Genomic DNA, 57069 nt, shown 5'->3' on the forward strand with positions numbered 1-57069 from the left:
CTGTTGGCTGTGGACCGGCGCTGGGCTCGGCACCGCGCAAGGGCCAGCAGACTCACAAGTCACCGTCAACAGCCTCGGCTCGCCGACGCCCCGGTGATTGCTGCACGGAGGGCTTTCTTACGTTCCGGACGATGCGTTGGACTCCTGAGCCAAGGAGGCATCCACCCATAAGAACCAGAAAGATCGAGTAGGGGACGGCGGCAACGGCATCCCACATGAACAGCGCGAGCACGAGGAGCCCGGCTGCCAGCTCGGAACCTGCGGTCCACCTCTGCCTCATAACCCTGCGAGTCTGACGCCTAAACACGCGCGGGGCAAGGCAGCCCGCCGCCCTTGCCCCCTCAGCCCGCACTCCTATGCGCCGTACAGGCTCCCGGTCGGAACGGTATACGGTCCTCCGGTCGGCATCGTGAGACGCAGCGAGGAGACAAAGAGAGGTCGCGCACCTGGATCGCCATCGTCGTGGCCGCCGCCGGGACCATCACCACCGTGGCGGGTGCCGCCCTCTGCATCCTGCCCGGCCCGGAATGTGTGCCAGAACCCGAGAAAATGACGTCAGTGTCCGAGCCTGGAGGCTGACCGATACCCGGCCATGAGCCCTCGGCCAGGGGGCAGCAGATCGGCTCCCATATCCTTCTTCCGTGGCGAACTGGTGGCGGTCTCTCAGGCATGGGTTCTGGGCTCTGGATCGGGCCCTGGGCGGGCAGCGGCGTCCGACTCAGTTCCAGAAGTGGGTGGCTCGACATCCGGTCAAAGCCGGTCTGTGCGTGGCCATCCCCGTCACGTTCGTCTTCACGCTCTTCTTCTTGGTGCTGTCGCCTGATGACGAGGAACCCGAAAATCTCCTGTTCGCTGTGCTCTGCGGGCTGTTCCTGGGAGTCGTCCTCGGCCTCACGGCAGCATCCGAGCGGCTCCGGCAGCGCAGGCTCAAGCGTCTGGGGATATGGGACGGATCCTGAGCACGGGCCGGAGCGGCCTGGGCGGGGACGTGCGAGAGCAGGAGGAGGGCGGGGATGTCACGAAACCCGAGGGCGGAGATCTTCAACGGCCCTGGTGGGACGTGCCTGAGCATCGTGTTCTTTGGGTGGACAGCGGCCAGTAGCGGCACCGCCCCCTGGTTGAGGGTTGTCGCGACGCTTCTTCTGGCGGTCTGGGTGATGTTGCTGGCGAGGGACCTTTTGCGACGGGCCCATGGCCGTAGGTCTTCTGAGCACCCGGATGAACCGGCATCTTGAAGATGGCGATGCTGTGGACGACCCGCCGTCTGTAAGGGCGGCGGGCCCTCGGGCAGAGGGCGGGTATAGCCGGCCTGGGCGGGTTCCTCGGCTCGGGCTCGGGTGCTGGCCAGTCGGTAGGAGTCCGGTGCCGGTCTCGATGATCGTGCCGCTGAAGGTGAGCCGGTCGACGAATGGCGGCGCAGAGCCGGGGGTCGGTGAACGTCCTGGTCCAGCCGAACGACTCGTTCGAGGCGGTGGCGACGCTATGCTTCTCCTCACGCTCGGTCAGGATCTCGAAGAGGAGCTCGGCGCCGTGGCGGTCAAGCTCCATGTGTTGGGTCGGGGACGGGACGCCGTGCACCCTTTCAGGTGTCGGTTTTCCCATCTCCGCCCGCCGAACCGGACGTGCCCTTTGGCCGGGCATCCGGCTCTCCACGTGATCCGAGGAGTCAGGCGAGGTATTCGCTGACCTGGCCGACGAAGGCCGCATCATCGTGGCTGGTCCGGCGGAAGCGTGCTCCGTCCGGATTCACCTCATCGATGTTGTACGGCGTGCTGATCTGCGCTCCGGGGAGGCGGTCACGTTCAACCCACTTCTTCGCCGGGTTGTAGAGGACGATCCCGCCCTCCGTGATGCGGTCTGCCCCGTAGTAGCGGCGCCGCAGCTGTTTCCAGGTCACACGGGGGTGTTTGTAGCGAATCCAGTGAATCAGCCTCCACCACGCGTACCAGCCGAGGTAGGAGAACGTCTTCTTGGACGCGCCATAGCGAAAATAGGCCGACCAGCCCCGGAGGACCGGGTTGACCGTCCGCAGCACCTCTCCAACGAGAGCGATGTAGTGCTTCGCCCCGTCAGTTTCTTGAGCGTATCGGTGGCGCCGGCGCAGGGCGAAATCGTCGACACCGATCACGCGGGGCACCCGTCCGGCGGGCAACGCGATCCGCAGCAGGGTGCGCAGGGCCGTATGACGCGACAGGCCCATCGCGAGTATCGCCAGCAGACGCGAGCCCGCACGGCCCGCTAACTCCTTGACACGGCCATGATCTGCCTGGTCAGACCGGTCGTGCGCCTCTGGTATCGCTCCAGCACCCCGGGTAGCTGCTCGCGGAAGGTGTGGCGGCAACCGCGGGTAGGACGCACCAGACGTCGTATCCGGACACGGACCACGACCTGTCGGCCGTCGATCGGCAGGTCGGCGACCGTCCGCCAGTGATAGCCGTGCACCCGCCCCGACAACACCCCGCACACCGGGCAGACCGCAGTCGATCCCGGAGTCCGTGCCCTCACGACCACGCGCTCACCCTCGTCGACCACATCCTCAATGACCAGCGGGTAAATCCCCGGAACACTGTCGCTACCGGCTCGTTGAGACTCTCCATGCTCACATCAACGACCTATGCCACTCTGCGTCACCGCCGAATGTGAGCCAGGGCCGTTGACCGTACAGCGCTCCGCGCACGGGTGCCGGTGGATCAGAGGGTGGCGACGATGACGGCGTAGCTGCCGGCGCCGAGGAGGCGTTCACCGTCGACGTCCTGGCTGTCGAGGATGAGCCGCTGGATGTGGCCGGTGGTTGCGCCGAACTCGATGTCCTGCACCGTGCCGAGGTCGTGTCCGGTTTCGGTCAGGACGCGTTTGCCGAGGGGGTCGTGTTGCTTGTCCGCCGGGGTCTTGGTGTCGTCCTCGGTCTGGATGTCGTCGGCTGAGCGGACTGTGATGGCGTCGGGTCCGAACGCCTGGACGTGGTTCCAGGTGACGAGGGTGCCCGGGCGTTTGGTCTTCACGCGCAGGGCGGCGATGCGGGCGGGCGAGGGGGCGAGGGCGAGTCCGGTGACGCTGGCGAGGGCTTCGGCGGTGGACAGGGCGATGACGCCCCGGCCCTTGGTCTGGCTGAACAGCGGCATCGTCACGCCTCCTGTTCGAGGCGGGTGCGCAATCCGCGGGCCGCTTCGGCGAACCCGGCCAGGTCTCCGGCGGTGAATTCGCCGGCGGCGTCGGGGACGAGGACCATCTCGCCGGAAATGGCGACGGGTTTGACCACGGGCAGCAGGACCCGCTGGTGGCCGCGTCCGGCAGCCTCGAGGTCGTAGCCGGCCACGGTCGGTGTGTGTCCGGTCTCGATGATGACGTCGACGATCCTGCCCAGGTCGCTGCCGCCGTCCAGATGCCGTGGTCAGGGCGTCGCCAGGCCGTGCGGGCGGCCCGCCGGCGGCCCAGCCGGCCGGGTCGCCGGGCGCCTGCTGCCCGAGCAGATCGACCCCTCGGACGGCTCGTTCCTGGGAAACTTCCCCCAAGGACTCAGCCACGTCGGGCTCCTGTCCAGCTCGGTGGTCCTCGCCCGCATCCAGCGCGGCATCCAGCCCGAACTGTCCACGGAAGCCTGGTTCAGGCACTGACCGGCCGCCCCGACCTGCGCCGGCTGTCAGGGCTCGTCGGGGTGTTCCTCGTCTTCCGGGGCTTGGGGTACGACGGCGACCGGGCAGTGGGCGTGGTGGAGGACTTCGCCGCTGACCGAGCCGAGCACGAGCCGCTTGAGCCCGCTGCGGCCCCGAGTGCCGGCCACCAACAGCACCGCCGTACGCGATGCCTCGACCAGGACGCTCGCCGGCCGCCCCTCCTGCACACACAGCCGCATCCGGGGCCACCGTTGCCGGTACGCGGCGAGTTCGCGCTCCAGTGCCTGCGCCGCGCTGTCCCGCAGGGCCTGATGGTCCGTGAGCGCGGGCCCAGTGGTGCCGGCCCCCGACAGCAGCGGAGGGGCCACCGCGTGGATCACGTCCAGGTCCGACTTTCGGCGGATCGCCGCCTCCATGGCGAAGTCCATCACCTCGGCCGGTACGCCGCCTACCTCCACCGCAACCGCGACCCGCCTGCGTTTTGGGCCGGGATCCGGCTCTTCGCCCGGGCGGATCACCAGGACAGGGGATGCGGCATGTGTGGCGACCTGCAGCGCGACCGATCCGAGCGGAAGCCGGGGAAGTCCGCCCGATCCCCGGTGCCCCACCACGACCAGTGACACCTCGTGCGAGCGCCGGATGAGTGCCGGGGCGGGCGAACCCGAGACGATATCGGGAACGACCCGCACTTGCGGAAAGTCCGCCGCCACCAGCTCGGCGAAGGGAGCGATCACCCGTTCCGCCCGCTGCACATGATCCGTCCCCGCCTCCTCCGAGCCGTGCGGCAGCGGCCACTCCACCGCGTGCAGGACCCGCAGGACACCGCCGTGGGCCAGCGCTTCCCAGGCGGCCGCCCGCACCACCGGCACCAGCTCTTCGGCATCAACGACACCGACCACCACACCCCCGGCAACGTCATTCACGGCATCTCCAGTCCGCCTCCGTGCGGGCTCGCCGGACCGTAACCCCGCACACAGGCGTGCTCAGGGAAGGAACAGCGCCTGGCGGCGGAGAACACGACGGCGGCCAGGAACGACCGACGCCCCGACGACGAAGGCTTCGGCTTTCGCCACCAAGACCAGGATGCACACCTCCCGGCTCTCCGCGTGTGCGGAGCGGCTCTCCGGCATCAGCACCCTTACCCACGGCGGCTGCCCCGGCGCCCCAGTTCCACACCTGGCCTGCGACGAACCCGGCACTGCGCCGACCGGTACCGGGCCGGCGGCCAGGGTCTACACCCCGGCTGAGCGGGAAGAATCCCAAGAAGAAGTAAAGTTCCGTGATTGTCGGTGATGATCATGCGGCAAGGACTGCTTACTGCTCTGGTCGTGGCGGGCATCGGCGCGGTGCTGTACCTGGCGGCCGCTGCCCGGGTGATCAGGCAGTACGAGCGCGGGATCGTGCTGCGCTTCGGCCGCTTGATGGGATCCGTCCGCGGTCCGGGGTTCACCATGGTCGTTCCCGTGGTCGACCGGATGCACAAGGTGAACATGCAGATCGTCACGATGCCGGTGCCGGCCCAGGACGGCATCACCCGGGACAACGTGACCGTGCGGGTTGATGCGGTGATCTACTTCAAGGTCGTCGACCCGGTAGACGCGATCATCCGCGTGGAGGACTACCGATTCGCCGTCTCCCAGATGGCCCAGACCTCTCTGCGCTCGATCCTGGGCAAGTCCGACCTCGACGAGCTGCTGTGCAACCGGGAGAAGCTCAACCAGGGCTTGGAGCTGATGATGGACAGTCCGGCCGTCGAGTGGGGCGTGACCATCGACCGCGTCGAGATCAAGGACGTCTCCCTGCCCGAGGGTATGAAGCGCTCCATGGCCCGCCAGGCCGAGGCGGACCGTGAACGGCGCTCCCGCCTGATCAACGCCGACGCCGAACTCCAGGCGTCCAAGAAGCTCGCCCAGGCGGCGGCGGTCATGTCCGAACAGCCGGCCGCCCTCCAGCTGCGGCTGTTGCAGACCGTCGTGGCCGTGGCCGCCGAGAAGAACTCCACCCTGGTTCTGCCCTTCCCCGTCGAACTCCTGCGCTTCCTCGAACGAGCCGGCGGCCCTCACGCGCAGTAGGCCACGGCCTCGCCCGGGCCGGTCACCGGGAAGCTGCCCGGCATCCACGGCGAGCCGCACGACGGCCAGCCGGATTCCCCGAGAGGACGGCCCCCGTTCACCGCCGGTGATGCCAGCCCGAACGGCACAGACGGCGCACCAGCAGGCGCGCAGTCCAGCCTCCCCACGGATCCGCAGGAGCGGAGGTGAAAACGATGGACCACGGTCCGCGACTGTCGTCCCGCGAACGCAAGATCCTCGCCGAGATCGAGCAGACGCTGTCCGAAGGCAACACATTCCCGGCCAGGCCGCACAGCGCGGCGGACACCTGGCGGGGTGCAGACCCGTTCAGGCCCACGGCAGGTGGGATCTGCGTGCTGGCGGCCCTGTCCCTCGTGCTGCTCGTTGCTGCCGCCGCGACCTCCTGGCCGCTTCTGATGTGGTGCTTCGCCCTCGTCTGGGCCTCCATGCTGGCCGCCACGGCCCTTCACATCCGGGGCTGGTGCGGCGAACAGAGCCAGCCCGATGGCGACCGCCCCCACAACCGGTGACCGGTGGTGCGCAATCCGCGAACGCGGCCCGGCAGCAGGCCGTCCACGCCGAGCGTCCCTGTCGGCCGTTGCGTCGTCAGGACATCGGCACTGCCGTCGCCGGGAGCCGACAGGGAGGTCACCAGACCCCCGAGGCCGGGGCGGGTTGGTCACGTACGGCATCGCGGTCTCACGCGGACCGGGCGCCAGGAGCGGTGACGGGGCAGGGTTGTTGGCTCACGCGGACCGGGCGTAGGCACTCTCGATGAACGTGAGGACCCGGTCTTGGAGTTGATTTCCCCGGGCTCCGTCCCTGCGGATCATGTCGGTGCCGTGGTGACCGCCGTTGTGGATGACGAGCTCCTTTCCGATGCCGGCCGAGGCCGCATGGAGACTGCGGACTTCGCGTTCCACCGCACCGTTCATGTCACCGGGCGAGACGACGAACAGGGACGGGCTGCTGATCTTCCTCACGGCGGCCACTCCGTCGCCGCCGCACTGGGCCGGTGAGGACATGACGAGCAGCCCCACGACCGGAAGATCGCTGTCGGCTCCGGCGATGGCCGCCGTGGTTCCGCCGCACGATGCCCCGCCGACGAGGACTCACTGAGCGCCGAGCCGTTTTAGCTCGGCGAGCCCCGCGCGGGCGTCCCGGTCCGCCACATGGGCGGTGTCGATGGTCTTCTCGGAGGCGCCGTGGTTGCGGTACTCCGGGAGCAGCTCACGGTATCCGCGGGCGGCGAGTTCCTCCCCGATGCCGAGGAAGGAGCAGATGCTGTAGCCCTGTTCATGGTTGAGCAGGATGCCGCGGGGGCCGTCACCGGGTTCGATGGCCGAGAGGTGGACCCCCGTCGCTCGTGGTCAGGGTGGTGGCCCGCTCCCGGAGCCGTTCGGGGACACTGGCATTGACCAGGTGCCCGGTCTTGGAGCGGGTCGTGTGCTCGGCGGAGCTCGACGGGTACTGGACGGGCCGCTGCCTGGGCGGTGTTGCCTCGGGAGTCTGGTGGGAGGCATCGGGCGACGGGGGCGTCGAGCGGGGAGCGGAACTCGACGGTCGCGACGGTGAGACGGCCTCGGGCCCCGAGGAGCATCCCGCGAGCGCGCCGAGGTAGAAGCCTGGAACGTGCGGAGGGTCGAGAGCATCGCCGTGGGGTGTCCGCGCTGTCCTGATGGCGGTTCTCGCCGATGGTGGGTGAGCGCGGCAGCTCACCTTCGGTGGCATGACAGGCTGCCGGGGTGGTGACTTGGTGTGGCGGGCGGATGTCAGCGGACGGTTCGGTCCGGGGCCGCCTCGGCGGGGAATGAGGCGGCCGGGCGGGGAGTGGTCTGTCCGAGGATGGTGGTGGGCAGCCACTGGATCGTGACGGGGTTCCTCGGGAAGGCGGTGCGCAGTTGTTCCTGCAGTGTCCCGGTGTCGGGTTTGTCTTCTCCGGTGAGGGTGACGGTGAGGGCGGTTCCGGTCTGGGAGACGGTGAGGAGGTGCTGGCCGGGGTGGGTCTCGGTCCAGGCGGCGATGGTTGTCCGGGCTGTCTTCTCGGTTTCTTTCGGGCTGTCGGCCACGGCGTTGGGGGTGGTGCGGTGTGTCCAGGCGAGGCTGACGGGCGGGTGGGCGGTGAAGTGGGTGGCGATGGCCGCTTCGAGGTCGCGGGCCTGGTGCGGGGGGCGGTCGCCGGAGGTGGAGACGACGAGGGTGGCGTCGTTGTAGGCGAGGCCGTCGAGGGCGAGGGACTGCTCGGCGAGCCAGTGTTCGACGACCGGCTGGGCCTGCTCGATGGTCAGGGCCGGGCGGGCGGGGGTTCGGGAGGTTCCGTCGGTGGAGGGGGTCCAGCGCAGGTCCACGGTGGTGGCGTGGCCGAGGGTCTTGCCGAGGTCTTCCGTGAGGGCCTGCAGGGGCGGCGCCGCCTTACCGGTGATGCCGACCTGGACCTTGGAGCCGACCAGGGTCACGCGGTTGAGGTCGTCGTCCGGGCCGAGCCATCGGGTGATCGACTGGGTGGCGAGTTGCAGGGTGTGGGCCTGATCGGCGGAGTGGATGAACCGAGCGGTCAGCACCGTCGCGACGGCCAGTGTCGGGACGGTGATCAGGGCCAGGGTCAGCACGAGCCTGGCCGGGTTGGCCCGCAGCCGGGCGGCGGGCATGAAGCCGGTAAGGACGAACACGACGGCGGCGGCCAGGACGATCCCGAAGAGGTTCGCGGCGAAGAGCAGTACCGCGCCGCGGGCCAGTTCGGGCTGCCCGCGACCCATCAGAACACCGGCGGAGGACAGCGGCGGGACGAGGGCCACGGCCACCGCCACACCCGGCAGTGCCCCGGAGACCTCCTTGCGGACCGTGGCGTACGCCCCGGCCGCCCCGGCCGCCAGGGCGACCAGCAGGTCACGGACATCCGGGCTGGAGCGGGCCAGCGCCTCGGCGGGCATCGTCGACCCGGCCGAGGGCATCAGGACCGTCATGGCCCACGCGATGGCCATCGATGCGACCGTCGAGAGACCGACGACGGCCAGTCCGCCCAGCAGGCGCGCGCCCCAGCCCATGACCAGGGAAGCGGCCACGCCCATGATCGGGGCCATCAGAGGTGCCATCATCATGGCGCCGATGACCACCGCCGTGGAGTCCTGCAACAATCCCACCGTCGCCACCACGACGGACAGGCACAGCAGCACGATGAAGCGCCGGAGCGCCTCCGCCGAGGGCCGCACCATCAGCGCGTCCAGCACGCTCCGCCGCTCCGCCGCGGACAGCCTCGGCCGCAGGCGGTGTTCGCGGTGCTCCCCGCCGGCCCGGCGAGCACCACCGGCAGCTGCGGCGGTGGCGTCAGGGGCGGTATCGGCCCCCGGGGCTACGCTCTCGTCGCTCACGCGGGCGGTGTCGGTCATCCACTTCACCTCTCGCGTCGGGTGCGTCAGGCCCCGGCTCTGCACCAGAACCGCGCATGCCGCCGTGTCAGCCGGCACTGGGCCGGGAACTGTCGGCGTACCCGGCCGCAGGCAACAATGCGACAGTGTGGCCTGCCGGTCGCGCCCGGCGGGGAGGCCGCTTTCGGTCGACGGCCTGTCCGGTGAGAAGAACTGGCAGGCCAAGCCCCTACAGCAGCTCGGTCCGGAAGGTATCCGAGGAGCGTTTTCCCACCTGATCGGGTGAGGGCCTCCCAAGCCGTGCACATATCTCACGGCGTAGGAGCCCATGTCCCTGACCACTCCACCTCGTACGGCGCGAGGAAGAGCTGATCACCTTCGATCATGTTTCCCCAGCGCCCTGCTGGAGGCCGACTGCACCGGGATTCGTCTGCGGCAGCGACCCGATGGCGCTGGGCGTGATCCGGGCGGCACGCGAGCGGGGTCTGCGCGTACCGGAGGACGTCTCGGTCGTCGGCTTCGACGACTCCCCGCTGATCGCGTTCACCGACCCGCCGCTGACGACCGTACGGCAGCCGGTACGGGCGACGGCGGCGGGTCGGTGTGCGCTGCTGGAGGCGGTCGGCGGCACCGCCGTCCAGCGCGGCGAGTACGTCTCCCAGCTGGAACTCATCGTCCGTGGCTCTGCCGCCCAGGAGCCCCCGGCAACACCCCGGGTCTCACGCAGGTGCCCGGTCCCAGCGCCTGGGATTTCCCCGCCAAGTGCGGTTTCCTGGTGCCCATGCTTCCCTCGGCCCTACATACCCCGCTCACGCGCAGGGCCCGGTACGGTCGCCTCGCCCTGCGCGCGGTAGCGGCCGGGCTGGTGGCCGCCGGGATACTGGTGGTCAGTCTGCTCGGGGTCATCCGCGTTACCGTCCTGGAGCACGACTGGTACGACTCGGTACTGGAACGGCAGCGCGCCTACCACCGCGTCTACGACGAGGTGCTGGTGGACCCGCAGCTCGCTGACATCCGGGGAGACTTGCTTGCCCGGCTCCCGGTCCCGCCCAACCAGATCTCCTCCAACCTCCGCCTGGCCCTCCCACCCGCCACCCTGCGCGGCATGACCGACACCCAAGTACAGGGAATTGTCGCCTATTTGAGGGGTGACGAGGAGGAGCTTCACTTCCTCATCGACCTCAAACCAGTCGCCAACAACCTCGCCGGCCTCGCCGAGGTCTTCGCCGGGGATCTCATCGGTGACGTACCGACGGTCACCGCGGCTAATGCCCCCGCGCTGGTCGCCGGTGTGCAGCAGGCCCTCGACGACCTCGCCGAGGGGCGCAGCCCCGAAGGGCTCCCCACGCTCAAGGTCCCCCCGGACGCGATTCCGGCCCTGGCCGACGCGATCCTCAAGCTGCTGCCCGCCGGCACGGACGCCGCCCGAGCGGAGCTGCGCCCGGCTGTGATGGCCGCGCTGGAAACCGGTGATGCGGTCCAACTGATCGGCCTGCTGGTACCCGACGCATTCGGCGACGCGGTGGAGGGGGCGCGCGCCGGGCTGGCCGCCCAGAGCCAGGACCGACCCTTCGACCTCCTGATCGACATCAGGGCACAGGACACCAGTGTCCATCTCGGCCCGCTGCCGCAGATCCGGACCCTGACGGCCCTGAGCGTCAACGGCACCCTGACCCTCGCCGGGGTGGCCGTCCTGTCGGGGATGCTGCTGCTGTGGCTGACCTCCTCCGCCCACCGCCTCGGCCGACTGCGCGCCCCGGGCTCGGCACTGGCCTCCGGCGGGCTGATCTCCATCGCCGGCTGCCTCCTCGTCCGGGCGGCCCTGCCCGAGCCGTTCCCCGCGGGGGAAGGAAACTGGGCACCCTCATTCCGCGCCCTCACTGCGGACCTCCAGGCCGAAGCCGTCGGGGACTTCTCCCGCCTGTGGCTGCTGGCGGCGGCGGTGCCGGTGATCGCGGGGGTCCTGCTGGTCACGGTCGCGGTCACGGCCAGGGCCAGGGCCAGGGCCAGGGCCCAGTCCGTACCCCGGGACGCGGCACGGGCGGAGCCCGCCCCGCTCTCACGTGCCCGTATGCACAACGCGGTGGCGGCGGTGTCCGTGGCGGCCGCCCTGGGACTGTCCGCCTTCCTGCCGGTCCCGACCGGCGGCCCCCCGGACCAGGACCAGCGCTGCAACGGATCCATCGAGCTCTGCGACCGCGGTTACGACCGGATCGCCTACCTCACCGCCCACAACGCCATGTCCTCGACCTCCGCCCACTTCATTGGCCCCCTCCAGGACCCGAACATCACCACACAGCTCGACCTCGGCGTCAGGGCTCTGATGCTGGACACCTATACCTGGGAGAGTGGGACCGAGATCGCCGCACGTCTCACAGCGGACGACGAGGGCGGTGCCGGCCGGCGGCGGATGCTGGAGTCGCTCATCGACCGGTACGCGCCCGCCCGCCCCGGCCTGTGGCTGTGCCACTCCCTCTGCCGGGCCGGGGCCGTCCCCCTGGTCGACACCCTCCGCGCGATCGGCGCGTGGATGCGCGCCAACCCGGACGAAGTGGTCACCTTCATCGTCCAAGACGCCATCACCGGCGAGCAGACGGTGGCCGCACTGGAAGAAGCCGGACTCGGCCCGCTCCTCGCCACCCCACCACAGGACCCGGACGGCCCCTGGCCGACCTTGCGCGAGATGATCGCCGAGGACCGGCGGCTGATGGTCTTCGCCGAGCGCGCCGACGGCCCCGACCCGCGCTACCGGAACTTCTACCGCTACGCCATGGAGACCCCGTTCTCATACGCCAGCCCCCAGCTCATGAACTGCGCGGAGCACCGGGGCGGAAGCGGCAAGCGGCTCTTCCTGATGAACAACTTCGTCACCGACTCAGGCGGCAGCCGGCCCGCCGCCGCCCGCGTCAACACCTCCTCCTTCATCCTGGACCGGGCCCGCCGCTGCCGTGCGCAGCGAGGCCGGCCGGTGAACTTCATCGCCGTGGACTACGTGACGATCGGCGACGCCCTGAACGCGGTCGACGCTCTCAACGCCGCACGCGGCCAGGACCCCGAGGAGGAGAGGGCGGCGGAAGAGCAGGCACCCGAGACCGCCGCCACAGCCGCCGACCTGGAGGGCCGGTCAGGGCCATAAGTCTCGTACGGCGGCTCAGTGTCGCCCCTGCCGGCCCGAGCCCAGTGCACGAGCACCGCCGACAGCGCCCGCACTGTGGGCTTTCCCCCGCAAGAGCTCCGCGACCTGCAACTTCGCGTCCGTACCGAGCAGCAGACGCCCGAGTGGAAGGCTCGCCATGCGGTGCGCTCCGGAGTGGAGGGAACGGTCAACGAGTTCGCCCACGCCCACGGCGACGGCATGCGGCGCTGTCGCTACCGAGGGCAGGAAAGGCCCACATCCAGCACGCCCTGACCGCCATCGCCGTCAACATCGAGCGCCTCAGCGGACTGTCCCCGACCGAGGCCCCCCACGCCCCGCCGACCGACCGCCTTCCAGGGCTACCTCGACCAGCGCGAGATTCCCCGGCCGAAGTCCTGGCGAACCCTGGGCAGCTGACCTCGGCGACTCCAAGATCCCCGACTGTGAGGATGGGGAGGCACCGGTCGAGGGTCTGACCCGATCCCCGATTGACGCTTCGGCTGTCCTCACTCTGAATCGTCGGCCCTCCGAGCGGTGCCGTCTCGTGCACCAGCCGGCGATCGTGACCTCATAGAAGCTTGACCCGTGTGGTCCCATCACAGTCGTGTCCGTCTGCCGACCGGTGCGCGCGAGCCCACTCGCCGCGCACGGAAGGAACCCGGCCACCATGTCACAGCCCATCGAGGTGATCGGCGGGATCGACACTCACACCGACGTTCATCAGGCCGCCGTACCATCGGCCGGTACCTGGGCACCAAGGGGTTCCCCACAACGCCCGCGGGTTACCGGGACCTGCTGGAGTGGCTGCATTCCCACGGCCGAGTACTTGTCGTAGGCATGGAGGGCACCGGCTCCTTCGGCGCCGAACTCGGGCGTCACCTCCGAGCCAACCAGATCGCCGTAGTCGAAGTGGACCGACCCGATCGTCGGGCTCGCCGAGCATCGGGGAAGTCGGATTCCATCGATGCCTACGCCGCGGCCACCGCGGTCCTCGCAGGCCGCGCCACAGGAACCCCGAAGAACCGCGATGGCGCGGTCGAGGCGATCCGCGGACTGCGCGTCGTACGTGCCAGCGCCGTCAAGTCCCGCACCCAGACCATCAACCAGATCAAATCACTGATCATCACCGCGCCTGCCGCGGTACGCGAGGCACTACGCTCGCTGGCCACCCCCGAACTGGTCCGACGGCTGGCCGCCAGCCGTCCCGGCGACGAACTCGCCGACCCCGGCACGGCCGTCAAAATCGCCCTCAAGCGCCTGGCCAAGCGGTACCTGCACTTGAGCGAGGAGATAGCGGACGCGGACGCTGACCTGCGCGTCCTGATCTCCCGCACCGCGCCCGGCCTGCTCGCGCTCCTGGGCGTCGGGACCGAGACTGCCGGACAGCTACTGGTCACCGCTGGAGACAACCCCGACAGGCTCGCCTCAGAAGCGTCCTTCGCCCACCTGTGCGCCGCCGCACCCGTGCCGGCCTCGTCCGGGCGCACGGACCGCCACCGGCTCAACCGTGGCGGAGACCGCCAGGCCAACCGTGCCCTGCACACAATCGTGCTGGTCCGCATGCGCCACGACCCGCGGACCCGCAACTACGTCGCACGACGCACCCTCGAAGGACTCAAGACGAAGGACATCTTCAGGTGCCTCAAGCGCTTCGTCGCGCGAGAGGTCTACCGCCATCTCACCAGCGGTTTCAGCGACGCGATCCGGCCGTCTGCTACAGCTTGACGATCTATAGAAGCTTCAGAGTCAAGCTAAGGGCTCGCCTTCAAATTCCACATCGAGTTCAGTCCACTATTCGCACACTCTGCAGCTGATGGAGGGGAGTCTGGCACTGCGTTGCTGCCGGATGTGCGGCAGGGCCCTGCGATTGACAGGCCCGGCAGAGGGGCCACCGTGATGGCTCGCTGCTCCCCGGTGCGTCCCGGTCGCGGGCCGAGGTGGTCCGGGTGACGATGGCGGTTCGGGCTGGTCGCAGAAGAGGGCGGTGCACGGTGTCGGATCTTGAGGCTCTGGCGGCGGAGGCGTACGTGTACGGCTTCCCGCTGGTGTTCAACCTGGACGAGGTGGAGCGCTTCACCCGCAAGGGCATGGGGTCGCTGGCCCCGACCGCCTTCAACAGGTTCAGCCATGCTGACACCCTGGCAGGGCCTGACGACACCTTCGTCAGCATCAACAACGACACCGTCTACTCCATGGCGCAGCTGGATCTGAGTGGCGGCCCGTTGCTGCTGCGGGTGCCCGACACGGGTGGGCGGTACTACGTGTTCCAGTTCGTCGACGCGTGGACGAACAACTTCGCCTACGTCGGCCGCCGGGCCACCGGTACCGCGGCCGGGGCGTTCCTGCTCACCGGCCCGGGCTGGAGCGGCGACGTTCCTGCGGGTACGGTCCGGATCACCTCGCCGACCTCGGTGGCCTCGATCGTGGGCCGCTGGGCATGCGAGGGCCACGACGACTTGTCCGCCGTCCGAACCCTGCAGCAGGCCACCGCCCTGGCCCCCTTCGGTGACCGTGCCGCGCCGGCCGGGCTCCCCGCGCCGGAGGCCGCCGTCGACGGGAGCGAGCTGCTGTTCTTCGAGAAGCTCCGCACCCGGATGCGGGCGTTCCCGCCCGCCGGCGCCGACCAGGACTACCAGCAGAGATTCGCGCCACTGGGGCTGCTGGACACCTCCAGCCCCTACACCGACCCGCCCGCCGGACTGGAGCAGGCGCTGCGGGCCGGCCACACCGCGGGCAAGGAGCGGGTGGAGTACGCCACCACTCACGGCAGCAGCCCGGAGCAGAACGGCTGGAAGCTCGCCTACGACGCCTTCAACTACAACCTCGACTTCTTCGGGCCCGGCACCCTCGACACCCCTCAATGGGTCTTCTCCGACCGGGCGACCGCCCGGGTCGTGCGGGCGGCCTCCGCCCGCGCCGGCCTGTGGGGCAACCACGGCTACGAAGCCGCCTACGCGATGACCTGGAACGACGGCAACGGCAGCCCCCTGGACGGCACCCAGGCGTACACACTGCGGTTCCAGACCACTCCGCCGGTGGACGCCTTCTGGTCGGTCACCATGTACGACCTGCCCGACTACTACCTCGTCGCCAACCCCATCAACCGCTACTCCGCCGGCGACCGCACCCCCGGCTTGCACTACGAACGTGACGGCTCGCTGACCCTGCACCTCCAGCCCGACCGGCCGGCCGACCCGGCAGCAGCGGCCAACTGGCTGCCCACCCCGCCCGGGCCCTTCCGCCCGGTCCTGCGGATGTACCAGCCACGCCCCGCCGTCTTCGACGGAACCTACAACCTCCCCCCCATCACCCCCCGGCACAGCCCCACGTAGGCCACCGACCACCAACGTCACGGTCCGCGCCTCCCAGAAAGCAGAACCTCTCGGCCTCGGACCACGTGAGCCGGGCCGTGAACCCCCCCCTGTGCGCCTCAGCCTGCGGAGTTACTTAAGGGCCCATTGCCCTGCCTGCTCCGTGGCGCACCGAGCAGGCACGCGCCGGCGGTCAGTCTGCGCCCGCTGCGTGACGGCCGATTGAGGCTGACTCCCGGCGGCTGTGCTGCGGGGGGCGAAGGCCGCAGAGACCTGGCGTCGGTCAGGAGGGGGACTGCACGGCACGCGATTCGTTGTCGCAGCTTTCGCCGATCTCGTGGCAGTAGCGTGAAACAGCCCATTAGGACAAACAAGTAAAAAGGATAGATAATCCGTAAATGAGCCTGGTTGATGTGCAGAGGAGTTCGTATGGCGCGGCTGGGTCCGGAGAACGCGCTTGACCACGTGGTTGTGGTGATGTTCGAAAATCGTTCGTTCGACAACCTGCTCGGTCGGCTCTACGAGCCTGGTGAGGTGGACGCGTTCGAGGGGGTGCTCGGGAAGGAGCTGAGCAACCCGATTCCGGCGTGGCTGCCGGACGGGGCGCGCGGTCCTGTCTCGTACGGGGTGGCCGGGGACATGAATACGCCGGCGCCGGATCCCGGCGAGGAGTTTCACCACGTCAACACGCAGTTGTTCGGCATTCTCGATGAGGCCAACCGCGGCCAGGCGGAGGCTCGCGGGTCCTTCAACGCCCCGCCGACCGGTCGGCCGGCGACGATGGACGGGTTCATCGCCGACTACGCGAGCATGCTGCTGTTCGAGAACGGCCGGATGCCCTCGTACGACGAGTACGCGAAGATCATGACCGGCTACACGTCCGAACAGATGCCGGTGATGTCGGCGATCGCCCGGGGCTTCGCAACGTTCGACCACTGGTTCTGCGAGGTTCCCTCGTGCACCTTCCCCAACCGGTCGTTCTTCCACGCCGGAACCTCCTCCGGCCACGTGATCAACTTCCCGCCGCTGGACGCGTTCCCGGCCCACAATCCGGCCGAGACCCTCTTCGACCGGCTGGACGCGGCCGGGCTGAGCTGGCGGGTGTACTGCGACCCGCCCTGCCACGCCTCACTGACCGGGATCATCCACGCGGCACGTCTGCGGCCCAAGTTCGCAACCCACTTCGTCTCGACGGCGCAGTTCTTCGACGACGTCGAGAAGGGAAACCTGCCGACGTACTCGTTCATCGAGCCGCAGATCATCGGCTACGCACACAACGACATGCACCCCCCGTTCGGCTACCTGTTGGAGACGATGGCGAAGTCGCGCGGTATCGCCGAGCCCGACCGCATCCTCGCCGACCCGCCGTCCTCCCTGATCGCAGGCGAGGAACTGCTCGCCCGGATCTACCGGGCGATCCGCTCCTCGACCGCGAACGGCTCCAACCACCTCAACACCACCCTGCTGGTCACCTTCGACGAGCACGGCGGCACCTACGACCACGTGCCTCCGCCGACGGCGGTGCCGCCGACCGGAGAGCCGGCACCTGGCCAGATGGGCTTCGCCTTCGACCGCTCCGGAGTCCGGATCCCCACACTGGCGATCTCCGCGTGGATCCCCGAGCGCACCGTGGTGAGGGAGGAGTACCGGGCCACCTCCCTCATCGCGACCATGCGCGAGCGGTGGAAACTCGGATCGCCCTTGACGGCCCGCGACGCGAGCGCGCGCAGCTTCGCAGGGATCTTCACCTCCCCGGCTCCTCGCGCACAGGACGACTGGCCGGAGGTGACAGCCCAGCCCGTCCCCGCCGGCCCGGAGTCGTTCGTGCCGATGGACGCGCCCCTGGGTCTGCTGGGCAAGTCCCTCCTCGGAGGAGTGGCCGCACTCGGCAAGGGAATGGGCGTCGACGTGCCCGACCCCAAGCCCGACCAGCCCCTGACCGGAAGAGAGGGCATCGAAGCGGCACAACACGTACTCGCCGAACTCTTCCCCCGGCTTCAAGAACGGTAACGGGCGCAGCGACCGAGACAGCCGCGGAAGACCGCGAGCTGATCAGAGCTTCACCGGCGGCTCCCGGCACGGGTGACCTCAAGGTACGGCGATGAGCGGGGGTGGTCGCCCAGGATGGGGCGATGAGCACACTGCGGCCCCGGTGACCTCAGCCACGACATGATCCAGGCCATGAACGCGGCAGGGACCGCAGAAGGACTTGCGTGCCCTCGCCGCCAACATCCGCGCCGACGCCGAAGACCGCTATGACGGCACGGAGCCCGGGTGGCGGGCCGGTGTCGAGTGGACGCGGCAGTGGATCGAGAACACCACCGCCCAGCTGACCGAGCACCGCAGTGCCGGCGGTCGGGGTGTGTCACCGGAGTAGTAGAAGCGGCACACGACGCCCGGCCCGGGTGTGCGGGGCGCGCCGGGGCGAGGGTCGTACAAGGCGCGGCCGCCGGGCCACCGGGACAGTTCGGTCATCAGGGCGGCGCCGTCCTCGATCTCCTCCGGCCGCCAGCCGTGGATGTCCAGCAGCAGGCCGTCCAGCGGGCCTCCGACCAGGACGGCGTAGGTCCGGTGCGGGAGCGGGCCCGGGGTTCGGGTTGTCGTGATCCGCGCCGTAGACGCGGCCGTTGCGCAGCTGTTCGTCTCTGTTCGTCCGGCCAGCCGGCCGAACGGCACTGACATTGTGCAGGCCCATCCGGGCGCGCGCCTGGCCTCCCGTGGGGAGGACCGGGAGGGCGGCGCGGCCGCGCTCTGCCGGGGGATTGCAGGGCGCGGCCGGGTGCGCCTTCTCTGCCGGGGGTGGCGGAGTGGTACGCACCGCCAGCATGGCACCAGTTCTGGCCATTCGGCAGGGGTGTGACCGGAATTGGTCGTGAGCTGCCGTAGTCGGATGGGCCCGTCCCGCCCGGTGGTGCGGTGACTTCGGGGCCGGTCCCGCTGTGCGGCCTGGCGGCTGCCGGCCGCACAGCGGGCACACGGTCAGGTCCGCTGGCGGAACCATCCGCGGACCCGGTCCGGCTCGGGGTCGTCCCGCGGCTCTGGCGGAGCGGCGGCGGCTTCCTCGCGGGCGACGTCGTCGGCGCGGCACGGGCCACACACGGACTTGTCCCCGGCCCGTACGGCGGTCCGGTGCACGGTGATCTCCTCCCAGCGTTCGTCCGTGAACTTCCGCCCGCAGCGCTTGCACACCGGGCGCTCCGCCTCCCGCTGTGCGGCGCGGCGCTGCTGGTCCTCCGCGTCGGCGCGGGCCTCCTGGGCGCGGTAGAGGGCGTGGCCGTCGGGGTTGTCGAGCGCGTCGTTAAGCGTCTGCTCGCCGGTACGTCCCAGCCGCCGCCACACCGCCGCACCGGCGCCGTGCTCCGTCAGCTGCTCCAGGGTGGTGACGACGACGGGGACCGCCTGGCGGTAGTCCCGCGCGCGGTGATGGCCTTCTCGTAGAGGGAGTCGTAGCGGCGCGGCGCCCAGTAGCGGCGGCCGGCCTCCTCCAGCGCGGCGACCGCGTTGTCGACCTTCGCCTCGGTGGTGTCCGCGAACACGAACGCGAGGGGGACCAGGCCCTCCCGGCCGGTCGGCGGGTAGAACCTGCGCCACAGCCGCTGCTCGTGATCGACGTGCTCGATCGCGTCCGGCCGTGAGCGGACCAGGTCCACCGTGCGCTTGGCCGCGTCCTTCGGCAGCAGCCGGCCCCACTCCCAGTACCGGCGCAGCTTGACGACCAGGTCGTGCGCGTCCTCGGTACGGCGGTCGATCTCCAGCAGCAGCACCGGCACCCCGGCCTCCGGTGCCCGCACGACCAGGTCCGCCCGCTGCACGTAGCCGTCTGCGAGCCGGTGGGCGATCTCGGTCTGGAAGCCGAGGCGGTGGCCGATGCCTGCGCGGTGGAGTTCGGCGGCGGTCGAGGCGACCGCCGCGGCATGGTCGTCGTAGCTGGTGCCGAGCAGCTTCCCGGTGACTGGGTCGTACTTCTCCTCCCGCAGCACCGAGATCCGTATGCCCTTCGGCTCCAGCAGCTTCTTCGCCTCGCCATGTCCTCGCTTCGTCAGCACCCACACCTGCCGCTGGTCCTCCCGGACCGTTTCGATCCTGACCAGGTGGTGCTCCTCCAGATCCAGGAGGTTGTCCCGTACGAGCTTGTCGTGCTGGTTGTCCGGACGGGTCAGCTTCCACAGCTGGTCGGGCGTAGCCCTCTGGAAGATCCCCAGCGCTTGCAGCAGTTCCCGGCGTCGAGGCCCGGTCGAAGTCCTCCTGTGCTGGGGACTCCTTTGGACATGAGGGTTGTCGGACCTGCGGCGACCCCCCTTCCGCCGTGTCTGACCTGCGGAAATGCCCGGCCCTTGGCGTCGGGGCGCGGAGGGGGTGAAGGAGGGGTCCACGGAGGGGGACCTTCTGGCCTGGACAAGGGGCTGCTCGGGGTCGTCGGCGGTGCTCGCCACAGGGTGCTCCTGCAAGGTGGGGCGGGCCTATCCCGCCATTCACCTTCTACAGGTGTCGTCCGCAGTGACATACCCTCGGAAGACGACCTCAATGGCTGGTTCTCGCAGGTCAAAGCCCTGATCCCACGCAGATGCCCCCGCAGTTGCCACGGTGTTCGAACCGCGTGCCGCCCCGCCTGCCCCAGCTGAAAGGCGGCCCCTCCCGCCGTCCGGCAGTTGCTGGACCGGCGGGAGGTGTCCAGATGGGCACTACCACGGAGGCGGACCGGGTCTGCTGGGCTGGATCCTGTGACGTCTCGGATACCTGCCGGGCTCCCCCCGCGGGCAGCCCGGGCTCAGGCCCCGCCAGGCGGCGCCGCGGCGTCCGGGCTGCCGCCCTCCTCACCCAGGAGCGACTGTCCGAACTGCCGCAGCCGCGCCACCGCGTCGGAATCCGGTTCCGCCCGGCGGGCAAGAGCATGATGGATTTCCCGGTAGACCGATGCCTCCAGACCGCAGCGACGGCAGTCTTCCAGATGGGCGGCCACCCTGCGCGCGGTCACCTCGTCGCTTTCCCCGTCGAGGTAGCTCTGCAGCACCCGGGCGACCTGGATACAGTTCATCCGGCGTTCGCCGGGCCGGCGGGCCCACCATGAGCGCTTGTTCACATCACACCTCGCTTCGGTGCCAGTCCTGCCGCGGCCAGCCGCGCCCGTATCCGTTTGCGGGCCCTGTGCAGACGGCTCATCACGGTCCCTTCGGGTACGTCCAGCAGATGCGCGGCCTCCGCATAGGTCAGCCCGTCGATGTCGACCAGCTGCACCACCTGCCGGTGCTTGTCCGGCAGCGCGGACAGAGCCGAGTCGACCACCTCGTCGAACGCCTGGCCGACCACCACTTCTTCCGCCGACCCCTGAAAGCCGGAGGAGCTGAGCCGGTCCAGGTCGGTGTCCGGGTCGTCCAGCAGGTGCGGGCGGCGCCGTCGGTGCCGGTTGATCTCAGCTCGGCGCATGATCGTCAGCAGCCAGGCCCGCGGGTGCCTGCCGTCGAACCTGTCGATGGCCCGGTAGGCCCGCAACAGGGTGTCCTGCACCAGGTCCTCGGCATCGGCGGGCTGCGCGGTCAACGTCATCGCCACCCGCAGCAGCACCTCCACCTCGGGCAGTACATAGGCCGCGAACGCCTTCCCCCGCGGGTCCGCCGGGTCGGGCGCCGCTGTCACTTGGTCTTCCACACAGCAGAAACCCCCTGCGCCGCAGTGCACATTCCATCGCTCCCTTATATCCCGTATCCGGCTGCATCCGCCCAGGCGGCAAAGCCGCGCACGGGCGGCAGTGATACCGGTGGAATGCGTCGCACCGCGGGCGGGGTTTCCGGTGCATGAGGAAGCAGGGCGTCCCCGGACCGGGGCAGGTGTGGGCCGAGTGCCGCGAGAAGATACGGCATCTGCTGCTGCGCGGCGAGGTCGAGGCGTACGCCGACGGCCAGCTGAGCGGCGCGCACCGGACGAGGGTGGCGGCGCACATCGCCTGCTGCTGGACGTGCAGCGGCAGCCTTCAGCTGCTCCAGCTGATCAAGGCGTCCCTGCGCAACAGTCCTCGGCGGACGCCGGCTTCCCTCGCCTCGGCCCGGATACGACGCTACGCCCACCAGCTCACCGTGCCACCGGCCCCCGCCGGTCCAGAGCATTGACGGACCGCCGTCGCAGCGGGGCGCGAGGGTGAGGTGCCCTGCCCGGGCGCCCAGGCCGACGAAGTCTCGTATCCGCGGCGGACGACGACGGCTGCCGTAGTGGCGGGCGGGCCATGAGCGGGCCGGGACTGCGCGGGGTGCGGCGCCGCGGGCAGCAGCGGACGGCCGCACCCCGGGGATCAGCCGGATCTCCCCGGGGCCCCGGTCCGCACTGGTGTCCGAGGTTACGGGGGCGCTGCGTCCGGGGCAGGTCAGCAGCAGCCCGACGGTGTTTGTGCCCTCTGACCGTCGGCGGGCGCGCAGGGGAACAGACCGAAGTGGCGGCTCTTGTCACCGGTGACGCTGAAATGGCCGGAGTAGCGGGTGTCACTGAGCATGTCGGCGGTGTTGCCGCACACGGGCATCGGTTTGCCGCGGTGGAAGCGGTGATGGTCGTCCAGGTCGAAGGCGTGCGGGTGCTCGGGAAGGGTGCCGTGATAGACGGCGAGTTGGCCGTAGTCCTCGCAGCGATCCTCCAGCGGAAGCTTGAAGGCGCGGACGGTGCGGGAGGTGAAGGCGGCGAAGCCGATCTTCCGTTCGATGTCCGGGTCGCTGATCGTCACCGGGGAGGCGGCGACGGTGCGCACGTCCGGGCAGCCGGTGCGGTCCAGGATGCGGCGGAAGTCTTCCGAGTACAGGGCGCCGGCGAGGCATTCGCCGACGAGGACGGGGTCGTCGAGGAGGGGGGCGGGAAGGCGGCGGTCGGCGAAGATGTCGGAGAAGTACAGTTCGCCGCCGGGCTTGAGGACGCGGAAGATCTCGGAGAAGACGCGCGGCTTGTCCGGCGACAGGTTCAGGACGCAGTTGGAGACCATCAGGTCCACGGAGGCGTCCGGGATGCCGGCCGTGGCCAGGTCTTCGATGTAGCCGTGGCGGAAGTCGGTGTTGGCGTGGCCGAACCGGTCGGCGTGCCAGTCCTGATGGCGGCGTGCTACGGCCAGTTGTTCCTCGGTCATGTCGACGCCGATCACTCGGCCGGTGGGGCCGACCAGTTGGGACAGCACGTAGACGTCCCGCCCGCTGCCGCAGCCCAGGTCGAGCACAGTGGCGCCGTCGAGTCCGGGCGGGATGGGTGAACCGCAGCCGTAGAAACGCTCCATGACCTCGTCGTGCACCTGGCCGAGAGCCGCGGCGATGTGGGGCGGCGGTGCCGTGTCCGTGCAGCATGCCGAGGTCTTCAGGTCCGCGGAGGAGGCGAGCACCTTTCCGTAGTAGTTCCTGACCGATTCCGCCACGGACGGGAGGGGCGTCTGCTGCCCCGGGGATACGTCGATTGTCGCCATGTCTCTCCCTGATGAGTGATCTCTCGTGCTCCCGAGCCGGTGGTTCGCCGGGGCCGCGACGGGAACCCGCTGTGCGGCGGTTGCCATTCCCCCTCCGCGGTGCCGTAATCCGGGCAGGTCCCAGGTCAGCGGCGATCAACCACCGGTGTGCAGGGCTGACGCCGCCCACCGCGCTCCGAGGCGCGGTGGACTACCTCACCTCAACACGGGCTGCCTCCCTCTCGGTACGTCCGCCGTCGGCGTCCCCCGGGGGCGTCACGGGCTACCGACGGTCGCGCCGCCGGCTTCGACGCTGCGGGAGCGGACCAGCCGTGCCGCCCACCAGCCGCCCGCGCTCAGCACCAGAAGAGCACCCAGCGCGATCCACAGCCCCGGCGAGCCGGGGTCGCCCAGGGAACCGCCGAGCCCGGTGTAGACGACGGTGCCCGGGATGATGCCCAGGGCCGTGGCCGTCACATAGGAGGAGAAGCGGACACCGGCCACCCCCGCCCCGTAGTTGATCAGCGAGAAGGGGAACAGCGGCACCAGCCGCACGAGCAGCACGGCTACGAACCCGCGGCGTGTCAGGTAGGCGTCCAGCCGGGCCAGCCGCCCCGAACCGGCGTAGCGGGCCACCACCGGACGCCCCAGCCAACGAGCCAGGCCGAACGAGAGAGCCGCACCCGCCGTCGCGCCCACGAGCACCGCGCCGACCCCCACCGCAAGTCCGAACAGCGCACCGGCGGAGGCGGTGAGCACAGAGCCGGGCAGCAGAGCCGTCACAGCCAGGGCGTAGACGACCGCGAAGACGACCGGCCCCCATATGCCGAGCGAGTCGACCCACCGGCGCACGTCGCGCAGCAGGTCCCCGCCGCCCAGTGCCACCCAGGAGCCGAGTACCACCAGCAGGACCACGAGGACGGCCAGCCGTATCCACGCCGCGCGCGTCGGCCTCCGCGCCACCCCGTCCGGGCCCGCGCCGGAACCCGGGCCGGTGTCGGGCGGCGTGGGCTCGGTGGCAAAGGAGGGGGGTTGACTGGTGCTTCATAGCGGCTCCTGCGACGGTGGTTCGGCGGGAAGGTCGGCCACCACGCGGCGCAGTGGCAGCTCCAGGCGTCGCCCTGGGGCCGCCCACCGTGCCAGGGAACGCTTGGCGGTCTGGGAGCGTGCGGGTGTCAGATCGGGCAGATACAGGGCGTCGGCCAGCAGGGAGGCCGCGTCGGCCGAGTCGATGGCGAGGGTGAAGACGCGTTGCTCGTCTGTGCGGACGCGGAAGCCCGCCGTGCGCAGCACAGCGGCCAGCCCGTCGCGGGCCTGCGGGTTGGGCCACGGCTGGCGTACGGCGCGCAGGGCCGCCATGACCCGGAGCCAGCCGAGCATGCCGGACGGGGAGAGCCCGGACTGGGAGGGCACCAGCGCCGCGAGCGTCCCGCCGGGACGCAGTACGCGCCGGATCTCCCCGAGGACCTGCGGCAGGGGGGTGACGACCGGCAGGCACATGGCCGCGCAGACCGCCCCGGTGCTCGCGGCGGCGGCCGGGAGCGCGTCCGCACCGGCCCGGATCAGTGGTCCGCGGCCCCGGCGGGCTGCTTCGGCGAGTTCTGCCGCCGACAGGTCGATTCCGACCCAGTCGGCGTCCGGCAGTTCCTGACGGGTGGGTGCCGAGCCGCAGGCCAGGTCGAGGACCGTGCCCTCGATACCGCGCAGCGGTTCGGCCAGCCAGGTGTAGGGGGAGGTATCGGCCAGGGCGAAGAGCTGCTCGGTGATCCCGGGGTGCGCCTGGTGGTAGGCGGCGATGAAGCGCCGCCAGCCGGGTTCGTCCATCCAGCCTTCGCCCCTCTTCCGATCTTCCGATCCGTGGGGCTACTAGCCCCCTGTGCTTTGCGTCGGGAACCCTGTCGGGCCGGTCCCCCATTCCGTTTCGGACACGCCGCAGGCGCACGGATGACACGGGAGGGCCATCGTGACCGTGATCGTGGGGCTGGGAAAGGGAAGGCCCCGGCTGTGTCAGCGGGTTTCCCCCACGTCCCACGATCGCACGCCGCCTGTCCCACGGCGGTGCACCGGCTGGAGAGAGCCCGCACCATGAACAGGTACGACCTGGTGGTCATCGGCGGCGGAAGCGCCGGCCTGACCGCGGCCCGCACCGCCGGGCGCTTCGGCGCCCGGACGCTGCTCGTCGAGCGGGACCGGCTGGGCGGAGACTGTCTGTGGACGGGGTGCGTACCGAGCAAGGCACTGCTGCACGTCGCCGCCGACGTCCAGGCGGCCCGCCGAGCCGCTGCCTACGGGCTCCCGCCGGTAACCGGCCCGGTCGACCTCACGGCGGCCATGGCGGAGGTGAAACGGGCGATCGGCGCGATCGAACCGCACGACTCGGCCGAAGCACTCGCCCCGTACGGAGTCGACGTCACCTACGGCGCGGCCTCCTTCACCGGCCCGGGAACCCTGACCGCAGGCGAGCAGGAGGTTTCCTTCCGGTACGCGCTGATCGCCACGGGCTCCTCGCCGGCCCTCGTGCCGGTCCCCGGCCTGGCCGAGGCCGACCCGCTGACCAGCGACACCGTGTGGGAGCTGTCCGAGCTCCCGCGCCGCCTGGTGGTGCTGGGCGGCGGGCCCATCGGCTGCGAGCTGGGGCAGGCGTTCGCCCGGCTCGGCTCGCAGGTCACTCTCATAGAGGCGATGGACCGCCTGGTGCCCCGTGAGGAACCCCGGGCCTCGCAGGTGCTGCGGGAGCGGCTGGAGGCCGAGGGTGTCACCGTGCTGACCGGCTACCGTGCCGAGAGCGTCGACGCCGGTGCCGTCCACGGACCCGGTGGCCCTCTCCCCTACGACGCGCTGCTGGCCGTCACAGGCCGCCGCGCCAACGTCCAGGGGCTCGGCCTGGCGGCGGCCGGTGTGGAGCTGACCGACACCGGTCACGTCCGCACCGACGACCGGCTGCGCACCACCAACCACCGGATCTACGCCGCCGGTGACGCCACCGGCCGTTCTGCCTTCACCCACCTGGGCGGCACGCAGGGCGTAGCGGTCGCCGCCGACGCTCTCCTCGGCGTACGCCGGCCCATCGACTATCGCGCGGTGCCCTGGGTGACGTTCACCGATCCGGAGATCGCCCGGGTCGGCCTCACCGCCGACGAGGCGCGCGAAAAGTACGGCGACAGCGCACGCGTCCACACGCTGGAGAACGACCGGGTCGACCGAGCCGTCGCAGACGGCCGCACCGAGGGCTTCACCACCCTCGTGCTGGGCCCGCGCGGAAAGATCGTCGGAGCCACGGTGGTGTCGCCGAGGGCCGGGGAGACGATCGCTCATCTGGCGGCGGCGGTGCGCCTGGGCTGGACGCCCTCGGACTACGCGCGCACCGTGCACCCCTACCCCACGTACGCCGACGGGCCCTGGCATACGGCACTGGCCGACGTCTACGCCCGTCTGGCCCGGGGCAATGGGCCCATCGGCGCGCTGCTGAAGCTCCGCAGAGGGGTGATCCGGTGATTCTCCGCATCGTTCTGGGCGCCGTCCTCGCGGCGATGGCGCTGGGCCAGCTCGCCTCGTTCGACGCGATGCCCGCCATCCTGACCACCTACGGCCTGACGTCCGGAGCGGCCTCCACCGCTCTGGCCGTGGCATTGATCAGCGCTGAGACGGTCACGGCCGGCTGGTTCCTTGCCCGGCCCCGCTCCCGCGCCATCACGCCCGTCTGGCTGTACACGGGCGTCGCCGTGGTGTGGTCGGTGCTGGCCTCTCAGGCGTTCGCCCGCGGGCTCGTCCTGGACAACTGCGGCTGCTTCGGGACCTACCTCGCCCAGCCGCTGCGCTGGTACGTCCTGGTCGAGGACGCCCTGATGCTGCTGTACGCCTGGCTGCTGTGGCGCGCAGCGCGGCGGGCCCGGCCCAACCCCCTCACCGACCGAACCTCAACGGCCGACCCCACACCGCAGGAGAACCACTGATGCGGATCATCGCGGCGCTGCGCGACCTCGAACACGCCACCCGCCCCTACGACACCGAGTTCGCCGCGGCGATGGAACGCCGCTGGGCGGAACTCCCCGAGGCTGCCAGGACGCCCGGCCAGATCCTGGGGCGGCACGGCGTCGGCTGTGAGGGCACCCACGGCATCTTCCCCAAGTGCAACCTCAAGTGCACTCCCTGCTACCACTCCCGGGACGCCAACCAGGTACGCGTCGACGGCCCGCACACCCACGAACAGCTCGCCGCACAACTGGGACTGCTGCGTGAGCTGCGCGGTCCGCGCGCCCACACTCAGCTCATCGGCGGCGAGGTCAGCCTGCTCAGCCCCGACGACCACGCCGCCGCGCTGGCGATCATGCGGGAGCACGGCCGGGAACCGATGAGCTTCACCCACGGCGACTTCGACTACCCCTACCTCACCCGGCTCGCACTCGGCCAAGACGGCACACGGCGCTTCGGGCGGCTGTCCTTCGCCGCGCACTTCGACAAATTCATGTACGGCCGGCGCGGCATCGAACGCCCGCCGGACGAGAAGGCGCTGAACCCGTACCGGGCGCGGTTCGCCGCCATGTTCACCCGCCTTCGGCGCGAGCACGGGGTGCGGTTCTTCCTCGCCCACAACATGACCGTCACCCCGGGCAACCTCGACGAGATCGCGAGCGTCATCCGCGACTGCCACGCCCTGGGCTACGGCATGTTCTCCTTCCAGCCCGCCGCCTTCCTCGGCGACGAGCGCCGCTGGAAGGAGAAGTTCCGTGAGGCGACCCCGGACGCGGTGTGGGCGGAGATCGAGCGCGGCGCCGGAACCCGGCTGGACTACCGGGTCCTCGAGAACGGCGACGTGCGCTGCAACCGCACCGCCTACGGCTTCTACGTCGGCCGCCGCTGGTACCCGTTCCTCGACGGCGACGACCCGCGCGATCTCGCCGTACGCGACGCGTTCTTCCGCTACTTCGGAAAGGTCACCTTCACCGGCACACCGCCCGCCCTCCTCGCCGCCAGGCTCCTGCGAGTGGTGGCCCGCCACCCGTCCACCGCGGTGACAGGACTGCGCTGGCTGGCCCGCACCGCCCGCCGCGTCGGGCTGCTGCGGCTGGTCCGTCACCGGATACGGGTGCGCCCGGTCACGTTCGTCATGCACCAGTTCATGGACGCCGACGTCGTCGCCCCGGCCTGGGAGATGATGCAGCGCGGCGAACAGGCCAAGGACCCGAAACTGCTGGAGACCCAGGAGCGGCTGGCCGCCTGCCACTACGCCATGGCCCACCCCGAAACCGGCATCCTGGTCCCCGCCTGCGTGCAGCACGCCGTACTCGACCCGGCCGAGAACGCGGCCCTGCGCACCCTGCTCCCCATCGTCGAAGTCCGCACCACCACCGACGGCTCGTCCGGCACGTCACCGAAGGAGAAGTAGTTTCATGCGCATAGGTGTGATCACCGGCTCCGGCAGCTACGACTGGCCCTACCTGGAAGGGGCCGCGGAGCGGACCGTCGTCACCGACCACGGCGAGGTCACCGTCACCGAAGGACACCTGGGGAACGCGGAGATCGTCCAGCTGTCCCGGCACGGCGCCGGCCACCACCGGCTCTCCAGCCAGGTCGACCACAAGGCCAACCTCGCCGCCCTGCTGGCCTGCAAGACGGACGCCATCGTCTCCTTCACCGTCTGCGGCTCCCTCGACCCGGACCTGCCACCGGGCTCCCTGGTGGTCTTCGACGACCTGTACTTCCCCGCCAACCGGCTGCCCGACGGCACCCCCTGCACCTGGTACGACACACCCGGCGAGGCCGGCCGCGGCCACTGGATCTTCGAGAAGCCCTTCAGCGAACCGCTGCGCCAAGCACTGATCACGGCCGCCGGACAGAGCGGGGTGCCCGTCGCGACGCAGGGCGTGTACGGGCACGTCGACGGCCCCCGCTTCAACACGCGCCCCGAGGTAGCCGCCCTGGCCGCAGCCGGGGTCAGTGCCGTCAGCCAGACCGCGGGACCGGAGGTCGTCCTGGCCGGTGAGGCCGAACTACCCATGGCGCTGGTCGGTTTCGTCACCGACTACGCCAACGGCGTCGCCCCCGAACCGGAACCGGTACAGGCACTGCTGGACCGCATGGCGGCCAGCAAGGACGTCTTCGCCAGGCTGGCCGAGCACGCCCTGCCTTCCCTGAGCGCCGTGAGCGGGGCCGGTTTCGTCTACCGGTTCGACACGTGAGCGCCGTCGGCCACGGGGGCACCCCCGCGATCCTGGTCATGGCGAAAGCGCCCCAGCCCGGTACCGTCAAGACCCGTCTGCATCCCCTGCTGGGCCCACTGCGCTGCGCGGAGCTCCAGGCCGAACTCATCCGCCACACCCTGGCCGTCACCACCGCCCACACCCCGCGCACCTACCTCGCCTACGCGCCGGACGATGGCAAAGACGCCATCAACACGGCGGTGCCAGCCGGTGTCCGATTGCTGAGGCAGCGCGGTGAAGACCTCGGACAGCGCCTGGCCGCGGCCGTCACCGACGCCTTCACCGACGGCGCGGGCCCGCTCCTGGTCATCGGCACCGACGCGCCGACCCTCACCGCCGACCATCTGAGCGCCGCGTTCACCGCCCTGCAACACCATGACGTGACGCTGGGCCCTGCATTCGACGGCGGCTACTACCTGATCGGCCTTCGAGCACCCCACACCATCCTCTTCGCCCTCGACCCCGATGTCTGGAGCACGGACCGGGTACTCGCGGCGACCCGCGCCCTCGCCGACGGCGAAGGACTGAGCCTGAGACTGCTGCGTCCACTGCGAGACCTGGACACCCCCGAGGACGCCGCCGCGCTCCTGACGGACCCAGCGCTGCCCACCCCGATCGCCGCCCTGCTCCAGCCCAAGGAGAAGCCATGACACAGGTGTCGATCATCGTCCCGGTCCTGAACGAAGAAGCCACGATCCACGGTGCGGTGAGCCGCCTGTGCCGGGACTTCCCCGACTGCGAGCTGATCGTCGTGGACGGCGGCTCCACAGACGCCACCGTCGAACTCGCCGCCCGCCACGCCACCGTGATCAGCAGTGAACGCGGCCGGGCCAAGCAGATGAACAAGGGCGCCCGGCACGCGTCCGGCGACATCCTGTGGTTCATCCACGCCGACACCGCCATCGAGCCCGAAGCCCTGGGCCAGATCCGGGCCGCACTCGCCGACCCGTCCGTGGTCGCAGGCGGCCTCACCCTCCGCTTCGACCGCCGGACACCCGCCCTGAACTACCTCGCGTGGACGTCGAACGCCCGCGCTCGGCGCCTCCACCACATCTTCGGCGACCAGGCCATGTTCATCCGCCGCAGCGTCTTCGACGCCCTCGGCGGCTATCCCGACCTGGCCATCATGGAGGACCTGGAAATGTCTCGGCGCCTGCACCGCCGCGGCCAACTGCGCCTGTTGCCCGCCGCATCGACGGCCTCCTCACGCCGGCTGATCGCTCACGGGACCTGGCGGATGATCGCCTTCATGCAGTACCTGAAGCTGCTCTACTTCGCCGGCGTCGCCCCCGAAACCATCCGCGCCCGCTACACCGCAGGCCCCGCCTCCTGCCGAACAAAACCCCGAGAGCAGCACGAACCAGACGCACCTGAACCACCTGTTCCCCCTTTTGCCTCGACACTTTGGAGACAGACCTCATGCGCATCGCAGTCTGCGGAGGGCCCTACGGAAACCCGTACGCACTCCAGGCGTTCGTCGACGACGCCCGCGCCCGGGGCGCCGAGCGGCTGTTCTGCCTGGGCGACCTCGGCGGCTTCGGCGCCGACGTCGACGCGCTGTGGCCGATCCTCACCGACAACAACGTCGAGTGCGTCGCCGGGAACTACGACGTCGCCATCGCCCGCGGCGACACCGACTGCGGCTGCGGCTACCGCGACCCGAAGGACAACGAGTACGCCCAGATCGTCTACGACCACACCCTCGCCACCACCAGCCGCGACTTCGCCGCCTGGATGAGCCAACTGCCCACCGAGCACCGGGAGACCATCGACGGCCTGGACGTCCACATGGTCCACGGCTCGACGCTGGCGCTCAACGACTTCTGGTGGGAGTCACTGCCCGCCGACCAGCACCGGCTGCGCGCCGAGACATCCGATGCGGACGTGGTGCTGTGCACCCACAGTGGTCTGCCCTGGCAGCGGCGCATCGGCGACACACTCGCCGTCAACGTCGGCGTGCTCGGCAAACCGGCCAACGACGGCCGCCACGAGGTCTGGTACGCGATGCTCGACCTCACCGACGGGCAGGCCACCGCCGAGCTGATCCCGCTCGCGTACGACTGGAAGGCCCAGGCCGCCTCGATGCGCGCCGCCGGGCTCCCCGAAGTCTTCGTCGAGACCATCGAGACCGGCTGGTGGACCACCTGCCTGGAGATCCTGCCGCCGCGCGAGCGTTCCCGGGGCCGCTACCACCTCTACCGCTCCACCCTGCCGTCCGGGTTCACCTCAGCAGATGACGGCTGGGGCGAGGCCACACTCCACGCGCTGGAGGGCGACCGGCCGGTGGTCCCGCTGTTCGGCACCCCGTACTTCCCGTCCCGGCTGTGGATCTACACCAACTTCCACTGCAACCTGGCCTGCGACTACTGCGCGGTGGCGTCCTCGCCGAAGGCGGCCGCCCGCACCCTGCCCGCCGACACCTTCCGCGCCCTGGTCGACGAGGCCGTACAGGCCGGGTTCACCGAGCTGTACGTCACCGGTGGCGAGCCCTTCCTGCACCCTGACATCGTCGGCCTCCTCGACTACGCCTCCGCCGAGCTGCCCACCGTCGTGATGACCAATGCGATGCTGCTGCGTGGCCGGCGTGCCGGCGGCCTCGCGGATCTGGCCGGCCGGAAGCTCACTGTCCAGACGTCCCTGGACGGCGCCACCGCCCGCACCCACGATCTCCACCGCGGTTCCGGCTCCTGGCAGCGCACCATGGACGGCATCCGTCACCTGATCACCCTCGGGCTGCCCCCTCGTGTCGCCCTCACCGAAACCCCGGAGAACACCCACGAGGTCCCCGCGGTCGCCGAGCTGCTGGCCGGACTGGGCCTGCCCGCCCACCACTTCGCCGTACGCCCGCTGCTGCGCCGCGGCTTCGCCGAGAGCGGCATGGAGATCGGCGAGGACTCCAGCATCCCCGAACTGACCGTCACCGCCGACGGCCTGCACTGGCACCCCGCCGGCGCCGACCTCACCACCAGCCCCGACCTGCACCTCGCACCCGCCGGGACCCCACTCGCCACGGGCCAACAGCTCGTGACCGAACGCTTCTTCGCCGCCCGCCTCACCGACGGCAGCATGCCCCGCCCCGTCCACTGCGCCATCTGACCCGTACGAAAGGGAGACCCCCATGCAGCGCCACGTCGCGATCCTCGGCGCCGGCCCCGTCGGCCTCGACGCAGCCCTCGCCTGCGCCGACGCCGGATGGCCGTTCACCGTCTACGAAGCCGGGGAATCCGCCGCCGCCCACGTGCGGGCCTGGGGCCACGTCCGTCTCTTCACCCCGTGGGACCTCAACGTCTCCCACCGGATGCGCACGCATCTGCCGAACGCCCCCCAGGGCCGCGACTGCCCCACCGGAGCCGAACTCGCGAACCGCCTGCTCGGCCCGGTCGCCGCACTGCCCGCTCTCTCAGGCCGCATCCGGCTGAGTACCCGCGTCTCGGCCATCGCCCGCACCGGCCTGCTCAAGCATGAGCAGATCGGCACCGACCTCCGGGCCGCCGCTCCCTTCACTCTTCTGCTGGACACTCCCGAAGGCGAGGACACCGCCGAGGCCGACCTCGTCCTGGACTGCACCGGCACCTACTCCCACCCCAACACCCTGGGCCCCGGCGGTATCCCCGCCCCCGGCGAGCGCACCCTCGCCGACCGCATCACCCGCACTCTTCCGGACACCGCCGACCCTGACCGCTGGGCGGGAACCGTCCTGCTCGCCGGCGCCGGGAAGTCCGCCCAGACCGCAGCGCGCGACCTCGCCGCCCTGCCCGGCACCCGCGTCCAGTGGGCGGTGCGCAGCCCGGCACCCGACTGGGGCGCCGTACCGGACGACACACTGCCCGGCCGCCAGCACCTCGTCGACACCTCCCAGGCCCTTACCGACGGCGCCAACGAACGCGTCACCGTCCACACCGGCGCCCACATCCAGAGCCTCAGACCCGCCGGCGACCGGTTGCACGCCGCGATCGCCACCGCCGGCGGCCCGCGCGAGATCGTGTGCGACCACATCGTGGCGCTGACCGGATACACCGGCGACTCCTCCCTCTACCGGCAGTTGCAGATCCACGAGTGCTACGCCACCGGCGCCCCCATGAACCTCTCCGCCGCCCTCCTCGGCTCCGCGGGCGGCGACTGCCTCACCCAACCGTCCGTCGGCATCGAGACCCTGCGCAACCCCGAACCGCACTTCTTCATCCTGGGAGCCAAATCCCACGGGCGCCTCAACACCTTCCTGCTGCGCACCGGCTACGAACAGATCGACCAGCTCGCCGCCGCATACGCCGACGAATCAGTGCTTCTACCCGCCGGTACGTAAGCGCGGTCACATACCTTCCCCATGCACTGGTCCTAGCGTCGGCAGGGAAGGAAGACACACGCGGACAGAGAGGTCGTACACCATGGCAACCACCCTGCAGGTATCCCCCAGAGCAGCTGTCATCCCGCTGCATGCCGCATGGGGCGCCGCGGCCGGCGTCGTCGGAGGCATCGGCATGGGCATCTGGATGTCCGTCTCCAGGCCGATCATGGACACGGCGATGATCACCATGGTCGCCGGCCTGCTGGGCTCCACCAACACCGTCGCGGGCTGGCTCATCCACCTGGCCATCGCCGTCTCCTTCGGCTTGGCCTTCGGCGCGCTGCTCGGGAACTACGCCCAGAAGTTGATGCCCGCGGCCGTACTCGGACTGGGGTACGGCGTCGTGGCGTGGCTGATCGGAGCAATGTGGATCATGCCCGCCAACATGGGCATGCCGGTCTTCGAGTGGAACGCCGTCACCCGCTCCAGCTTCGGCGCGCACCTCGTCTTCGGACTGCTGCTGGGACTGGCCTACGCCTGCATCGCCTCGATGATGGGCAAGCGGCGAACGGGCTCGGCCTGAGCATGGAACCCACAGCACCGGATCCGCCCGACACCCCGGGCGCGGCACCGCGCCGGGGTGCTCCACCGGAGGTCCCCTCTTCATCCGAAGAGACACAAGACAGCGGATATGCGCCGATTGGCGAGGAAATGACCTATTGTCTGGTTGACGGCGCCGACGCCCTGGCGGCCCCGCCCTGGGGTGCGGCGCCGCCGCCCTGGGCCCCGGGCCGACGCGAGGACATAGGCCGCATGCGCGAAAGTCGTCACGAGGACGCCGACCGGACCTGGTGCCTGTCGGAGGTCGACATCTTCTGCGACCTGAACGAACCGGAGATGGCCGCCATCGCGGACGCCGCCCCGATGAGGACCTACACCGCGGGCGAGATGCTCTACTCACCGCCCCAGCCGTGTGAGGTGCTGTTCATCCTCAAGCGCGGCCGCATCCGCGTCTTCCGGGTCTCCACAGAGGGCCGCGCCCTGACCACGGCGATCATCAACCCCGGCACGATCTTCGGCGAGATGCTGGTGCTCGGGCAGCGCATGTACGGCAACTTCGCCGAGGCCCTCGATGACATCACCGTCTGTGTGATGGGCCGCGACGACGTACACCGGCTGCTTCTCTCGGACCCGAGGATCGCCGCCCGCATCACCGCGATCCTCGGCCGCCGCCTCGCCGACCTCGAACAGCGCCTGTCCGACACGGTCTTCAAATCCGTCGCCCAGCGCGTCGCCTGCACCCTGATCACCCTCATCCCACCCAGCCCGCCGACCCGGGCCCTGCGCCCGCTGGCCAGACATCCACAGGTAGCTCTCACCCATGAGCAGCTGGCCGCCCTGGCCGGGACAACCCGCGAGACCGTCACCAAGGTGCTGCGCGAACTCGCCGACCGGGGCCTACTGCGCCTGGGCCGGGGCCGCATCACCGTTCTCGAGCCTGACCGGCTGCGCGACGAGGCCGGATAGGGACGCCGCCAGCGGTATGAGGACCATCCGCCCGCGGAACCATCCCGTCGGCGACCACCTCCACTGCCGGTGACCGGTGTGTGCACGATCCGCGAACGCGTCCGGAGTTGCCTCGGGAGTCTGCTGGGAGGCATCGGTCGACGGGGGCGACAACGAGCGGGGAGCGGAACTCGAGGGTCGCGACGGTGAGGCGGACTCGGGCTCCGAGGAACATCCCGCGAGCGCGCCGAGGCACAGCAGGGCAGCGGGGATCGCATGGGGGGGGAGCCTGGGCATGCGGTGTCCTTGGCGGCTTCGGTCTCCCGGTCGTGCGGATCGAGCCCACCTGTCTGTCTCTTCCTCACCGGGACAGACGGCCGGGCCCGGCCCGGGTTGCCGCACGTGGGCCATCTCACCTGGCCCCAGGTCAGATGAGGCGTCCGCTGCGGGAGTGGTCTCGGCGGCGCTTCTCCGGCGCCGATCACTGCTCAGAGAGCCGAGCGTCCGGGCGATGTGAGGCCGTCCTCTCCACCGGCTTGGCTTCGGCAACGGGACGCGCACGGTGCGGCGGTTGAAGAGCCCGGGACATGCCCGGCGGGCGCGACGCCGTCCAAGCCGCGCGAGCCCTCGGTCAGGCAAGCGGTAATGGCGGGCGGCAGCCCGTGACGTACGCTCGGCGACGGCGTTGGAGAGACCATGGGGGCTTCGGGAGTGTTATCTGGGGCCCTGCCCGGTGAGGGTGCCGGTCAAGCTGGCCTGGTTGGGCCCGCGGCCTGCCCGGCACGCCCCACTGCACCGGTCAACGGCCTGATCGAGGCGATCGTCGTAGCGGTCAGCACAGGAGACGACCCCCGGATCCGTGTCCTGCTGGCCCAACTCGCACCGCAGGCTGACATCACGGCGCTGCTCTGGCTGCGGCAGCGCCTGTATGCGAGCGGGGGGACCTCTCCCCCGCCTCCGTGCTGAGCCGGTCAGGTGTCGAGGCGGCTGTTGGAACCGTCAGCGCCGTCGGCGTGCTCGTCGTTGAACCAGTAGTCGCCTGCCGCGAGGTATGCGGAAGGCGTGGGTGGCCTTGCGTGGCAGGGCGACGGTGACCGCCCTCATGCCGTCCTCACGGGGCACCAGCACGTGAGCGCCGGGTTGCCAGTGGTTGAAGTCACCGACCACGCTGACCGGACCCGGCGGGGTGCCGGCGGGGAGGACGAAGGTGACCTCGGCACGGTCCTTGCGGCGCTTGCGTTCCAGCATGGAGACGGCTCCTGTCCAGTGGTACGGGGCGGGGGTCTCCATCCTGACCATGGAACCGATGGCCGGCCCCTCGGCACGACGGGTGAAGGGCGCCGCGTCCCCCGTACGCACCCGCCGCCGCAATCGGCGCCTCCGGCCCGAACCCGATCCACAGGACCGTGAAACAGCCGCCCACAGGGCCCCGCCCACACACCGGCCACGGAACGGAAGGAAGCGATGACTCTCTGGTGTCAGGCCCTGCCCGCCCTCAACAACCCCGCCGCACCCGACCGGGACAAAGTCCTCGCGCGGGGCGCGGCGGCTCTCACCCGCACACGGCTCACCGGGACGGGCCATCGGCCCGACGCCGACGACGTCATCCGCATCGCTCTGTGCGAATTCCAAGTCCTCCGGTTTCCGGCACCTGCTCGAAGACAGGACACGCCGCGAGAATCCCTCCCAGGACGCGGCCCTCGCACGCGGCCAGCAGGCCCGCCGGCCACCGTCGCGGATCCCGCGGCGCAGAGGGTCGGCCCCACTGCCCGACCGGGGTACGGCCGCCCTGCTCCGCGTCGTCCCGTCGGCTGCCAAGATGGGCCTGCGGCGGCATCGACACCATGCGGGAACCCGCCGCATACTGGCTGTGAGGCCATCGGCGGCAGCCGCCGACTGCCCGGGAGGTGGCGCCGTGGACTGGTGGGTCTGGATCGTCATCGCTCTCGCGCTGCTGGCCGTGCTGGCAGGCTCGTTTCTTGCGGTCCAGGCGAGGCGGCGCGGAGGCGGGGTCATCGTGGCGGGCAAACGCCCGCGCGGCGGTAAGGGCTCGGGCCCATGAGCGGCTACGTATTGGCGAGTGACATCGCCAAACTGCCCGTCGTGACCCTCGGCGGCGATGACATCGCGCAGGTCAAGGACATCGTCTTCGACGCCGCGGGCGGCAGTGTCCGCTGCTTCACCCTGAGCGGGCGCGGGCTGCTCGCCGGCCCCCTCAAGCGAGACCTGCTGTGGAGCCGTGTCCACGCGCTCGGCCCGGACGCCGTCATGATCCATGACGAGAACGCGCTCGCCGGGGACGACCAGGCGGCCAGGGACGCCAAGTCCTCTGGAGGAGACGTCATCGGCGCCCGGATCATGACCGAGGGCGGCACCGACCTCGGCCGGATCGTCGACGTGATCATCGCGACGGGACGCCAGCCCGTCGTGGCCGGCTACGAAGTCGAATCCTCTGCGCAGGGGCATCACCGGGTCCTGCTGCCGGTCATCAAGCCCGTCGCGGTCTCCGGCGAGATGGTCGTCGTCCCGGACACCGTCGCGGAGTTCACCGCCGGAGACCTGTCCGGCTTCCCCGAAGCCGCACACGGCCTGCAGGCCCGACTCGAGCAGGAGAGCTGATGCTGTCCAGCCAGGCCACCGGCCGCCCCGTCATATCGCTGGTCTCCGCCGAGACCCTCGCCACCGTGACCGGATACGTCATCGCCCCCGCACCCGCCCGCATCGCGGCACTGACGCTCAAGTCCCACGGCTCCGGAAACCTGGTGACCTGGAACCACATCCATGCCTTCGGCCCCGACGCGGTCACCGTCCGCGCCCCGGACAAACTCCAGGACGGCAAGGAAGCCCCCCAGCCCCTGGCCGGCCACCTGAACGACCCGATCGGCAAACGGATCCTGACCGAGGCCGGACAGGACCTCGGCACCCTTGAGGACATCGACTTCGACGAGACCACCGGCCACATCCACCGGCTCATCACCGCCGACCGGGAGATCCCCGGCGAACACCTCCTCGGCGCCGGCGGCTACGCCGTCGTCATCGCCGCACCCTAGGTGATCGAGGCAGCTCGGCATCGGCGATTCTCGGGGCGATCCCCGCGGACGGCTGCCGCGGCGCGCGATGCGGTGAGCCCTTCAGCAGGTCCTCGGCCTTCACGTACGGTGCGGCGGCGAGGGAGTCCAACTCCGTCTTCACACACTGATGTTGGACTCCCTCTCCCATGCGTGCAGCCGATGCCGCGCAGTCGATCGGTCAGACGTGCAGGGTTCCGTCGAGGACGGTGACCGCGTGCCCGGTGAGATGGACGCGGTCACCGTGCACGGCGGTCCTGACCAGCCCGGTGCGCGCGGATACCTGTAGGCCGGTGAGCCCGTCGCGGCCGATCCGTGTCGACCAGTAGGGGGCCAGTGCGGTGTGGGCGCTGCCGGTTACCGGATCCTCGGAGATGCCCTCGGCGGGTGAGAAGAAGCGGGAGACGAAATCGTACTCCAGGCCGGCACCGGGCGCCGGGGCGGTGATGATGACGCCACGCAGATCCTCGCGGCGGGTCACGTCGGCCATCGCGTCGAGGTCGGGGGTCACGGCCCGGACGGTGGCCTCGTCGGGCAGGACGGTCAACAGATCGCGGAGCGCACCGGTGCGGAAGGTGGCCTCCGGCTTTACTCCCAGGGCCTCCGGCAGGCCTTCCGGTACTGGTACTTCGGTGCCGGGTGCGGCCGGGAAGTCGAGGGTGATGCTGCCGTCCTCCTGCGTGTGCGCGGTGAGGATGCCGCTGAACCGGCTGCGGAAACGCAGTGCGCCGACAGCCCCTCGCTCCCGGCGCAGTGTGTGCGCCGTGGCCAATGTGGCATGGCCGCACAGGTTGGTCTCGACGAGCGGGGTGAACCAGCGGATCTCCCAGTCGGCGCCGTCACCGACGGGGAGCTGCCGCGCGAAGGCGGTCTCCGAGTGGTTCAGTTCGGCAGCTACCCGCTGCATCCAGGCATCTTCGGGCCAGGCTTCGGCGTCGAGCAGGCATACGCCCGCAGGGTTACCGGCGAAGGGACGGTCAGTGAAGGCGTCTACGACGTGGATACGCATTCGGCGAATGTATCGACGCCAATCACAGCTAAGCGAAGTCCAATTCGAGAGAAGTGGACTTCTTATCCGTCCGGAGCCCCCACCCGCACCTCAATCTGTGACGTGAAGACCGGCGACAGGTGGACGAGTTGGTACGAAATGACCTCCGCGCCCGCCTGCGATCACTGGCCCCTCGAAGTCGATGATCCAGAGGCCACACCGGGGGAACCTGCTCGCCCACGCGACCTCCGCCCGGTGGCGAGTCCCCTCGCGGAGAGCACTCCGGATCCTCGGTGGCAGGCACGCCGGCCCCGGCGCCAGGGGATTGGCGCCGGGGCCGGAGCATGCAGTCACAGCGGCGTTAGGGTTTCCGGGACAGGCCATACGGCAAGCTGCACCCTTGGGGGCGAATCGGTATGGGACACGGAGCGCGGAAGCAGCTGGCGGAGCTGCTCGACGTCGTACAGCGGCGTGGGGACTTCAGCACCCGGATCGAGATGTCGGCCCGCGCGCTGCGCATCGAGGTTGACGGGGTGGGGGCGCTGCCGCTGCCGCTGCGTGCCCCGGTGACCAGGAAACTGATCGCGCAGGCCCGGCAGGCGTCCTTCGGCCGTGGCGAGCAGACCTTGTCCGACACCAGCGTCCGCGACACCTGGGAGATCACCCCGGACCGCATCACGCTCGGCGGCACTGACTGGGACCGTACCCTGGGCGGCGTCCTCGACGGTGTCCGCACCGCGCTCGGTCTGCCGCCCGCCATCGTCCTACGGGCTGAGCCGCACGCACTGCTTGTCTACGGCAAGGGCCAGTTCTTCCTGCCGCACCAGGACTCCGAAAAGGACGACTCCATGGTGGGCACCCTGGTCGTCTCGCTGCCCTCGCACCACACGGGCGGCGAACTCGTCGTCTCGCACGCCGGCCGCAGCGTCGTCCACCAGGCGTCGAGGGAGAAGCTGACCTTCGCGGCCTTCTACGCGGACTGCCTGCACGAGGTCAAGCCCGTCAAGTCCGGCTACCGTGTCACCCTCACCATGAACCTCCTCGCCGAACGCATCCGCCCGGCCGGCGAGGACGACGGGGACCCGGTCGCCCACCTGGCCCACTGCCTGACCGAACACTTCACCGAACCGGCCGAAGAGCGCTACGCCTACGGCCGCCAGAAGGCCGCGCCCCCGAACCGCCTCGTGTACCTCCTCGACCATGAGTACACCCAGCGCGGCCTGGACTGGGACCGCCTCAAGGGCTCCGACACCACCCGCACCGCCCTGCTCCGCCAGGCCGCCGCAGAGGCGGACTGCGAAGCGGTCCTCGCATTGGCCGAGGTGAAGGAGACCTGGGACGCGCATCCGCCGTACGACCGCTACTACGGCGAGGTTGAGCACTACGACGACTGCGAGGACGAGGAGTGCGAGGGTGAATGCCTCCTGGACCCCGACGGGGAACCTGGCGCCGAGCGCCGCCGCAGCGGCGACTTCGCCAACTACGAGCTGAACGACCTGATCGACGACGAGATCACGCTGAGCTGGTGGACCCGCCCGGACGGCACCGGCGGCGAGCAGATCAACCTGCCCGTCGCGTACGCCGAGGTGTGCGCCACCACCGAGACCAAGGACCTGACGCCCTACCAGTCCGAGTACGAGGGCTACATGGGCAACTACGGCAACACCCTCGACCGCTGGTACCGACGGGCCGCCGTGGTCCTGTGGCCCCGGCAGCGCTCGTTCACGGCCCGCGCCGAGGCCGGCTCCGAGGGCGCGCTGCACGAAATTCAGGGCCACCTGGATGCCGGGAACCTCGACCGGGCGCGCACGCTCGCCCGGTCTCTCGCCCCGTTCTGGAAGCACCACGGTTCGGGCGAGGCGGCCGTAGCGCTATTCGCCACCGCCCTGCCCGTCGCGGTGGGACTACGGGAAGCGGACACTGCCACGATGCTCCTCGCGCCTTTCGGGGTGGAGACCCTGGGCGAGCGGCACGCCCCGGGTCTCGCGGCAGCGGCCGCATGGTACGGACGGACGTGGGCCCACACGGCCGTCAGCAGCTGGTTCGGCACGGTTGGCGCGTACACCGGGGCCGACCGCGCGGCGTGGCTCGAATCGCTGCCCAGCCTGTGCACCGCGCTGCGGGCCGCCGACGGCGACGGGGACGCGATCGCCTCGCCGCTGACCGAGGGCGCCTGGCAAGCAGTCGAGCAGCAGCTCACCAGCTGGCTCGGCGTAGGCCGCGAGACGGAGCGCCGCACAGGCATGGAGCGGCTCGGCGCATCACTGGCCCGCGTTCTGCAGGCGGCAGGGCCCGAGACCGCCGCCACCATCGCCGCCACGCTGCGCGGCCAGCCGGACACCGCCCTCGAATGCCTGCTCCCCGCCCTGCGCACCGCGGCCCGCCAGCCGACGACCATACGCGACGGCGCACCCGCCGCCCGTGCCTTCCAGACCCTCGCCGACCACTGCGAGGACCGGCTCACCGCGGCCCTCGCCCGCCCCGTGCGCGCGGCCGACGACTGGTCCCTTACCCCGGCTGGGACATGTCGGACTGGCTGCGGGCTGTGCCCCGACTTGGACGCCTTCCTCACCTCCCGTACCCGCCACGTCATGGAGTGGCCGCTCGCGAAGGACGGACGCCGCCACCTCCACAGCCGCATCGACCAGGCCGGCCTGCCCGTCTCTCATACCACCCGGCGCCAGGGACGCCCCTACGTCCTGGCCCTGGCCAAGACAGACGCCGTCTTCACCCGCGAACAGGCGACCCGCACCCGCGCCGAGACCGAACTGGCGTGGCTGCGGTACAACTGGACCCGGTCGCGCGGCTGAGAGGTGCGGGCAGCGCGCGGAGCCTCTTCCTGAGTCAAATCGAGCGGTTGTGGCGTATCTGCGTCCTTGGGTGCGGATGATGTTGGGTGTGGATGACTGGGTCGGGTGGGATGATCCCGCCGAGCTACGGGTTCGGCTGGATATGGCGCTGGAGGAAATCGCCGGGCTGAGCGAGGAGAACAGACGCCTTCGTGCTCTCCTCGGCCCGCTGGCGGACTCCGTGCCGGCCCACGACGCCGATCCCGAGGACGGCCCAACCGGCCGCGCACCCGCCCCGGACGGGTTGCCGCCGCAGATGCTCTCGTCATCGGGACTGCCGTACGCCGATGGGTCATCGGGCGGACAAGAGAAGCTGGCGCTGTTCCGGTCGCTGTTCGTCGGCCGGTCCGATGTGTTCGCCCGGCCCTGGACCAACAGCAAGGGACGCTCGGGGTGGAGCCCGGCAACCGAGAAGCCGCCGTGGGAACTGCGCGAGGGCGAGGAGCGGGCCCTCCTCACACTGTCGGACCAGGCACTGTTCGACCATCTGACGATGCCTGAGCCGGGCATGGACAAGAAGTTCGAGAAGCTCCACGCGGGCCTGTACCCGCTGCTGCCGGATGACACCTGCCAGCTCCTCGCATGCGACTTCGACAAGGGAGATTGGCGCGGGGACGCAGCCGCGTACTACGAAGCCTGCCAGGCCGCCGGCGTTCCGGCCTCGATCGAGGTGTCCCGCTCAGGGCAAGGTGCGCACGTGTGGACGTTCTTCAGCGCGCCGGTGGCGGCCGTGCTGGCCCGCGACCTCGGCGCCGCGTTGCTCCGGGACGCCATCAGCTCCCGCAAACAGATGTCGCTGGCCAGCTTCGACCGGTTCTTCCCCGCTCAAGACCTACTGCCGACGAAGGCCAAGGGGGACGCCAGCTTCGGGAACCTGATCGCGCTCCCGCTGAACGGTCTTCGACGCCGGCGCGGCACCACGCTCTTCCTCGACCCGGCGACATGGGAGCCCTTCGCGGACCAGTTCGCCTACCTCTCCCAGATCCGGCGTCTTACCCCCGCAGAGGTCGAGGCCCTGGTTGAGGATCTCGGCCCGGTGGAGATCGGCCCGGCCCCCACGACCGCTGCCCTGCCGCCCAAACCACGACGCGGGGCCCTGGGCAAGGCACCCGAGACCGTCGAGGCCAGGCTCGGGGCCATGCTGTCAGTGGCCACGGCAGGTCTGCCCGCACCGCTCCTCGCGGCGCTCAAGCATCTGGCCAGCCTCCACAACCCGGCCTTCTACAAGAAGCAGGCCCTGCGCTACTCGACGTTCGGCACACCCCGGTTCGTGACCTGCTTCGACGCGACCGACCCGATGTGGCTGCGGCTGCCCCGGGGACTGCGCGATGAAACGGCGGCGCTGGTCGCCTCCGCCCACGGGACACTCCAGGTCACCGATGAACTACCCACCCACGAGCCGATCTCCGCCACGTTCACAGGAGTGCTGACACCCGTTCAAAACGAGGCACTCGCCGCACTGCGGGACCACCCGACCGGAGTGCTGGTCGCCCCACCCGGCACCGGCAAAACGGTCCTGGCCTGCGCGATGCTCGCCGAAGTCGGACAGCCTGCCGCGATCATCGTGAACAAGGCCGAACTGCTCGCCCAGTGGCGCCAGCGCCTGGACACCTTCCTCGAGCTCGGCGACGGGCAAGCCGTCGGGTCACTGGGTGGCGGCAAGGACCGCCGCGGTGGTGTCGTAGACCTGTTCATGCTGCAGAGCCTGTCCCATCGCGACGCCCCCGCCGGACTCCTGGACGCCTACGGACTGGTCATCGTCGACGAATGCCACACCATCGGCGCACCGTCGGCAGCCGCGGCGGTCAACGATGTACCGGTGCGGCTGTGGCGAGGGCTGTCGGCGACGCCCTACCGGGCGGACCAGATGGACGCGGTCATCACCATGCAGTGCGGCCCGATCCGCCACGAGATCCCCGACCAGACCACCTTCGCCAAACACCTGATCGTGCACCGGACCGACTTCACCACTAACGAAGTCGGCAACGACGGTGTCTCCTTCCAGGCCCTGTACGGAGAACTCGCCACCGACCCGGACCGCAACGCCCTGATCGCCGCCGATATCGCCGACGCCGTACGGCGCGGGCGCCACAGCCTCGCTTTGAGCAACCGCATCGAACATCTCCATCGTCTCGACGAAGCCCTCCGCGCCCTCGGCATCACCCCGATGCTGCTGCACGGCGGCCTCCCGCCGGCGGAGCGCAGCGTGGTCCGCACCGCGCTGGACACCGACGACGGCACACCGCTCGTCCTCCTGGCCATCGACAAAGTGGCCGGCGAGGGATTTGACGCCCCTCGGCTCGACGCCCTCTTCCTCGTCAGCCCGTTCAAGTTCAAGGGCAAGAGCATCCAGCAGGTCGGCCGGGTCATGCGTGAACTGGAGACAGGGAAGGCGGACGTGGAGGTCCACGACTACGTTGACTCTGAGGTCTCCCGGCTGGAGAGCATGCACCACTACCGGCGGCGTGTTCTGGAACGCAAGGGCTTCACCCTCAGGACCGCACCCTCGGACAGCCCGCCCGCCCAGGCCGCCCCGGTTCAGGCCGGGCCAGCGGGGCGGCCAAGCGTCTCGGAAGTCCGCGCCTGGGCCCGGGACCAAGGCCACAACGTCTCCGACCGAGGCCGACTGCGCGCCGAGCTCTGGACAGCCTGGCATGCCGCGCAACCTCAGTCTCCGCCGTGATAGGGAGGGGAGGGCGCCGGCCGATGCGCTGCCGCGGCGGACCCGCAACCAGGGCGGAGTCGACGAACGCTTCAGGGAAGGGAGGACGCCGGGTAACAGCAAGCGAACCGGGACGCGGCGCAGCACCCCACGAAGAGGGTCCATCCGTCTACGAGCTGGGCCGCCAACAGCCGCCCTCCGGGTGCAGCGCCCCGCGCCCCCAAGTTTCGGGAACGAGGTCGGCTGTGCTGCCCCGGCTACTGCCAGAACACCTCGTCGATCACGATCTGCGGATCGGGGGAACGAGGGGTGAAGTGGTAGCGCAGCCACCCCCGCCCACGGCCGAAGTACAGAACGTGCATCCCGCCGGGCCGGGTGGACTGCACCGGTTCGACGCTCATGCTCGACGGAAGATCAAGGTCGCTGTCGATCCCCCGGAAGTACGGGTCCTTCGCGGTGACGAGTTCGGCACGTGCGGCCAGGAGCGCCTCGCGGCCATCCGCGGGGAGAGTATCCCGAGTCTCTTCGGCTTCCTTCGACCAGTCGGCCTGCCATGGCGGACCCATGAATTCGCCGCTCACTGCCCGGGTTCCGCCTTGGCTGCCGCGCGCCTAAGCCGTCCGGCCTCTTCGATCATCTCTTTGGCACGGGCGTAGTCCGACTCCTTGCCGGCCGCGTCCTCAAGAGCGTGCACCTCGGCCTCAAGCCGGGAGTCGCGTGCCAGCGCGTACTCGCCCCACCAACGGGCCAAGAAGGCAGGAACCGGCGCCAGGTCGTAGGCATCAGCGATATCGCGCCGCCAATGCCGGTCAAAATCGACGAGAAGCTTCGGCGCGTGCTCCGCGATCGCGATACGCAGGGCTCTGGGAGTTCGCTCCGGCATGGGAGGGATCCCCGACTGCCGTGGTCCGTCATGGACCGGCTGTGCACTCATATCGTCCTCCTCGCTGGGTGCCGCCAGCCTATCCACCTGGGGCAGCGCAGCGGATCGACCAAATTCTGATCGTTCGGAGTGCCATAGCTCGAAACTACTACGCTGCCACCATATACGCGCCCCGCGGTGCTCCGGGCAAGCGATCGGGCCAGGCACGAGGTCACGCAGACGCTGGCGCGGTTTTCCCCTGGAGGAACCCGCAGGCACCCCAGGCGAGCAGCGGCAGGCCAGGGTCCGGGTCCCGGCCTGGAACATGAACACTACTGCTGCACCGTCCAGCGGCGTTGATCGCTCGCTGGGATGGATCAGTTGAGCAGGGTGCGGTGGCGGAGGAGGAAGCCGGCTTGGCCGTATGTCTGGAGCTTGATCACTTTCGCCTTGGTGTTGACGCCTTCGGTTCCGCCGTTGTGGAACGGGAGGGTGAGGCCGTTCGCCCACAGGGACGCGGACTTCGCCACGGCCCTCAGCCCGACGATGTCGAACCGCGCCGGGTGCGAGGGCGCGATGGTCTGGGTGCACACCTTCGAAGCGGCCCCGGCCTCGCACTCCGCGGAGGGGGCGTACGTGAGCAGTCGCGGTCCGCAGGCTGCGGGGGGTGTCTCTATGTCTTTCGTCAAGGACGTGGTGCCGGGTATGAGGCTGTTTGGGATGGTCATGCGGCGAGGGTGACGGCGAGGACTCTGGACTCGTAGAAGGTGCCGTCTCGGAGCATGGCGAACAGGACGCTGATGCGTTGGCGGGCGAGGCGGAGGAGGGCTTGGGTGTGGGTTTTGCCGCGGGCTCTTTGTCGGTCGTAGTAGGTGCGGGAGGCCGGGTCGGCGTTCATGCAGGCGAAGGCGGAGAGGAACATGGCCCGTTTGAGCTGCCGGTTTCCTCCTCTGGGTGCGTGTTCGCCGTGGATCGAGGTCCCGGACGACTTGGTTGTGGGGGCGAGGCCGGCGTAGGAGGCGAGGTGGGCGGCGCTGGGAAAGCCGGTGCCGTCGCCGACGGTGACCAGCAGGACGGCGGCGGTCCTGACCCCGACTCCCGGCATCGAGGTCAGGACCGGGTGAAGAGGGTGAGCCTCCAGCAGGGTGCTGATCTGGGCTTCCAGGGCCCGGCGCTGTTCCTGGACGGCCGCGAGCGAGCGGGCCAGGGAGGGCACGACGATGTCGAGGGTGCCGGTCCCCGGCACGACGACGGTCTGCTCGTCGAGCGCGTCGAAGACGTCGTCGATCAGCCGCGCGGCCATGCGCGGAGCCTTGGGCCGGATGAGTTCGACGAGTCTGCGGCAGCCGGCCTTTCGCAGTGCGCCCGGGGAACCGTGACGCTCCAGGAGCCAGGTGACGGCCTGGTGGTCGAGGCGGGGGCCCAGGACGCGCTCCAGGCTGGGGTGGAACTGGGTGAGCAGGCCGCGTATCCGGTTGGACGTGCGGGTGGCCTCGGCCGCGAGGTCCTGGTCGAAGCCCACCAGGACGGTCAGTTCGGCGGTGATCTCGTCGGTGAGTTCCAAAGAGCGCAGGGTGTGCGGCAGGGTGCGGGCCGCGTCCGCGATCACCGCCGCGTCACGCGCGTCGGTCTTCGCCTCGCCCGGATACAGGTCGGCGATTCGCCGCATTGCCAGGCCGGGCAGGTAGGCGACCTGGCAGCCGGCGTCCCGGGCGACGGCCAGTGGAAGAGCGCCGATGGAGGCGGGCTGGTCCACGATCACCAGAACGGTGCCGAATTTCGCGGTCAGCTTGTCGAAGACGGCCCGCAGCTTCGGCTCACTGTTGGGCAGTTGCTTGTCGAGGACCTTCTTACCGGCCGGGGTGAGCCCATGGCCGTGATGGGCACTCTTGCCGACGTCCAGGCCGAGGAACACGCCCACGTCTTCGGTATCGAACATCACGCCCCTCCAGGCGGGTTGAACGTGCCGGCCTCGGCATGGGTGTCGTACGCGCGCATCCACGCTATGCAGACCTGCCGCCCGTACGCGGCACCGCGCCACCGCACGCGCGGTGATCGCCCAGCTCGAAGGACTCGTACTCTTCGCGAAGCTCCGTAACGACCCCTCCGTCCTCGACACCCTCTGGCCCGACACGCTCCTGCTCCTCGGAACGAGCCCCGGCCGATCCGACACAGACGCCCCCGACTCGCACCCGACCACGGTGGCCGCGCCCCAAGGCAGCGGCAATCCAACAACCACTGCGGGCCTCAAACGAGCCCTCGGACACGGGCGACAACACCGCCGTCCGACGCGCGTCGCAATGGCGCCCGCGAGAGGGCCGGACGCCCAGGCAAGCGGTCCCTGGCCAGGGACCGGGGAAGCACTACCGGCGCTCCCACTCGCGCCGATCCGGCGGTCACGACCCCGGCCGTGACCGCGGCGGCGCGCGGTAGCGGCCAAGGTAACCCGACCCCTGCGGTGCCCAAGGCGAGCGCAATCAGCCCAGCCAGGAATACTGCCGTTGAAGCTCGCTTCGCTTGGTTTGCCATAATTACTCCCGAATCGCAGGGCCGACCGACCTGAATGGAATGGTCAGCCGACCCTTAGCCGTGCAGGTCGTCGACTACGTCAGCAGGTCATTCACCAACGCCACGACCGCGATTTCCTGTGACTGTGGAACCACGTGCCGGACGCTATGAGTGTCGTCGCGCCGGACTTGAGGTCCGCGGTGAGTTCGATCCGCCGCAGCGGGCCGAACTCCTCCAGCTCACGGGTGCCCGTCTCGCCCGGGTCCTCCGGGCGGAGCGATCGTCCTCGCCTTCGGCGGCGCGCCCGGCGACCTCGAGCCCGCCGACTGGCGCCACGTCGACGACGAGGTCCCCACCCGCCACCTCGGCCCCGAGCGCCGCCAGGTGGGGATGTTCAGCTGGTGCATCCACCTGCCGGTAGGAGTGAGCGGGAACCGCGGGCTCGGTTGCGGGGCGGCGCTCCAGGCACGGTCCCGGGCGAGTCGGCGTTCGAGGTCCCCGTAGTAGGGGGCCCGGTACACGTCGGCGGCGGTCAGTTGGATCCGGCCTTGCGCAGTCGGGTCGGTAGGTGAAGGACGGTGAGGGAGTCTCCGCCATGGACGGGTCGGCCTTGGAGCGGTGTCCGTTCCTCTCCTCCACGGCGGCGAAGCGCGCAGCCAGCGCGGGCTGAAGCTGCGCGGCGCGGACGAGCGCCGACCGTGACGCCAGGACGCAGAGACGCAGCCGCCTGAAGATTCGGTTGTATGTAGCGAGCAAGAGGCTGACCCTGATGGCGGCGGCCCCCTGGATGTAGCCCGGCGGGCTCGAGTCCCCCTCGGCGGCTGACAGAGAGGCGATAGCTCACGGCGCCCCTGGTTGACCGAACGGTCCCGGATCTGGAGCTCCATCGCAGCCGTCTCCCATCCGTCCCCCATGGGAGACGGATGGGAGAAAGATCTTCCCAATCAGGGCTAGCTAAGGCTAAGTGAGGCTAGGTGAGACTGGGTTTCGGAGCGAATAGAAGCAGGCAGGGCCCCGACCTGGCCTTATGTCGAAAGCGTCGTTGATCCAGACGATCACGTGTACCCCTCTCGCGATGGCTCGCCTCCGCGGCCCCCAGTGGGCTTGCCCGCACCACCCTGCCACGGAAACCCGGTTATCAGCCGAGTGCTTATCCTCAAGGTCACAGCCGTGCCCCAGACCTGCGGAGGTATCCCCGTCGTGCCCCACACCCGCCGCCCGTCCGCGCCCCGTTACGGCAACCGGCCGACGATGAAGGACGTGGCGGCCCGCGCGGGCGTGGGTCTGAAGACGGTGTCCCGGGTGGTCAACGGCGAGCCGGGGGTCACGCCCGACACCGAACGGCGCGTCCGGGAAGCCATCGACGCGCTCGGCTTCCGCCGCAACGACAGCGCCCGCGTGCTCCGCAAGGGCCGTACCGCCAGCGTGGGCCTGGTGCTTGAGGACCTCGCCGACCCGTTCTACGGTCCGCTGAACCGCGCGGTCGAGGAGGTCGCCCGCGCGCACGGAGCGCTGCTCATCATCGGCTCCAGCGCCGAGAACCCCGACCGGGAGCGGGAGTTGGCGCTCGCGCTGTGCGCGCGCCGGGTGGACGGGCTGATCGTGATCCCGGCCGGGGACGACCACCGCTATCTGGAGCCGGAGATCCGGGCGGGGGTGGCCACGGTGTTCGTGGACCGCCCGGCCGGCCGGATCGAGGCGGACGTGGTGCTCTCCGACAGCTTCGGCGGCGCACGGGACGGCGTGGCCCACCTGATCGCCGGCGGCCACCGCCGGATCGGCTTCATCGGCGACCACGCGCACATCCACACCGCCACCGAGCGCCTGCGCGGCTACCGCGCCGCGATGGCGGACGCGGGCCTTCCGGTGGCTGGATCCTGGGTGTCGCTCGGCTCCACCGAACCGGAGCGGGTACGCGCCGCCGCCCGCTCGCTGCTGACGGGCCCCGACCCGGTGACGGCCGTCTTCGCCGGCAACAACCGTGTGACGGTGACGGTGGTACGGGTGCTGGCCGAGCGGACGCCGCCGGTGGCCCTGGTCGGCTTCGACGACTTCGAACTCGCCGACCTGCTGCGCCCCGGCGTGACGGTGGTAGCCCAGGATCCGGCCACCCTCGGCCGGGTCGCCGCCGGCCGCCTCTTCCACCGCCTCGCCGGGGCCACCCTCCCCCCGGCCCGCACGGAACTCCCGACCCGCCTGATCCCCCGGGGCTCGGGGGAGATCGCCCCGCCGGCCGTCTGATCCTCACCGGATCAGCGTCCGCAGTACGGGTACGGCCGCCCCGGCGGCGGCCAGCCCGGCGAGCACGGCCAGGGCGGTGGGGGTACCCCCCAGCCGGGCCAGCCCGCCGACGACCAGGCCGATGAGCACGGAGATGACGAGCACGACGGCGGCGTGCAGGGACAGGAACGGCGGATCGGTGTCCGGCGGTGGTGTGGTCATGCCTCGATTCCACTCCCCGTCAGGCCGCCCACCAGCACGGACGGAACGAGCCCGGCCACAGCGGAGCACCGCCGAACCCACCGGGAACGGCCGGGGAGTTCGACGGAACGCCCCCACTCATTCCCTGCCGCCCCCGCCGACACCCGCTACCCTTCAGGGCCGTTCGAAGAAATTCCGTGGAGTTCCGCGAAGTTCGGTCCCGTTCCGCGAAGTTCACCTGCGGACCCCCGTCGACGTTCTACCGTGTTCGCCATGACGCCGCAGTCCACCGGCACGTTCGACGAAGAACTGGCCGCCTTCGCCGCCGATCTGCGCCGCCTGCGGATCGAGCGCGGCAAGCCCTCGTACCGCGACCTCGTCGCCCGCGCGGAGAGGTCCCGCACCGGGATCCAGCTGTCGATGGCCACCCTCAGCGACGCGTTCAACGGCAAGCGCCTCGTCAGGCTCGACACCCTGATGGCCCTGGTCCGGATCCTGCGCTCCTACGACGAGTTCGGCGGCGAGACCCCGGTCCCCGGGCACAACGCCCCGGAGCTCGCCCCCTGGCGCCGCCGGTGGCAGGCGATCGCCGCCGTCCAGTCCGGACCCCCGGCCGGGGAACGGCCGACGGCCGTCGCGACACCGGCACCCGCCCCCGCCGTCTCTCCGTACGCGTTGCGCTTCCGGCTGGTCGGACACCCGGGCCCGGTCCGGCATCTGGCCTTTCCCGCCGACGGAAGGCAGTTGGCGGCGGCCGCGGACGGGGACGCGGTGCTGCTCTGGAACACCGCCACCGGGCTGCCGTACAAGTACCGGGGCCGGATCGAGGACCTGGGACCGGTGGCGTTCGCCCCCGATGACTCCCTGATGACGGTGAACAACGCGGACACGCGCAGCGTCTCGCTGTGGGATCCGGTGCTCAGGACACGCCGCAAGACGGCCCTGGAGAGGAGCCACCACCAGGGCATCGCCCGGCTGGCGCACTCACCGGACGGGCGCCTCCTGGTGAGCGTGGACACCGCGGGATCGGCCCGGGTCTGGTACGCGGCCGGGCACGTCCGCGTGCCGTCCGCCTTCGACGGCCTTCCCGGCCGTGTCACCGCCGTCGGCTTCACCTCCGACGGCCAGGTGCTCGCCCTCGTGGACGACGGCGAGGGGGTCCGCCTGTGGGAGGTGTTCGGCGCGCAGCCGCTGAGCGCGCCGCTGGCCGGTCAGCCGGTCGACCCGGACACGGCCGCCTTCTCCGCGGACGGCCGGGTGCTCGCCACCGCCGGGCGCGACGGTTCGCTGCTGCTGCGGGACACCGCCACCGGCCTGCCGCTGGCCCCGCGGCCGGCCCCGCGTACCGGAAGGATCGGCGCCCTCGCCTTCTCCCCCGACGGGCTGCTGCTCGCCGTCGCCTCCGACGACGGGGCCGTACACCTCGTGGACACCGCCGGCGGCCGTCCCGCCGGGCCCGCGCTGACCGGACACCGGCAGCCCGTCCACGCCGTGGCCTTCTCCCCGGACGGCGCCCTGCTGGCGACGGGCTCCCACGACACCACGGTGCTGCTGTACGAGCGCCAGGCGCCGCCGGTCCCCGATCCCGCGGTCGACTCCGCCCCCGCCTGCGACTCCGCCACCGTCGCGGCGCGGGCCCTGGCGGTGCTGGCCGGGGCCGGGCGGCCCGTGGCCCTGCCCCCGCTGACCTCGGACGGGCCCCTGGTCCGGATCGCCTTCTCCCCCGACGGACGGACTCTGGCGGTGACCGCCCGCTCCCAGCAGGTGCTGTTCCGGGACGCGCTGACGGGGCGGCCCGCCTGCGAGCCGATCACCAGCCCGCCGGTCCTGCCCTTCGGGCTGCTCTACGCCCCCGACGGGCGGCTGTTCGTCACCCCGGCCGCGAGCTCGGCGGCGATCCCCTGGGACCCCGGCACGGCCCGGCCCGCGGGCGAGCCGCTGACCGGCCACAGCGGTCCGGTGATGGGTCTGGCGCTGTCCGCCGACGCACGGCTGCTGGCCACCGCCGGCGCGGACGGCAGTCTGCGGCTGTGGGAGACGGCCACGGGAAAGCCTGCCGGCGGCCGGTTCCCGGGGCACGCGGAGGACGCCTTGGGTGTCGCGTTCTCCCCGGACGGCCGCCGTCTCGTGGGCGCGTACCGGGACGGGACGGTGCGCGTGTGGGACGTCTCCGGCCCCAGGGAACTGACGCACAGCCAGGTCCTGCACGGACACGGGGGCCCGGTGTGGTCGGTGGCCTTCTCGCCCGACGGCAGGGTACTGGCCACCGCCTGCCAGGACGGCGCCGTACGGCTGTGGGACCCGCGGACGAACAAGCCGTTCGGGGACCCGCTGACCGGGCACGGCGAGTCGGTCAACGATCTGGTGTTCACACCGGACGGCGGCTTCCTGGCCACCGTCGGGGCGGACGGCGCTCTGCGGCTCTGGGACCCGGCGGTCGGGCGCCCCGTGGGCGAGCCGCTGACCGGTCACTCGGGCTCCGTGTCCGGGGTCGCCTGCTCCCCCGACGGCAGCCTGCTCGCCACGGTGGGCGAGGACGGCACGCTGCGCCGCTGGGTCTTCGGCCCCCGGTAGCGCGCCGGGGCCCGGCCGGGATCCCCCCGGCCGGGCCCCGGCGGTCAGGCGGTCAGACCTTCGCGGTCAGCGTCGCCGAGCGGCGCGGGATCGCGAACGCGTCCAGTTCGGCGCGGGTCAGGCCGGTGAGGGCGGTGACCTCGTCGGCGCCGACCGCGCCGCAGTCGAGGCCGCGGACCAGATAGCCGGCCAGGGCCTTCGCCGTGGCGGGCTCGTCCATCACGTCGCCCTCGATCTTCGCCACGTACGCCTTCAGGCGGGCCGCGGCGGTCTCCAGGCCCTCGCGGTAGAAGGTGAACACGGCCGCGTAGCGGGTCGGCAGGTGCGCCGGGTGCATGTCCCAGCCCTGGTAGTAGGCGCGGGCCAGGGCCCGGCGGGTGAGGCCGTAGTGCAGCTTCCAGGCCTCGTGGACGTGCTCGGTGGTGCCGATGGGCAGCACGTTCGTCGAGCCGTCGGAGACCCGTACGCCGGTGCCCGCGGCCGCGACCTGCATGATCGCCTTGGCGTGGTCGGCGGCGGGGTGGTCGCTCGACTGGTAGGCGGCGGAGACGCCGACGCAGGCGCTGTAGTCGAAGGTGCCGTAGTGCAGGCCCGTGGCACGGCCCTTGGACGCCTCGATCATGCGGGCGACGGTCGCGGTGCCGTCGGAGGCCACGATCGACTGGCTGGTCTCGATCTGGATCTCGAAGCCGATCCGGCCCGGGCGCAGGCCGCGGGTGGCCTCGAAGGCCTCCAGCAGCTCGACGAAGGCGCTGACCTGCTCGGCGTACGTGACCTTGGGGAGGGTGAGGACCAGCCCGTCGGGGAGGTCGCCGTGCTCCAGCAGGCCGGAGAGGAAGATGTCGGTCGTGCGGATGCCGCGGTCGCGGACGTTGGCCTCCATGCACTTCATGCGGATGCCCATGTACGGGGCGTTGGTGCCGCTCGCGAAGGCCTCCGAGACGAGGCGGGCGGCGCGGGCCGCGGCCTGGTCCTCCTCCTCGTCGGAGCGGACGCCGAAGCCGTCCTCGAAGTCGACGCGGAGGTCCTCGACGGGCTCGGTGGCCAGCTTGGCGCGGACCCGGTCGTAGACGGGTGCGGCCAGCTCGTCGCCGATGCCGAGGACCCGGGCGAAGGTGGCGGCGTCCGGGGCGTGCTCGTCGAGGGCCGCGAGGGCCTGGTCGCCCCAGGAGCGGATGGTGCCGGCGGCGAAGACGTCACCGGGGACGTAGACGGTGTGGATGGGCTGGCGGGTGCCGGGGTCGCCCGGGTAGTGGCGCGCGAGTTCCGCGTCCACCGGCGCGAGGGAGGCGCTGATGCCCTCGCTGACCGCGCCGGCGAGGCTCGTCGCCACCTTCTCCTGCTGACCCATCGTGCACTCTCCTCTTTTTCCGCTTCACGGAAGGCTAGATCCGCATAGCAGAATTTAGTGATGAGTACATTGTCTAGTCAATGGTTGCAGGAAACACCTCGGGGCCGCGTGGTGAGTGTCACCACGCGGCCCCGAGTCACAGCATCGACGCAGGTCAGCCCTTGCGGGCCTTGATCTCGCCGGTCAGCTGGGGGACGACCTCGAAGAGGTCGCCGACCACGCCGTAGTCGACCAGGTCGAAGATCGGGGCCTCGGCGTCCTTATTGATGGCCACGATGGTCTTCGAGGTCTGCATGCCGGCCCGGTGCTGGATCGCGCCCGAGATGCCGGAGGCGATGTACAGCTGCGGGGAGACCGACTTGCCGGTCTGGCCGACCTGGTTGGTGTGCGGGTACCAGCCGGCGTCCACGGCGGCGCGCGAGGCGCCGACGGCGGCACCGAGGGAGTCCGCGAGCTCCTCGATGAGGTGGAAGTTCTCGGCACCGTTCACGCCGCGGCCACCGGAGACCACGATCGCGGCCTCGGTCAGCTCGGGGCGGCCGGTCGACTCGCGCGGGGTGCGGGAGACGACCTTGGTGCCGGTGGCCAGCGCGCCGAAGGTGACGGCGAGCGCCTCGACGGCGCCGGCGGCCGCGGCGGCCTCGACCGGAGCCGAGTTCGGCTTGACGGTGATGACCGGGGTGCCCTTGGAGACACGGGACTTGGTGGTGAAGGAAGCGGCGAACGCGGCCTGCGTCGCGACCGGGCCCTCGTCACCCGCCTCCAGGTCGACGGCGTCGGTGATGATGCCGGAACCGATGCGGACCGCCAGGCGCGCGGCGATCTCCTTGCCCTCGGCGGAGGACGGGACGAGCACGGCGGCCAGGGAGCCCGCGGCGGACACGGAGTCGTAGGCGGCCTGCAGCGCGTCCACCTTCGGTACGACGAGGTACTCGGCGAACTCGGGGGCGTCGGCGGTGAGGACCTTGACGGCGCCGTGCTCGGCGAGCACGGCGGCGGTGTCGGCCGCACCGGCGCCCAGGGCGACGGCGACGGGCTCGCCGATGCGGCGGGCCAGCGTCAGCAGTTCGAGGGTGGGCTTGCGGACGGCGCCGTCCACGTGGTCGACGTAGACGAGAACTTCAGCCATGGGGATGCTCCTGCGAATGCGAAGTAGTCAGGGGGCGGTCGAGTCGGCGACCGAAGCTCTTAGATGAACTTCTGGCCTGCAAGGAACTCGGCCAGCTGCTTGCCGCCCTCGCCCTCGTCCTTGACGATCGTGCCGGCGGTGCGGGCCGGGCGCTGCGCCGCGGAGTCGACCGCGGTCCAGGAGCCTTCGAGACCGACCTCGTCGGCCTCGATCTCCAGCTCCTCCAGGTCCCAGGACTCCACCGGCTTCTTCTTGGCGGCCATAATGCCCTTGAAGGACGGGTAGCGGGCCTCGCCCGACTGGTCGGTCACGGAGACGACCGCGGGGAGGGAGGCCACGAGCTGCTCGCTCGCCGAGTCGCCGTCGCGGCGGCCGGTGACGGTGCCGTCCTCGACCTTGACCTCGGACAGCAGGGTGACCTGCGGGACGCCCAGGCGCTCGGCCAGGATCGCCGGGAGGACACCCATGGTGCCGTCGGTCGACGCCATGCCGGTGATCACCAGGTCGTAGCCGGCCTTGTCGAGCGCCTTGGCGAGCACCAGCGAGGTGGCCATGACGTCGGAGCCGTGCAGGTCGTCGTCCTCGACGTGGATGGCCTTGTCGGCACCCATCGAGAGCGCCTTGCGCAGCGCGTCCTTGGCGTCCTCGGGGCCCACCGTCAGGACGGTGATCTCGGCGTCGTCCGCCTCGTCGGCGATCTGCAGCGCCTGCTCGACGGCGTACTCGTCGAGCTCCGACAGCAGGCCGTCGACGTCTTCGCGGTCTACGGTCAGGTCATCGGCGAAGTGCCGGTCGCCGGTGGCGTCGGGCACGTACTTCACACAGACAACGATCCTCAGGCTCACGCCGGCTCTCCTACCGCATCGTCTTTTACAGATACCGCCTTGTGCAGGCAGCATAAGCGCCTTCTCGGGCGGATCCCGGTCGGGGCGGCCCGCGCTCCGATCGGAATGTTACTCGTCAGTACACCGTGGGTCCCGCCCGGTGGCAAGGCCACCGAACTGTGATCTGGCCAACGCCGCCCGAACCCGCCCCAGCAGGGACGATTCAGTCGCGCAGAGCGTTGAAGCGCCCCTGGTGGTACAGCAGCGGCCGACCCTCGCCGGCCGGGTCCCCCTCGATGGCCTCCGCGATGACCACGCGGTGCGCTCCGGCGGGCACCAGGGCCGCCACCCGGCACACCAGCCACGCCAGCACACCGTCCAGCAGCGGGACCCCGTGCGGGCCCGGGACCCAGGCGGTGGCGGGACCGAAGCGGTCGGCGCCGCTGCGCGCGAAGAGACCGGCCAGCTCGCTCTGGTGCTCGGCGAGTATGTGGACGCCGATGTGGCCGGAGTCGCGTATCGCGGGCCAGCTTGAGGAACCGGTGCCGATCGTGAAGGACAGCAGCGGCGGGTCCGCGGACACCGAGTTGAGCGAGGTCGCGGTGAATCCCACCGGCCCGTCACCGTGCGCGGCGGTGATCACCGCGACCCCGGCGGCGTGCTGCCGGAAGACGGAGCGCAGGAGATCGGGGGAACCGGGCAGGCCGAAGCGGTCGCCGTCGTCACGCGCGGTCGGAGCCGTCATGGCCGTCGTGGCCGTCATGAGGGGTCTCCCTTGTGGATCCGCCCGTAAAGCAGGAGTTCATACCGCATATGACCAGCCTGTCGATCTCTCATGTACACAGTCAAGCGGCAACGGCCAGATGTCAGGCGCGTCACGCTGCGTGCGGGCGCGCGTACCGGCGCGAGCGGCCCCGTCCCGTGCCGCGTCCCCTCGCG

Annotated in this window: 49 protein-coding genes and 7 pseudogenes; 29 read left to right on the forward strand and 27 right to left on the reverse strand. The window is 70.6% G+C overall.

Annotation, left to right across the window (positions count from 1 at the left end; genetic code table 11):
- Nucleotides 1-641 precede the first annotated feature (641 nt).
- Complete coding sequence (locus EES41_RS06740) at nt 642-959, forward strand: hypothetical protein (protein WP_123076522.1); 318 nt, start codon at nt 642-644, stop codon at nt 957-959.
- Between the two features lie 383 nt (nt 960-1342).
- On the opposite strand, the pseudogene EES41_RS42285 reads toward EES41_RS06740, so the two are convergent.
- From EES41_RS42285 to EES41_RS06760, 5 genes and pseudogenes are all read right to left on the reverse strand, one after another.
- Nucleotides 1343-1551 (reverse strand): annotated as a pseudogene (locus EES41_RS42285) (ATP-binding protein); the annotation flags it as partial.
- A 115-nt stretch (nt 1552-1666) separates the two neighbouring features.
- Complete coding sequence (locus tag EES41_RS42815; protein WP_254211736.1) at nt 1667-2035, reverse strand: group II intron maturase-specific domain-containing protein; 369 nt, start codon at nt 2033-2035, stop codon at nt 1667-1669.
- 45 nt (nt 2036-2080) lie between these two features.
- Nucleotides 2081-2603 (reverse strand): annotated as a pseudogene (locus tag EES41_RS06750) (transposase family protein); the annotation flags it as partial.
- Between the two features lie 87 nt (nt 2604-2690).
- Nucleotides 2691-3122 carry a PRC-barrel domain-containing protein gene (locus tag EES41_RS06755; protein ID WP_123076524.1) on the reverse strand — a complete coding sequence of 144 codons (432 nt, stop codon included), beginning with the start codon at nt 3120-3122 and terminating at the stop codon, nt 2691-2693.
- A 2-nt stretch (nt 3123-3124) separates the two neighbouring features.
- Complete coding sequence (locus EES41_RS06760; protein ID WP_216827245.1) at nt 3125-3316, reverse strand: hypothetical protein; 192 nt, start codon at nt 3314-3316, stop codon at nt 3125-3127.
- Between the two features lie 25 nt (nt 3317-3341).
- On the opposite strand from EES41_RS06760, the gene EES41_RS06765 reads away from it, so the two are divergent.
- Nucleotides 3342-3614 carry a hypothetical protein gene (locus tag EES41_RS06765; protein WP_164495640.1) on the forward strand — a complete coding sequence of 91 codons (273 nt, stop codon included), beginning with the start codon at nt 3342-3344 and terminating at the stop codon, nt 3612-3614.
- A 26-nt stretch (nt 3615-3640) separates the two neighbouring features.
- Here the strand turns inward: EES41_RS06765 and EES41_RS06770 are convergent, their stop codons facing one another.
- Nucleotides 3641-4537 (reverse strand): universal stress protein, encoded by an 897-nt coding sequence (locus tag EES41_RS06770; RefSeq protein WP_254211351.1) that lies wholly within the window; start codon nt 4535-4537, stop codon nt 3641-3643.
- Between the two features lie 375 nt (nt 4538-4912).
- Between EES41_RS06770 and EES41_RS06775 the strand changes: the two genes are divergently transcribed.
- Both EES41_RS06775 and EES41_RS06780 read left to right on the forward strand, forming a co-directional pair.
- A complete protein-coding gene (locus EES41_RS06775) occupies nt 4913-5686 on the forward strand; it encodes a slipin family protein (RefSeq protein WP_123082313.1) in 774 nt (257 codons plus the stop codon).
- Between the two features lie 194 nt (nt 5687-5880).
- Complete coding sequence (locus tag EES41_RS06780) at nt 5881-6216, forward strand: DUF3040 domain-containing protein (protein ID WP_123076528.1); 336 nt, start codon at nt 5881-5883, stop codon at nt 6214-6216.
- Nucleotides 6217-6432: 216 nt separating this feature from the next.
- Here EES41_RS06780 and EES41_RS42290 read toward each other — a convergent pair whose 3' ends face one another.
- Nucleotides 6433-6726 carry a hypothetical protein gene (locus EES41_RS42290; RefSeq protein ID WP_216827246.1) on the reverse strand — a complete coding sequence of 98 codons (294 nt, stop codon included), beginning with the start codon at nt 6724-6726 and terminating at the stop codon, nt 6433-6435.
- A 392-nt stretch (nt 6727-7118) separates the two neighbouring features.
- Between EES41_RS42290 and EES41_RS42295 the strand changes: the two genes are divergently transcribed.
- Complete coding sequence (locus EES41_RS42295; RefSeq protein ID WP_216827247.1) at nt 7119-7307, forward strand: hypothetical protein; 189 nt, start codon at nt 7119-7121, stop codon at nt 7305-7307.
- Nucleotides 7308-7458: 151 nt separating this feature from the next.
- Here the strand turns inward: EES41_RS42295 and EES41_RS43790 are convergent, their stop codons facing one another.
- The gene (locus EES41_RS43790; RefSeq protein ID WP_164495768.1) at nt 7459-9072 is read right to left on the reverse strand and encodes a DUF389 domain-containing protein; all 1614 of its coding nucleotides are present in this window, start codon (nt 9070-9072) and stop codon (nt 7459-7461) included.
- Nucleotides 9073-9448: 376 nt separating this feature from the next.
- Here EES41_RS43790 and EES41_RS42825 point away from each other — a divergent pair.
- The 6 genes and pseudogenes from EES41_RS42825 to EES41_RS06820 all read left to right on the forward strand — a co-directional run.
- Nucleotides 9449-9743 (forward strand): annotated as a pseudogene (locus EES41_RS42825) (substrate-binding domain-containing protein); the annotation flags it as partial.
- An 83-nt stretch (nt 9744-9826) separates the two neighbouring features.
- Entirely contained in the window at nt 9827-12187 is a 2361-nt protein-coding gene (locus tag EES41_RS06800) for a hypothetical protein (protein WP_164495769.1), read from the forward strand.
- A gap of 18 nt (nt 12188-12205) precedes the next feature.
- Entirely contained in the window at nt 12206-12460 is a 255-nt protein-coding gene (locus tag EES41_RS42830) for a transposase (RefSeq protein ID WP_302186150.1), read from the forward strand.
- A gap of 394 nt (nt 12461-12854) precedes the next feature.
- Nucleotides 12855-13912, forward strand: a pseudogene (locus EES41_RS06810) (IS110 family transposase).
- 266 nt (nt 13913-14178) lie between these two features.
- Nucleotides 14179-15519: a DUF1254 domain-containing protein gene (locus tag EES41_RS06815; RefSeq protein WP_254211353.1), complete on the forward strand. Its 1341-nt coding sequence runs from the start codon at nt 14179-14181 to the stop codon at nt 15517-15519.
- Nucleotides 15520-15927: 408 nt separating this feature from the next.
- Entirely contained in the window at nt 15928-17508 is a 1581-nt protein-coding gene (locus EES41_RS06820) for an alkaline phosphatase family protein (RefSeq protein WP_302186151.1), read from the forward strand.
- A gap of 348 nt (nt 17509-17856) precedes the next feature.
- Here the strand turns inward: EES41_RS06820 and EES41_RS06825 are convergent.
- From EES41_RS06825 to EES41_RS06840, 5 genes and pseudogenes are all read right to left on the reverse strand, one after another.
- A pseudogene (locus EES41_RS06825) lies at nt 17857-18193 on the reverse strand (hypothetical protein); the annotation flags it as partial.
- 284 nt (nt 18194-18477) lie between these two features.
- A complete protein-coding gene (locus tag EES41_RS42835; RefSeq protein WP_254211354.1) occupies nt 18478-18837 on the reverse strand; it encodes a hypothetical protein in 360 nt (119 codons plus the stop codon).
- Nucleotides 18838-18860: 23 nt separating this feature from the next.
- Nucleotides 18861-19931, reverse strand: coding sequence for a replication-relaxation family protein (locus tag EES41_RS42840; RefSeq protein WP_254211355.1), 1071 nt, complete (start codon nt 19929-19931; stop codon nt 18861-18863).
- A gap of 335 nt (nt 19932-20266) precedes the next feature.
- Nucleotides 20267-20578 carry an anti-sigma factor gene (locus tag EES41_RS06835; RefSeq protein ID WP_254211356.1) on the reverse strand — a complete coding sequence of 104 codons (312 nt, stop codon included), beginning with the start codon at nt 20576-20578 and terminating at the stop codon, nt 20267-20269.
- Complete coding sequence (locus tag EES41_RS06840) at nt 20575-21132, reverse strand: RNA polymerase sigma factor (RefSeq protein WP_164495771.1); 558 nt, start codon at nt 21130-21132, stop codon at nt 20575-20577. Before EES41_RS06840 ends, EES41_RS06835 begins: the two co-directional genes overlap by 4 nt.
- 158 nt (nt 21133-21290) lie before the next feature.
- Between EES41_RS06840 and EES41_RS06845 the strand changes: the two genes are divergently transcribed.
- On the forward strand, nt 21291-21602 hold the full coding sequence (locus tag EES41_RS06845; protein ID WP_123076540.1) for an anti-sigma factor: 312 nt from the start codon (nt 21291-21293) through the stop codon (nt 21600-21602).
- 251 nt (nt 21603-21853) lie between these two features.
- Here EES41_RS06845 and EES41_RS06850 read toward each other — a convergent pair whose 3' ends face one another.
- The 3 genes from EES41_RS06850 to EES41_RS06860 all read right to left on the reverse strand — a co-directional run bounded on the left by EES41_RS06850 (nt 21854) and on the right by EES41_RS06860 (nt 24727).
- Nucleotides 21854-22924, reverse strand: a complete 1071-nt coding sequence (locus tag EES41_RS06850) for a methyltransferase domain-containing protein (protein ID WP_123076542.1) — start codon at nt 22922-22924, stop codon at nt 21854-21856.
- A 255-nt stretch (nt 22925-23179) separates the two neighbouring features.
- Nucleotides 23180-23866, reverse strand: a complete 687-nt coding sequence (locus EES41_RS06855; RefSeq protein ID WP_123076544.1) for a TVP38/TMEM64 family protein — start codon at nt 23864-23866, stop codon at nt 23180-23182.
- An 81-nt stretch (nt 23867-23947) separates the two neighbouring features.
- Nucleotides 23948-24727 (reverse strand): class I SAM-dependent methyltransferase, encoded by a 780-nt coding sequence (locus EES41_RS06860; RefSeq protein WP_164495772.1) that lies wholly within the window; start codon nt 24725-24727, stop codon nt 23948-23950.
- Nucleotides 24728-24988: 261 nt separating this feature from the next.
- On the opposite strand from EES41_RS06860, the gene EES41_RS06865 reads away from it, so the two are divergent.
- The 10 genes and pseudogenes from EES41_RS06865 to EES41_RS06910 all read left to right on the forward strand — a co-directional run bounded on the left by EES41_RS06865 (nt 24989) and on the right by EES41_RS06910 (nt 34915).
- The gene (locus tag EES41_RS06865) at nt 24989-26398 is read left to right on the forward strand and encodes an NAD(P)/FAD-dependent oxidoreductase (RefSeq protein WP_123076546.1); all 1410 of its coding nucleotides are present in this window, start codon (nt 24989-24991) and stop codon (nt 26396-26398) included.
- On the forward strand, nt 26395-26856 hold the full coding sequence (locus tag EES41_RS06870; protein ID WP_123076548.1) for a MauE/DoxX family redox-associated membrane protein: 462 nt from the start codon (nt 26395-26397) through the stop codon (nt 26854-26856). Before EES41_RS06865 ends, EES41_RS06870 begins: the two co-directional genes overlap by 4 nt.
- Nucleotides 26856-28289 (forward strand): radical SAM domain-containing protein, encoded by a 1434-nt coding sequence (locus EES41_RS06875; RefSeq protein ID WP_123076550.1) that lies wholly within the window; start codon nt 26856-26858, stop codon nt 28287-28289. Before EES41_RS06870 ends, EES41_RS06875 begins: the two co-directional genes overlap by 1 nt.
- 4 nt (nt 28290-28293) lie before the next feature.
- The gene (locus tag EES41_RS06880) at nt 28294-29082 is read left to right on the forward strand and encodes an MTAP family purine nucleoside phosphorylase (protein WP_123076552.1); all 789 of its coding nucleotides are present in this window, start codon (nt 28294-28296) and stop codon (nt 29080-29082) included.
- Nucleotides 29079-29753 (forward strand): TIGR04282 family arsenosugar biosynthesis glycosyltransferase, encoded by a 675-nt coding sequence (locus EES41_RS06885; RefSeq protein ID WP_164495773.1) that lies wholly within the window; start codon nt 29079-29081, stop codon nt 29751-29753. Before EES41_RS06880 ends, EES41_RS06885 begins: the two co-directional genes overlap by 4 nt.
- Nucleotides 29750-30403 (forward strand): annotated as a pseudogene (locus EES41_RS42845) (TIGR04283 family arsenosugar biosynthesis glycosyltransferase); the annotation flags it as partial. The gene EES41_RS06885 and the pseudogene EES41_RS42845, both read left to right, overlap by 4 nt.
- Before the next feature lie 119 nt (nt 30404-30522).
- Nucleotides 30523-32199 carry a radical SAM protein gene (locus EES41_RS41310; RefSeq protein ID WP_164495774.1) on the forward strand — a complete coding sequence of 559 codons (1677 nt, stop codon included), beginning with the start codon at nt 30523-30525 and terminating at the stop codon, nt 32197-32199.
- 22 nt (nt 32200-32221) lie between these two features.
- Nucleotides 32222-33406, forward strand: coding sequence for an FAD-dependent oxidoreductase (locus EES41_RS06900; protein ID WP_123076556.1), 1185 nt, complete (start codon nt 32222-32224; stop codon nt 33404-33406).
- Between the two features lie 82 nt (nt 33407-33488).
- Nucleotides 33489-33971 carry a hypothetical protein gene (locus EES41_RS06905; protein WP_123076558.1) on the forward strand — a complete coding sequence of 161 codons (483 nt, stop codon included), beginning with the start codon at nt 33489-33491 and terminating at the stop codon, nt 33969-33971.
- Nucleotides 33972-34201: 230 nt separating this feature from the next.
- Nucleotides 34202-34915, forward strand: a complete 714-nt coding sequence (locus EES41_RS06910) for a Crp/Fnr family transcriptional regulator (RefSeq protein WP_254211357.1) — start codon at nt 34202-34204, stop codon at nt 34913-34915.
- Nucleotides 34916-35893: 978 nt separating this feature from the next.
- Here EES41_RS06910 and EES41_RS06915 read toward each other — a convergent pair.
- A complete protein-coding gene (locus EES41_RS06915; protein WP_367995770.1) occupies nt 35894-36184 on the reverse strand; it encodes a hypothetical protein in 291 nt (96 codons plus the stop codon).
- A gap of 768 nt (nt 36185-36952) precedes the next feature.
- Here EES41_RS06915 and EES41_RS06925 point away from each other — a divergent pair.
- Nucleotides 36953-37513: a PRC-barrel domain-containing protein gene (locus EES41_RS06925; protein ID WP_123076564.1), complete on the forward strand. Its 561-nt coding sequence runs from the start codon at nt 36953-36955 to the stop codon at nt 37511-37513.
- Complete coding sequence (locus EES41_RS06930; RefSeq protein WP_123076566.1) at nt 37513-37944, forward strand: PRC-barrel domain-containing protein; 432 nt, start codon at nt 37513-37515, stop codon at nt 37942-37944. The genes EES41_RS06925 and EES41_RS06930 overlap by 1 nt, the downstream gene beginning before the upstream one ends.
- A 199-nt stretch (nt 37945-38143) precedes the next feature.
- Here EES41_RS06930 and EES41_RS06940 read toward each other — a convergent pair whose 3' ends face one another.
- Nucleotides 38144-38971, reverse strand: a complete 828-nt coding sequence (locus EES41_RS06940) for a PhzF family phenazine biosynthesis protein (protein WP_123076568.1) — start codon at nt 38969-38971, stop codon at nt 38144-38146.
- Nucleotides 38972-39366: 395 nt separating this feature from the next.
- Between EES41_RS06940 and EES41_RS06945 the strand changes: the two genes are divergently transcribed.
- Both EES41_RS06945 and EES41_RS06950 read left to right on the forward strand, forming a co-directional pair.
- Complete coding sequence (locus EES41_RS06945; protein WP_123076570.1) at nt 39367-41760, forward strand: 2OG-Fe(II) oxygenase; 2394 nt, start codon at nt 39367-39369, stop codon at nt 41758-41760.
- Nucleotides 41761-41902: 142 nt separating this feature from the next.
- A complete protein-coding gene (locus EES41_RS06950; RefSeq protein ID WP_164495775.1) occupies nt 41903-44482 on the forward strand; it encodes a DEAD/DEAH box helicase family protein in 2580 nt (859 codons plus the stop codon).
- Nucleotides 44483-44718: 236 nt separating this feature from the next.
- On the opposite strand, the gene EES41_RS06955 is transcribed toward EES41_RS06950, so the two are convergent.
- The 4 genes from EES41_RS06955 to EES41_RS06970 form a co-directional block, all read right to left on the reverse strand.
- Nucleotides 44719-45042, reverse strand: a complete 324-nt coding sequence (locus EES41_RS06955) for a hypothetical protein (RefSeq protein ID WP_123076575.1) — start codon at nt 45040-45042, stop codon at nt 44719-44721.
- Complete coding sequence (locus tag EES41_RS06960; protein WP_254211358.1) at nt 45039-45344, reverse strand: hypothetical protein; 306 nt, start codon at nt 45342-45344, stop codon at nt 45039-45041. Before EES41_RS06960 ends, EES41_RS06955 begins: the two co-directional genes overlap by 4 nt.
- Before the next feature lie 356 nt (nt 45345-45700).
- Nucleotides 45701-46051, reverse strand: coding sequence for a hypothetical protein (locus EES41_RS42130; protein ID WP_174261632.1), 351 nt, complete (start codon nt 46049-46051; stop codon nt 45701-45703).
- Nucleotides 46048-47262, reverse strand: a complete 1215-nt coding sequence (locus EES41_RS06970) for an IS110 family transposase (RefSeq protein WP_123076581.1) — start codon at nt 47260-47262, stop codon at nt 46048-46050. The genes EES41_RS42130 and EES41_RS06970 overlap by 4 nt, the downstream gene beginning before the upstream one ends.
- A gap of 94 nt (nt 47263-47356) precedes the next feature.
- Here EES41_RS06970 and EES41_RS42850 point away from each other — a divergent pair.
- Nucleotides 47357-47449, forward strand: a pseudogene (locus EES41_RS42850) (TetR/AcrR family transcriptional regulator); the annotation flags it as partial.
- 1633 nt (nt 47450-49082) lie between these two features.
- Nucleotides 49083-50072: a LacI family DNA-binding transcriptional regulator gene (locus EES41_RS06985; protein ID WP_123082316.1), complete on the forward strand. Its 990-nt coding sequence runs from the start codon at nt 49083-49085 to the stop codon at nt 50070-50072.
- Nucleotides 50073-50075: 3 nt separating this feature from the next.
- Here EES41_RS06985 and EES41_RS06990 read toward each other — a convergent pair whose 3' ends face one another.
- Entirely contained in the window at nt 50076-50273 is a 198-nt protein-coding gene (locus EES41_RS06990; RefSeq protein WP_073780519.1) for a hypothetical protein, read from the reverse strand.
- A gap of 252 nt (nt 50274-50525) precedes the next feature.
- On the opposite strand from EES41_RS06990, the gene EES41_RS06995 reads away from it, so the two are divergent.
- Nucleotides 50526-52826 (forward strand): hypothetical protein, encoded by a 2301-nt coding sequence (locus EES41_RS06995; RefSeq protein WP_123076583.1) that lies wholly within the window; start codon nt 50526-50528, stop codon nt 52824-52826.
- A 52-nt stretch (nt 52827-52878) separates the two neighbouring features.
- Here the strand turns inward: EES41_RS06995 and EES41_RS07000 are convergent, their stop codons facing one another.
- From EES41_RS07000 to EES41_RS07015, 4 genes are all read right to left on the reverse strand, one after another.
- Nucleotides 52879-54177, reverse strand: coding sequence for an aldolase/citrate lyase family protein (locus tag EES41_RS07000; RefSeq protein WP_123076585.1), 1299 nt, complete (start codon nt 54175-54177; stop codon nt 52879-52881).
- A 154-nt stretch (nt 54178-54331) separates the two neighbouring features.
- On the reverse strand, nt 54332-55306 hold the full coding sequence (locus tag EES41_RS07005; RefSeq protein ID WP_123076587.1) for an electron transfer flavoprotein subunit alpha/FixB family protein: 975 nt from the start codon (nt 55304-55306) through the stop codon (nt 54332-54334).
- A gap of 59 nt (nt 55307-55365) precedes the next feature.
- Nucleotides 55366-56151: an electron transfer flavoprotein subunit beta/FixA family protein gene (locus EES41_RS07010; RefSeq protein ID WP_047960479.1), complete on the reverse strand. Its 786-nt coding sequence runs from the start codon at nt 56149-56151 to the stop codon at nt 55366-55368.
- Between the two features lie 202 nt (nt 56152-56353).
- Nucleotides 56354-56875, reverse strand: coding sequence for a flavin reductase family protein (locus EES41_RS07015; RefSeq protein ID WP_254211737.1), 522 nt, complete (start codon nt 56873-56875; stop codon nt 56354-56356).
- Between the last annotated feature and the right edge of the window lie 194 nt (nt 56876-57069).

It is taken from the genome of Streptomyces sp. ADI95-16, assembly GCF_003721495.1.
GTDB lineage: Bacteria > Actinomycetota > Actinomycetes > Streptomycetales > Streptomycetaceae > Streptomyces > Streptomyces goshikiensis.

What these genes read in the sequence shown, in the direction of transcription:
- EES41_RS06755 (WP_123076524.1), bottom strand. Translation starts at nt 3,122, where the DNA reads ATGCCGCTGTTCAGCCAGACCAAGGGCCGGGGCGTCATCGCCCTGTCC.
- EES41_RS06765 (WP_164495640.1), top strand. Translation starts at nt 3,342, where the DNA reads ATGACGTCGACGATCCTGCCCAGGTCGCTGCCGCCGTCCAGATGCCGT.
- EES41_RS06775 (WP_123082313.1), top strand. Translation starts at nt 4,913, where the DNA reads ATGCGGCAAGGACTGCTTACTGCTCTGGTCGTGGCGGGCATCGGCGCG.
- EES41_RS06780 (WP_123076528.1), top strand. Translation starts at nt 5,881, where the DNA reads ATGGACCACGGTCCGCGACTGTCGTCCCGCGAACGCAAGATCCTCGCC.
- EES41_RS43790 (WP_164495768.1), bottom strand. Translation starts at nt 9,072, where the DNA reads ATGACCGACACCGCCCGCGTGAGCGACGAGAGCGTAGCCCCGGGGGCC.
- EES41_RS06820 (WP_302186151.1), top strand. Translation starts at nt 15,928, where the DNA reads ATGGCGCGGCTGGGTCCGGAGAACGCGCTTGACCACGTGGTTGTGGTG.
- EES41_RS06845 (WP_123076540.1), top strand. Translation starts at nt 21,291, where the DNA reads ATGAGGAAGCAGGGCGTCCCCGGACCGGGGCAGGTGTGGGCCGAGTGC.
- EES41_RS06850 (WP_123076542.1), bottom strand. Translation starts at nt 22,924, where the DNA reads ATGGCGACAATCGACGTATCCCCGGGGCAGCAGACGCCCCTCCCGTCC.
- EES41_RS06860 (WP_164495772.1), bottom strand. Translation starts at nt 24,727, where the DNA reads ATGGACGAACCCGGCTGGCGGCGCTTCATCGCCGCCTACCACCAGGCG.
- EES41_RS06865 (WP_123076546.1), top strand. Translation starts at nt 24,989, where the DNA reads ATGAACAGGTACGACCTGGTGGTCATCGGCGGCGGAAGCGCCGGCCTG.
- EES41_RS06875 (WP_123076550.1), top strand. Translation starts at nt 26,856, where the DNA reads ATGCGGATCATCGCGGCGCTGCGCGACCTCGAACACGCCACCCGCCCC.
- EES41_RS06880 (WP_123076552.1), top strand. Translation starts at nt 28,294, where the DNA reads ATGCGCATAGGTGTGATCACCGGCTCCGGCAGCTACGACTGGCCCTAC.
- EES41_RS41310 (WP_164495774.1), top strand. Translation starts at nt 30,523, where the DNA reads ATGCGCATCGCAGTCTGCGGAGGGCCCTACGGAAACCCGTACGCACTC.
- EES41_RS06900 (WP_123076556.1), top strand. Translation starts at nt 32,222, where the DNA reads ATGCAGCGCCACGTCGCGATCCTCGGCGCCGGCCCCGTCGGCCTCGAC.
- EES41_RS06905 (WP_123076558.1), top strand. Translation starts at nt 33,489, where the DNA reads ATGGCAACCACCCTGCAGGTATCCCCCAGAGCAGCTGTCATCCCGCTG.
- EES41_RS06910 (WP_254211357.1), top strand. Translation starts at nt 34,202, where the DNA reads ATGCGCGAAAGTCGTCACGAGGACGCCGACCGGACCTGGTGCCTGTCG.
- EES41_RS06915 (WP_367995770.1), bottom strand. Translation starts at nt 36,184, where the DNA reads ATGGAGACCCCCGCCCCGTACCACTGGACAGGAGCCGTCTCCATGCTG.
- EES41_RS06925 (WP_123076564.1), top strand. Translation starts at nt 36,953, where the DNA reads ATGAGCGGCTACGTATTGGCGAGTGACATCGCCAAACTGCCCGTCGTG.
- EES41_RS06930 (WP_123076566.1), top strand. Translation starts at nt 37,513, where the DNA reads ATGCTGTCCAGCCAGGCCACCGGCCGCCCCGTCATATCGCTGGTCTCC.
- EES41_RS06940 (WP_123076568.1), bottom strand. Translation starts at nt 38,971, where the DNA reads ATGCGTATCCACGTCGTAGACGCCTTCACTGACCGTCCCTTCGCCGGT.
- EES41_RS06945 (WP_123076570.1), top strand. Translation starts at nt 39,367, where the DNA reads ATGGGACACGGAGCGCGGAAGCAGCTGGCGGAGCTGCTCGACGTCGTA.
- EES41_RS06950 (WP_164495775.1), top strand. Translation starts at nt 41,903, where the DNA reads ATGGCGCTGGAGGAAATCGCCGGGCTGAGCGAGGAGAACAGACGCCTT.
- EES41_RS06960 (WP_254211358.1), bottom strand. Translation starts at nt 45,344, where the DNA reads ATGCCGGAGCGAACTCCCAGAGCCCTGCGTATCGCGATCGCGGAGCAC.
- EES41_RS42130 (WP_174261632.1), bottom strand. Translation starts at nt 46,051, where the DNA reads ATGACCATCCCAAACAGCCTCATACCCGGCACCACGTCCTTGACGAAA.
- EES41_RS06970 (WP_123076581.1), bottom strand. Translation starts at nt 47,262, where the DNA reads ATGTTCGATACCGAAGACGTGGGCGTGTTCCTCGGCCTGGACGTCGGC.
- EES41_RS06985 (WP_123082316.1), top strand. Translation starts at nt 49,083, where the DNA reads ATGAAGGACGTGGCGGCCCGCGCGGGCGTGGGTCTGAAGACGGTGTCC.
- EES41_RS06990 (WP_073780519.1), bottom strand. Translation starts at nt 50,273, where the DNA reads ATGACCACACCACCGCCGGACACCGATCCGCCGTTCCTGTCCCTGCAC.
- EES41_RS06995 (WP_123076583.1), top strand. Translation starts at nt 50,526, where the DNA reads ATGACGCCGCAGTCCACCGGCACGTTCGACGAAGAACTGGCCGCCTTC.
- EES41_RS07000 (WP_123076585.1), bottom strand. Translation starts at nt 54,177, where the DNA reads ATGGGTCAGCAGGAGAAGGTGGCGACGAGCCTCGCCGGCGCGGTCAGC.
- EES41_RS07005 (WP_123076587.1), bottom strand. Translation starts at nt 55,306, where the DNA reads ATGGCTGAAGTTCTCGTCTACGTCGACCACGTGGACGGCGCCGTCCGC.
- EES41_RS07015 (WP_254211737.1), bottom strand. Translation starts at nt 56,875, where the DNA reads ATGACGGCTCCGACCGCGCGTGACGACGGCGACCGCTTCGGCCTGCCC.